At 48.7% G+C, this 55,860-nt stretch carries 56 protein-coding genes, 1 tRNA gene and 1 pseudogene; 25 read left to right on the plus strand and 33 right to left on the minus strand.

Features of this window, described 5'->3' with window-relative positions:
• The first annotated feature begins 380 nt into the window (after positions 1-380).
• On the plus strand, positions 381-1,751 hold the full coding sequence (locus PN498_RS06285) for a GH1 family beta-glucosidase (RefSeq protein WP_272061867.1): 1,371 nt from the start codon (positions 381-383) through the stop codon (positions 1,749-1,751).
• A 156-nt stretch (positions 1,752-1,907) separates the two neighbouring features.
• Positions 1,908-2,732, plus strand: coding sequence for an endonuclease VIII (gene nei / locus PN498_RS06290; protein WP_272061868.1), 825 nt, complete (start codon positions 1,908-1,910; stop codon positions 2,730-2,732).
• A gap of 124 nt (positions 2,733-2,856) precedes the next feature.
• On the opposite strand, the gene PN498_RS06295 is transcribed toward nei, so the two are convergent.
• From PN498_RS06295 to PN498_RS06315, 5 genes are all read right to left on the minus strand, one after another.
• Positions 2,857-3,711, minus strand: a complete 855-nt coding sequence (locus PN498_RS06295) for a sulfotransferase family protein (RefSeq protein ID WP_272061869.1) — start codon at positions 3,709-3,711, stop codon at positions 2,857-2,859.
• 555 nt (positions 3,712-4,266) lie between these two features.
• Positions 4,267-4,773 (minus strand): hypothetical protein, encoded by a 507-nt coding sequence (locus tag PN498_RS06300; protein ID WP_272061870.1) that lies wholly within the window; start codon positions 4,771-4,773, stop codon positions 4,267-4,269.
• Positions 4,774-4,924: 151 nt separating this feature from the next.
• Positions 4,925-6,223, minus strand: coding sequence for a phosphopyruvate hydratase (gene eno / locus PN498_RS06305; protein WP_272061922.1), 1,299 nt, complete (start codon positions 6,221-6,223; stop codon positions 4,925-4,927).
• Between the two features lie 306 nt (positions 6,224-6,529).
• Positions 6,530-7,420: a C39 family peptidase gene (locus PN498_RS06310; RefSeq protein ID WP_272061871.1), complete on the minus strand. Its 891-nt coding sequence runs from the start codon at positions 7,418-7,420 to the stop codon at positions 6,530-6,532.
• A 236-nt stretch (positions 7,421-7,656) separates the two neighbouring features.
• The gene (locus tag PN498_RS06315; RefSeq protein WP_272061872.1) at positions 7,657-8,181 is read right to left on the minus strand and encodes a GNAT family N-acetyltransferase; all 525 of its coding nucleotides are present in this window, start codon (positions 8,179-8,181) and stop codon (positions 7,657-7,659) included.
• A gap of 268 nt (positions 8,182-8,449) precedes the next feature.
• Between PN498_RS06315 and PN498_RS06320 the strand changes: the two genes are divergently transcribed.
• From PN498_RS06320 to PN498_RS06330, 3 genes are all read left to right on the plus strand, one after another.
• Positions 8,450-9,175 (plus strand): hypothetical protein, encoded by a 726-nt coding sequence (locus PN498_RS06320; RefSeq protein ID WP_272061873.1) that lies wholly within the window; start codon positions 8,450-8,452, stop codon positions 9,173-9,175.
• Between the two features lie 57 nt (positions 9,176-9,232).
• On the plus strand, positions 9,233-10,165 hold the full coding sequence (locus PN498_RS06325; protein WP_272061874.1) for an alpha/beta fold hydrolase: 933 nt from the start codon (positions 9,233-9,235) through the stop codon (positions 10,163-10,165).
• Positions 10,166-10,310: 145 nt separating this feature from the next.
• Positions 10,311-10,382 (plus strand) — tRNA-Gln (locus PN498_RS06330).
• A 226-nt stretch (positions 10,383-10,608) separates the two neighbouring features.
• Here the strand turns inward: PN498_RS06330 and PN498_RS06335 are convergent.
• Positions 10,609-10,746, minus strand: coding sequence for a hypothetical protein (locus PN498_RS06335; protein WP_272061875.1), 138 nt, complete (start codon positions 10,744-10,746; stop codon positions 10,609-10,611).
• Between the two features lie 217 nt (positions 10,747-10,963).
• On the opposite strand from PN498_RS06335, the gene PN498_RS06340 reads away from it, so the two are divergent.
• On the plus strand, positions 10,964-12,493 hold the full coding sequence (locus PN498_RS06340) for a YifB family Mg chelatase-like AAA ATPase (RefSeq protein ID WP_272061876.1): 1,530 nt from the start codon (positions 10,964-10,966) through the stop codon (positions 12,491-12,493).
• A 149-nt stretch (positions 12,494-12,642) separates the two neighbouring features.
• On the opposite strand, the gene PN498_RS06345 is transcribed toward PN498_RS06340, so the two are convergent.
• Both PN498_RS06345 and vapB read right to left on the minus strand, forming a co-directional pair.
• Positions 12,643-13,026: a type II toxin-antitoxin system VapC family toxin gene (locus tag PN498_RS06345; RefSeq protein WP_272061923.1), complete on the minus strand. Its 384-nt coding sequence runs from the start codon at positions 13,024-13,026 to the stop codon at positions 12,643-12,645.
• Complete coding sequence (gene vapB / locus PN498_RS06350) at positions 13,026-13,256, minus strand: type II toxin-antitoxin system VapB family antitoxin (protein WP_272061877.1); 231 nt, start codon at positions 13,254-13,256, stop codon at positions 13,026-13,028. Before vapB ends, PN498_RS06345 begins: the two co-directional genes overlap by 1 nt.
• A 169-nt stretch (positions 13,257-13,425) precedes the next feature.
• On the opposite strand from vapB, the pseudogene PN498_RS06355 reads away from it, so the two are divergent.
• Positions 13,426-13,536 (plus strand): annotated as a pseudogene (locus PN498_RS06355) (ATP-binding protein); the annotation flags it as partial.
• 895 nt (positions 13,537-14,431) lie between these two features.
• Complete coding sequence (locus tag PN498_RS06360; RefSeq protein ID WP_272061878.1) at positions 14,432-15,226, plus strand: VOC family protein; 795 nt, start codon at positions 14,432-14,434, stop codon at positions 15,224-15,226.
• Between the two features lie 152 nt (positions 15,227-15,378).
• Here the strand turns inward: PN498_RS06360 and PN498_RS06365 are convergent, their stop codons facing one another.
• From PN498_RS06365 to PN498_RS06375, 3 genes are all read right to left on the minus strand, one after another.
• A complete protein-coding gene (locus PN498_RS06365) occupies positions 15,379-15,567 on the minus strand; it encodes a hypothetical protein (protein ID WP_272061879.1) in 189 nt (62 codons plus the stop codon).
• Positions 15,568-15,624: 57 nt separating this feature from the next.
• Positions 15,625-15,945 (minus strand): 2Fe-2S iron-sulfur cluster-binding protein, encoded by a 321-nt coding sequence (locus PN498_RS06370; protein ID WP_272061880.1) that lies wholly within the window; start codon positions 15,943-15,945, stop codon positions 15,625-15,627.
• Positions 15,946-16,059: 114 nt separating this feature from the next.
• Complete coding sequence (locus tag PN498_RS06375) at positions 16,060-16,236, minus strand: hypothetical protein (RefSeq protein WP_272061881.1); 177 nt, start codon at positions 16,234-16,236, stop codon at positions 16,060-16,062.
• A gap of 145 nt (positions 16,237-16,381) precedes the next feature.
• Between PN498_RS06375 and PN498_RS06380 the strand changes: the two genes are divergently transcribed.
• Positions 16,382-17,605, plus strand: coding sequence for a lipid-A-disaccharide synthase-related protein (locus tag PN498_RS06380; RefSeq protein WP_272061882.1), 1,224 nt, complete (start codon positions 16,382-16,384; stop codon positions 17,603-17,605).
• Positions 17,606-17,841: 236 nt separating this feature from the next.
• A complete protein-coding gene (locus tag PN498_RS06385) occupies positions 17,842-18,420 on the plus strand; it encodes a hypothetical protein (protein ID WP_272061883.1) in 579 nt (192 codons plus the stop codon).
• 74 nt (positions 18,421-18,494) lie between these two features.
• Here the strand turns inward: PN498_RS06385 and PN498_RS06390 are convergent, their stop codons facing one another.
• Both PN498_RS06390 and PN498_RS06395 read right to left on the minus strand, forming a co-directional pair.
• Positions 18,495-18,779: a hypothetical protein gene (locus tag PN498_RS06390; protein WP_272061884.1), complete on the minus strand. Its 285-nt coding sequence runs from the start codon at positions 18,777-18,779 to the stop codon at positions 18,495-18,497.
• Between the two features lie 289 nt (positions 18,780-19,068).
• Complete coding sequence (locus PN498_RS06395; protein WP_272061885.1) at positions 19,069-20,409, minus strand: cytosine deaminase; 1,341 nt, start codon at positions 20,407-20,409, stop codon at positions 19,069-19,071.
• Between the two features lie 276 nt (positions 20,410-20,685).
• On the opposite strand from PN498_RS06395, the gene PN498_RS06400 reads away from it, so the two are divergent.
• Positions 20,686-21,258 (plus strand): hypothetical protein, encoded by a 573-nt coding sequence (locus tag PN498_RS06400; protein WP_272061886.1) that lies wholly within the window; start codon positions 20,686-20,688, stop codon positions 21,256-21,258.
• A 21-nt stretch (positions 21,259-21,279) separates the two neighbouring features.
• Here PN498_RS06400 and PN498_RS06405 read toward each other — a convergent pair whose 3' ends face one another.
• Positions 21,280-21,570 (minus strand): hypothetical protein, encoded by a 291-nt coding sequence (locus tag PN498_RS06405; RefSeq protein ID WP_272061887.1) that lies wholly within the window; start codon positions 21,568-21,570, stop codon positions 21,280-21,282.
• Between the two features lie 83 nt (positions 21,571-21,653).
• Between PN498_RS06405 and PN498_RS06410 the strand changes: the two genes are divergently transcribed.
• From PN498_RS06410 to cydB, 3 genes are read left to right on the plus strand one after another with little or no spacing between them, the layout of a single operon-like run.
• Positions 21,654-21,872: a hypothetical protein gene (locus PN498_RS06410; RefSeq protein ID WP_272061888.1), complete on the plus strand. Its 219-nt coding sequence runs from the start codon at positions 21,654-21,656 to the stop codon at positions 21,870-21,872.
• Between the two features lie 32 nt (positions 21,873-21,904).
• Complete coding sequence (locus tag PN498_RS06415) at positions 21,905-23,338, plus strand: cytochrome ubiquinol oxidase subunit I (RefSeq protein ID WP_272061889.1); 1,434 nt, start codon at positions 21,905-21,907, stop codon at positions 23,336-23,338.
• Positions 23,339-23,347: 9 nt separating this feature from the next.
• Positions 23,348-24,376, plus strand: coding sequence for a cytochrome d ubiquinol oxidase subunit II (gene cydB / locus PN498_RS06420; RefSeq protein WP_272061890.1), 1,029 nt, complete (start codon positions 23,348-23,350; stop codon positions 24,374-24,376).
• Between the two features lie 62 nt (positions 24,377-24,438).
• Here cydB and PN498_RS06425 read toward each other — a convergent pair whose 3' ends face one another.
• From PN498_RS06425 to PN498_RS06445, 5 genes are all read right to left on the minus strand, one after another.
• On the minus strand, positions 24,439-24,921 hold the full coding sequence (locus tag PN498_RS06425; RefSeq protein WP_272061891.1) for a GNAT family N-acetyltransferase: 483 nt from the start codon (positions 24,919-24,921) through the stop codon (positions 24,439-24,441).
• 5 nt (positions 24,922-24,926) lie between these two features.
• The gene (gene pip / locus PN498_RS06430; RefSeq protein WP_272061892.1) at positions 24,927-25,892 is read right to left on the minus strand and encodes a prolyl aminopeptidase; all 966 of its coding nucleotides are present in this window, start codon (positions 25,890-25,892) and stop codon (positions 24,927-24,929) included.
• Between the two features lie 120 nt (positions 25,893-26,012).
• On the minus strand, positions 26,013-26,135 hold the full coding sequence (locus tag PN498_RS06435; protein WP_272061893.1) for a hypothetical protein: 123 nt from the start codon (positions 26,133-26,135) through the stop codon (positions 26,013-26,015).
• 148 nt (positions 26,136-26,283) lie between these two features.
• Positions 26,284-26,640, minus strand: coding sequence for a Spx/MgsR family RNA polymerase-binding regulatory protein (locus PN498_RS06440; RefSeq protein ID WP_272061894.1), 357 nt, complete (start codon positions 26,638-26,640; stop codon positions 26,284-26,286).
• 65 nt (positions 26,641-26,705) lie between these two features.
• Positions 26,706-27,155 (minus strand): 23S rRNA (pseudouridine(1915)-N(3))-methyltransferase RlmH, encoded by a 450-nt coding sequence (locus tag PN498_RS06445; RefSeq protein WP_272061895.1) that lies wholly within the window; start codon positions 27,153-27,155, stop codon positions 26,706-26,708.
• A 238-nt stretch (positions 27,156-27,393) separates the two neighbouring features.
• On the opposite strand from PN498_RS06445, the gene PN498_RS06450 reads away from it, so the two are divergent.
• Positions 27,394-28,677, plus strand: a complete 1,284-nt coding sequence (locus PN498_RS06450) for a DUF3095 domain-containing protein (RefSeq protein WP_272061896.1) — start codon at positions 27,394-27,396, stop codon at positions 28,675-28,677.
• Positions 28,678-28,701: 24 nt separating this feature from the next.
• Here the strand turns inward: PN498_RS06450 and PN498_RS06455 are convergent, their stop codons facing one another.
• Entirely contained in the window at positions 28,702-29,226 is a 525-nt protein-coding gene (locus PN498_RS06455; RefSeq protein WP_272061897.1) for a phosphoribosyltransferase, read from the minus strand.
• A gap of 91 nt (positions 29,227-29,317) precedes the next feature.
• On the opposite strand from PN498_RS06455, the gene PN498_RS06460 reads away from it, so the two are divergent.
• Positions 29,318-30,736, plus strand: coding sequence for an MFS transporter (locus tag PN498_RS06460; RefSeq protein WP_272061898.1), 1,419 nt, complete (start codon positions 29,318-29,320; stop codon positions 30,734-30,736).
• 44 nt (positions 30,737-30,780) lie between these two features.
• Here PN498_RS06460 and PN498_RS06465 read toward each other — a convergent pair whose 3' ends face one another.
• Together PN498_RS06465 and PN498_RS06470 are read right to left on the minus strand one after the other, a co-directional pair.
• On the minus strand, positions 30,781-31,608 hold the full coding sequence (locus tag PN498_RS06465; RefSeq protein WP_272061899.1) for an alpha/beta fold hydrolase: 828 nt from the start codon (positions 31,606-31,608) through the stop codon (positions 30,781-30,783).
• Positions 31,609-31,618: 10 nt separating this feature from the next.
• Positions 31,619-32,359, minus strand: coding sequence for a lysophospholipid acyltransferase family protein (locus PN498_RS06470; protein ID WP_272061900.1), 741 nt, complete (start codon positions 32,357-32,359; stop codon positions 31,619-31,621).
• A gap of 328 nt (positions 32,360-32,687) precedes the next feature.
• Between PN498_RS06470 and metG the strand changes: the two genes are divergently transcribed.
• From metG to PN498_RS06495, 5 genes are all read left to right on the plus strand, one after another.
• Complete coding sequence (gene metG, locus PN498_RS06475) at positions 32,688-34,280, plus strand: methionine--tRNA ligase (RefSeq protein ID WP_272061901.1); 1,593 nt, start codon at positions 32,688-32,690, stop codon at positions 34,278-34,280.
• Positions 34,281-34,362: 82 nt separating this feature from the next.
• Positions 34,363-34,989, plus strand: a complete 627-nt coding sequence (locus PN498_RS06480; protein WP_442951404.1) for a LabA-like NYN domain-containing protein — start codon at positions 34,363-34,365, stop codon at positions 34,987-34,989.
• 100 nt (positions 34,990-35,089) lie between these two features.
• Entirely contained in the window at positions 35,090-36,244 is a 1,155-nt protein-coding gene (gene lptC / locus PN498_RS06485; RefSeq protein WP_272061902.1) for an LPS export ABC transporter periplasmic protein LptC, read from the plus strand.
• 139 nt (positions 36,245-36,383) lie between these two features.
• Positions 36,384-36,743, plus strand: a complete 360-nt coding sequence (locus PN498_RS06490; protein WP_272061903.1) for a translation initiation factor — start codon at positions 36,384-36,386, stop codon at positions 36,741-36,743.
• Positions 36,743-38,749, plus strand: coding sequence for a glycoside hydrolase family 10 protein (locus tag PN498_RS06495; RefSeq protein WP_272061904.1), 2,007 nt, complete (start codon positions 36,743-36,745; stop codon positions 38,747-38,749). Before PN498_RS06490 ends, PN498_RS06495 begins: the two co-directional genes overlap by 1 nt.
• A gap of 37 nt (positions 38,750-38,786) precedes the next feature.
• On the opposite strand, the gene PN498_RS06500 is transcribed toward PN498_RS06495, so the two are convergent.
• Positions 38,787-39,248 carry a hypothetical protein gene (locus PN498_RS06500; RefSeq protein ID WP_272061905.1) on the minus strand — a complete coding sequence of 154 codons (462 nt, stop codon included), beginning with the start codon at positions 39,246-39,248 and terminating at the stop codon, positions 38,787-38,789.
• 636 nt (positions 39,249-39,884) lie between these two features.
• Between PN498_RS06500 and PN498_RS06505 the strand changes: the two genes are divergently transcribed.
• Positions 39,885-40,583, plus strand: coding sequence for a tetratricopeptide repeat protein (locus PN498_RS06505; protein WP_272061906.1), 699 nt, complete (start codon positions 39,885-39,887; stop codon positions 40,581-40,583).
• Positions 40,584-40,605: 22 nt separating this feature from the next.
• On the opposite strand, the gene PN498_RS06510 is transcribed toward PN498_RS06505, so the two are convergent.
• From PN498_RS06510 to sir, 8 genes are all read right to left on the minus strand, one after another.
• A complete protein-coding gene (locus PN498_RS06510) occupies positions 40,606-41,382 on the minus strand; it encodes a proteasome-type protease (RefSeq protein WP_272061907.1) in 777 nt (258 codons plus the stop codon).
• A gap of 714 nt (positions 41,383-42,096) precedes the next feature.
• On the minus strand, positions 42,097-42,513 hold the full coding sequence (locus PN498_RS06515; protein WP_272061908.1) for a hypothetical protein: 417 nt from the start codon (positions 42,511-42,513) through the stop codon (positions 42,097-42,099).
• A 791-nt stretch (positions 42,514-43,304) separates the two neighbouring features.
• Entirely contained in the window at positions 43,305-43,772 is a 468-nt protein-coding gene (locus PN498_RS06520; protein WP_272061909.1) for an SH3 domain-containing protein, read from the minus strand.
• Between the two features lie 92 nt (positions 43,773-43,864).
• On the minus strand, positions 43,865-46,753 hold the full coding sequence (locus PN498_RS06525; RefSeq protein ID WP_272061910.1) for a zinc-dependent metalloprotease: 2,889 nt from the start codon (positions 46,751-46,753) through the stop codon (positions 43,865-43,867).
• A 311-nt stretch (positions 46,754-47,064) separates the two neighbouring features.
• Complete coding sequence (locus PN498_RS06530; RefSeq protein WP_272061911.1) at positions 47,065-47,541, minus strand: GxxExxY protein; 477 nt, start codon at positions 47,539-47,541, stop codon at positions 47,065-47,067.
• A gap of 273 nt (positions 47,542-47,814) precedes the next feature.
• Positions 47,815-49,140, minus strand: coding sequence for a dihydrolipoamide acetyltransferase family protein (locus PN498_RS06535; RefSeq protein WP_272061912.1), 1,326 nt, complete (start codon positions 49,138-49,140; stop codon positions 47,815-47,817).
• Between the two features lie 127 nt (positions 49,141-49,267).
• The gene (locus PN498_RS06540; RefSeq protein ID WP_272061913.1) at positions 49,268-49,936 is read right to left on the minus strand and encodes a class I SAM-dependent methyltransferase; all 669 of its coding nucleotides are present in this window, start codon (positions 49,934-49,936) and stop codon (positions 49,268-49,270) included.
• Positions 49,937-50,208: 272 nt separating this feature from the next.
• Positions 50,209-52,170 carry a sulfite reductase, ferredoxin dependent gene (gene sir / locus PN498_RS06545; protein WP_272061914.1) on the minus strand — a complete coding sequence of 654 codons (1,962 nt, stop codon included), beginning with the start codon at positions 52,168-52,170 and terminating at the stop codon, positions 50,209-50,211.
• Between the two features lie 349 nt (positions 52,171-52,519).
• On the opposite strand from sir, the gene PN498_RS06550 reads away from it, so the two are divergent.
• From PN498_RS06550 to PN498_RS06560, 3 genes are all read left to right on the plus strand, one after another.
• Positions 52,520-53,302, plus strand: coding sequence for an ABC transporter permease (locus PN498_RS06550; RefSeq protein ID WP_272061915.1), 783 nt, complete (start codon positions 52,520-52,522; stop codon positions 53,300-53,302).
• A gap of 342 nt (positions 53,303-53,644) precedes the next feature.
• Positions 53,645-53,836, plus strand: coding sequence for an NblA/ycf18 family protein (locus PN498_RS06555; protein WP_272061916.1), 192 nt, complete (start codon positions 53,645-53,647; stop codon positions 53,834-53,836).
• 411 nt (positions 53,837-54,247) lie between these two features.
• Complete coding sequence (locus PN498_RS06560; protein ID WP_272061917.1) at positions 54,248-55,123, plus strand: universal stress protein; 876 nt, start codon at positions 54,248-54,250, stop codon at positions 55,121-55,123.
• An 18-nt stretch (positions 55,124-55,141) separates the two neighbouring features.
• On the opposite strand, the gene PN498_RS06565 is transcribed toward PN498_RS06560, so the two are convergent.
• Positions 55,142-55,672, minus strand: a complete 531-nt coding sequence (locus PN498_RS06565) for a hypothetical protein (protein WP_272061918.1) — start codon at positions 55,670-55,672, stop codon at positions 55,142-55,144.
• The coding region (locus PN498_RS06570) for a hypothetical protein (RefSeq protein WP_272061919.1) at positions 55,669-55,860 on the minus strand (192 nt) is incomplete at its 5' end. The genes PN498_RS06570 and PN498_RS06565, both read right to left, overlap by 4 nt.

Below are 55,860 nucleotides of genomic sequence, written 5' to 3' on the forward strand. Positions count from 1 at the left end.
GGCAGAGCGGGAAATGAAGAATCTGTCAAGGTAGGCGATCGCCTTATTACTTTCCGTTCAAAACTTGGGTAGTTTGAGAGTGCGAAACGCTGTTTCTGTCCCGCATGGCGGGCAACGGTGTAGCCCAGTAGATGACCTGACGTTAGGAAGAGTCTTGATATGGAACTTGCGATCGCGGCTATCGTTTTTGGAACAATCTTTGTGCTCTTTACCAGAGACGTTCTCGGTAGCTAAGTTGAGCTAGTGATGTCACTCAAGTAGGTCAGCAAAACAGAGCTGTCATTCCCGAGGCAGTTCTGTTTTGCTGTTGATACCCTGACAGTTGTCTTGACGTCATAAGCTACCCTATAGGCGCTGTTTCCTACTGGGCCTAAAACGTCATGACCTATTCGTTTCCGCCTACTTTTCAGTGGGGCACAGCGACGGCGGCCTATCAAATTGAAGGGGCTATTCAGGCGGATGGACGGGCTCCTAGTGTTTGGGATACCTTCAGCACACAAGCCGGAACCGTTTTGAATGGTGATACGGGCGCGATCGCTTGCGACCACTATCATCGCTATCGAGACGATATTCAGCTACTAGCTGACCTCGGAATTCAGCACTATCGCTTCAGTGTCGCCTGGCCTCGAATTCTCCCTCAGGGCAGTGGGGCTGTAAATTCCGCTGGTTTAGCGTTCTACGACAAATTAGTCGATGGGTTACTAGCACAGGGCATCACGCCGCACGTGACCCTATTTCACTGGGATAGTCCTCAAGCGCTGGAGGACCGCTATGGGTCCTGGCGCAGTCGCGAAATGGCAAAGGATTTTGCGGACTATGCCACAGTGGTTGTCAAGGCGTTGGGCGATCGGGTCACTCACTGGATGACCCTCAACGAAATCTTTTGCTTCACCCATTTGGGGTATGGCGTTAATCAGATCCCGCCCCATGCACCGGGTACCGTCGTGTCCTCGTTAAAGGACGTTTGGCAAACTTCTCACCATGCCCTGCTAGCCCACGGCCTCGGCTGTCAGGCCATTCGGGCAGCGTCTCCCCAAACCTGTACCGTCTCCCTAGTGGATAATTTTCTCGCGACTATTCCTACTGTAGAAACACCGGAAAACATTGCTGCGGCCCAAACAGCATTTCATACCGTTGGAACCAATGGCGGCATTATTTTTCCAGCCCTGACTGGAGAATACAGTCCGGCTCTGCTGGAACAACTCGGCGATCAGGCCCCTGATATTGCCCCCGGCGACCTGGACACTATTCGTCAGCCTTTAGATGCACTGGGCTTCAACGTGTACAGCGGTGTCTATGTCCGTGCGGCAGAAACACCCCTCGGTTACGAGATCCTGCCTTTTCCAAAGGGCTACCCTCGATTACATATGCCCTGGCTTCACGTTGTTCCCGAGAGTTTGTATTGGGGTGTTCGTCATGTCAGTACAACGTTGAACCAGCCGCAAATGCCGGTTTTCATCAGCGAGAATGGCTGTGCCGCTCAAGATGAGTTGACCCAGCAGAGCGAAGTCCTCGACCTCGATCGCATTCACTACCTCCGGCAATACCTGCATGCGGCCCATCGAGCCGTGGTGGAAGGCTATCCGCTACAGGGATACTTCTTGTGGAGTCTGATGGATAACTTTGAATGGGCTTATGGCTACGATCGCCGCTTCGGCATCACCTACATTGACTATCCCACTCAACAGCGCATCCCCAAGGCTAGCTTTTACTGGTACAAACAGTGCATCGCCGCCAACCAAATTCTCTAATAGCCGTGTACAGTTCGGTTAAGTACATCTCAGTATCTTAAGGGAGCAGGGAATGGGGAGTGCTTGATTCAAATGCATTCCGCTGTAAGGTGTTGGAGCGTCTGCATAAACTCATTCAGGACGTTACAGTATGAAGCGTTGTATCAGCAGACCTGAATGCCAGAAGGGCCAGAAATTCGAAAGGCGGCGGACAAACTGGAAAAGGCGATCGCTCGTAAACCAACGGTAGAAGTTTTCTTTGCGTTCGATCACCTAAAGTCCTACGGGGAGAAACTGACCGGACAAACAATCACACAAATTTCAACCTATGGAAAAGCCCTTGTTACGCATTTTGACAATGGCTTGTGCGTTTACAGTCATAATCAGCTGTACGGCAAATGGATAGTCCGCAAAGCTTACAACTATCCCAGCACCAATCGACAACTCAGATTTGCTGTCCATACCCCAAAGAAATCAGCCTTGCTCTACAGCGCTTCCGATATTGAAGTATTGCACGCGGAAGAAGTCGCCGAACATCCCTTCATTCAGCGACTCGGACCCGATATTTTGGATGTTACGGTGACCCCCGAGCACATTCTAGAGTGGGTCCAGAGTAAGGCGTTTTATCGTCGCCGCTTTACTACCCTGCTGCTGGATCAAGGGTTCCTTTGCGGAGTCGGCAATTATTTGCGCAGCGAGATTTTGTTTGTCAGCCGTATTCATCCGACCCATCGACCGACGGATTGCGATCGCGATCAGTTGGCCCGCTTTGCCGACGCTGCTCTGGCAGTGCCGCGCCAGTCCTATCAACACAGCGGGATTACGAATGATTTAGCGATCGCTGAAGATCTCAAAAAGCGCGGCTGGCCCCGTCGCCAATACCGCCACTGGGTTTTTGGCAGAGACGGACAAGGCTGTTACGTCTGTGGTACGACCATTCTCAAGGACCGCACAGGCGGACGTCGTTATTACTACTGCCCAGTGTGTCAAGCGGACTCGTGAAAAACCAGACTCAGTGCATCACTAAATGGCTCGTCGTCTTGTCCTAACGGAACTGACGACGACTATGTCTGAATGAAATCGTGGCTTTCTGCCGATTGTGCTTAGCCTTATGATATTGGCTGTCTTAATTGAAGATGGATGAAGTGAGTTGCAACAGGCGATCGCGGCAGTTTTCGTAAACAACCTGAGCTTGCTCAATAGACGCCGGAGAAACCGTTTCGTTTAACTTTCGAGGCGTTCTGACGATTTGCCCAGACAGAATATTACCGCGATGGTCTCCTACATGTTTAGCTCCTGTTGTTTTGAGTAGCTGATACTCTTCAGAAAATCCTACCTCAGTACCGAGAAAATGCTTTAAGGCTTCAAAAACTGAGGTGGTTTCGTTGATTAATTGATCGTGTTCAATGAGGAGCGATCGCGCTGGTGAGTCAATCTTTTCGGCATAGGAAACCAGCCCTTCCAAACGTTTGCAGTAATAGTAAAGTGTCTCCTCTTCAGACCAGTTAGGCTTTAAATCACGAATACTATTGAGTGTTCTTTTAGGTTCTCTAATGAGGAAAATACAGTTCATTGAAGATGAATCCAGTAGATTCAAATCAGTTAATTTATTGTTATGTAAAAGCTTGTCTAAAATGTACGTTTCGCTTAGAGCTAGATCCTGTAAATCAGAAAAGTTGCGATATTCTTTTGCTTGCCAATAAACCTTGAATAGCAGCTTTTTGAAATCTTCAGAAGACTGATAGCAAATGTGCGTTTCCCCATAGCCTGCAATGTCAGGATTGGTATTCAAGATATGAGTGAGCAGCGAAGATCCTGAACGCATATGACTCAGCATCCACAATACTCGATATGGACGCTGCCGAAAAGCGATCCGATAAGGGTCGGAGTGATGATAAAGCCGATAGCTCAAATACTGTTGAATTGAATAGTTCTTCCAAGAGCGGACACGGTCTCGTAGGCTTTGAGTTAATTGACTCATCGTTTGTTGTTGGGTTCTCCTAAGACTTTGAAGAACTTGGCTTAAGGCGTAGAAGAACGAGGGTGCATCTCACCTTTGTAGCCCTCACCCTAAATCCCTCTCCCAGGATTGGGAGAGGGACTTTCTCCGGCTCCCCTTCTCTCAAAGTTGGGAGAAGGGGTTGGGGGGATGAGGGCAAAATTGCAAAACTGGGATGCACCCAAGAACGACTACTTTATAGTGGTTTAAAAGTCTAGTTAGAACAAGACCATTGGCTGTTTCAATAGTCTTCCACCTTTCGCCATCTCCGCCTCAGAGTACCCATCTCAAATAAACAAACATGATTTACCTAAAAACTTCATGAACACTCACAATTTGGTGTCAGATTAGACTAGTACTCTACGGCAGAAGTATACTTGCCATTCAAAACACTGGGGAAACTTATTTGCCTTAGTTTTGAATTCTGTAGAGCTTTACTCTTCTCGTTTGCCTTTAGCGTTCTCGAAGAGTAGAGTGTTTTGAATTTTGAATTCCGTGTCGCGGTACTCGCGATGTTAGGAGATAGCCGGACCTACTTCAATCTGGAAACCAGGCATAGGGATCACCCAAAACGTTGATGCCTGAGCTTTTGCCATAGCGAATGACGATTAAATTAGCATCATCGCGCCCAACGTCTAGGTATCCAGAATCCCATACATCGAATTGCGTAACGCCCGTAACCTCTAGATAGTAGGCACCAGGTTCCAAATTCACAGCATAGTCGCGCCGAGTATTGAAAGCTTGAAAGAGGCGGCGTCCATTGAGGTAAATAGTGGCCCAATCCTCACCTTGGGCAACAAATCGAACTGTGACCTCTCGTTCTTCTTCCACGCGATCGCGCGGCACGATGATAACAGGGCCACTAGGAATAACGATGGGGACCTGAATTGAGATATCGGCGAGTTCCAGGCTAGTGGCGGAAACTGGCTCAATGGACGTGACGGACGGTAGAGTAGCCCCTGTTGTCAACAGCGCAGTGCTGATAGCCAAAGCAGACAGGACACGCGATCGCGCTCCTATTAACCCAGCATGTGGTGTGCTCATCAGGCTCGCCCTCACGGATAAACAGGGATAGCTCTAGCTTAGTCTGTTCATCCGTGAAACCCGCAGGTGGTGGGGACAGTTTCAGCAAAGGCAGAAGGATAAAGCATGAAGAGGTATAGTCATCTCTTTTTTATCCTTCTGCCGTCTACCTTCACTCCGGCATCTTGGGTCCCATTCCCACAGCGCCGGCATAGACAGCCTGATCACCAAGCTCGTCCTCAATGCGGAGGAGGCGGTTGTATTTTGCAATGCGCTCACTGCGACTAAGGGATCCTGTTTTGATCTGGCCTGCGCGGGTCGCAACGGCAAGATCCGCGATCGTGGTGTCTTCTGTTTCACCCGAGCGATGGCTGATGACTGAAGTGAAACCATTACGAGTCGCTAAGTCAATCGTCTCCAAGGTTTCAGTCAAGGAGCCGATTTGATTGAGTTTGATCAAAATCGAATTGCCTACATTCTCAGAGATGCCTTTCTTCAAGCGCTTTGGATTGGTGACAAACAAATCATCTCCGACAAGTTGAGTTTGCTGGCCCAACTTCTGCGTCAGCTTGGCCCAGTTGCTCCAATCCTCCTCGTGCAAGCCATCTTCGATAGAGACAATAGGAAACTTGCTGGTCAAGTCAGCTAGGTATTCGATCAGTGTTTCAGGCGAATTCGATGCGCCATCGTAGGTGTATTGCCCCTCGCTGTAGAACTCACTGGCGGCAACGTCGAGCGCTAGGGCGACTTGTTCTCCAGGTTTGTATCCTGCCTGCTCGATCGCTTGAATCAGCAGTTCTAAGGCCTCTTGATTAGATCCCAAATTGGGCGCAAACCCCCCTTCATCGCCGACGCCTGTTAGCAAACCTTTACCCTTCAACACCTGGCTCAGACTGGCAAACACCTCGGCTCCCCAACGCAGGGCTTCACCAAAGGTGGGCGCACCAATGGGGACAATCATAAACTCTTGAACATCGACGTTGTTATCCGCATGTGCACCACCGTTGACGACGTTCATGAGGGGAACAGGCAATAAATTAGCCAGCGGTCCTCCGAGGTAGCGATAGAGCGGTAGACCAACGGCGGCGGCGGCGGCTTTGGCATTGGCCAGAGAAACGGCCAGAATAGCGTTCGCGCCAATTTTTGATTTGTTGTCAGTCCCGTCGATTTCTAGCATGGCGGTATCAACAACGGTTTGCTCAAGCGCGTTGATGCCCATCAACTCAGGAGCTAGGGACTCTTCCACGTTTTCAACAGCCTTTAAAACACCTTTGCCGCCAAAACGGTTGGGGTCACCATCCCTCAGCTCGTGTGCTTCAAAGCTGCCTGTAGAGGCCCCACTGGGTACCTGGGCAAGGCCCGCTGCTCCCCCTGAAAGATAGACTTCTGCTTCAATCGTGGGCCGTCCGCGAGAGTCAATGATCTCTCGGGCTCGAATATCTTCGATGGAGGTATCCAGTTCATCAAACATCATTCCCTGCTTCCTCATAGAGACTGTAAGTGCGTACAGTGGGACAATCCATCCCTATGGGGATTTGCTGTGAGCGATCGCAAGTCACCTTTCTTTTAGCAGCTTTCTTTTAGCAGCTTGCCATACCAGCACACCGCTTCAGCAAATCCCGACAAGTAAGCATACGCTGTTCTTGCCCAGTCGCCATAGTGTTTAGCAACTTTTTCTCAACGAACGCACCGACAATGAGTGCATGACAACCGTCTGATCATTCAGCAGCCCGGTCCAATCTTGCATGGGGTCAATTCTGGGCGTTAGAACGGGTGCCTAAAGCTTCGTCGGTAACCCCGTCGGTTGACCATTGACCCGAGTGACAATACGTCCCCATCCGGCCTCGCCGCCCATATCCCAATAAATACGCTGCATTGTCCCATAGGAATAAGGGTCAAAAGCCGCCCAAGCATTCACGTCATACGAATCGCTTGAACCGTATCGAATGCCATAGGGATCATGGACTAAATAGACTCTTCTAACGGGATCATGCCCCACAATGATGCAAATATGTCCGCTGACTTTATACGCAAAACCCACAACTACGGGAATACCGTAACTGAGCGACAGCATGACATCTTGAGATGAGAGCGAACGACTAAAGTACGAGTCAATGCCAATTTCCTTCAAGGCCGCAGTTTGGGCATTGTGATCGACGGTATCGCCATACTTAGCAACAATGCGCATATAAACCGATTCGGGTTCTGGATAACCCTTTTGCTTAGCGGCCTGAGAGAGTTTTCCTTGCAGCAGATAGTCCGCCAGCATACAGTTACTGGTTGTGTTGCACTGTCGCCAACCTGCCCCTATTCTGGCGATGGTCGGGTCGTTGTTCATTTGCTGGAAATAAGGCACGTTGAGTTTGATGAGCTTTGTGGTATCCAGCTTGCCGACCCGAGTTCCACCGCCAGTTGATTTATCTGGTTCCCCTTCTATCTTGATATGGGGATCATAGCCGTAGACCTTTTGAATACGAGTGACGCCATCTCTCGTTGTTAAAGGAGAAGCCAACTCCATAAAGACGTGCTGGTTCCTATGTGGTGCCCAACGAGTGATGTAAAACTCGTGTCCCTTAGGCACATAGATTTTTTCATTGTTTCTCAAGTCTTGAGAAGCAATGGGTTGAGATTTGAGAAAAGTATTTCCCAGCGCACTCGCCTTTGGCATCGTTACGGTCTCCTCTAAAGCTTGGTCAATGGCTAACGGCTAAGCTCGCGCCAAAGTTGGCAAAAACTCTGGTGAGATTGTGATAACTCAACCTTTCCTAGCTCAACACAAGCCTATTTTGCCGCTAGTGTATGCGATCGCCATCCGAGTGTCTCATCAGTTAATGCAACTTATGGAATAGGCCAGAAGAAAGCTACCGGAATGACTGCGAGAGCAATGGGCTTTATGCTTTGACCCTAGTCTGGATACCAGAACATTCCCTTGATACCCTCTGGATCAGGCACAAAGCCCAAATTCCGATAAAAATCGACGACGTGGGGATCAGCAAACAGCGTAACGTTGCTAATATCTTCGCTCCGCAGCTTCTTAATGAGCTGCTTCATGAGTGTTTTGCCCAAACCTCGCCCCTGATAGTCAGGATGGACGACAACATCCCAGATTGTGGCATTGAAAGCATGGTCGGAGGTCGCCCGGGAAAAGCCAATCAATCGACGGCGATTGCCCTGCTGTTCCCACATAGTGATAACAAGAAAACTATTTTGAATGGCTTTTCGGACCTTGCGGATAGGACGTCTAGCCCAGCCGACTGCATCACAAAGCTCCTCAAGCTCATATAAGTCAATGTCTCGCTCAGTGCTAAAAATGATTTCGGTACCGCGATCTGCATTTGAGACCTCGGTAAGCGTGGTGGCTGATAGATCCTTATCCCGGGGGGGTGTATCGGTCTCAGCGCCTGTGAATAAACTTTTCCAGAAACCCATACAGGTTTGGACGATAGATGGTGAAGTAACAGCAAGAGTCTATTAGACTAATATATCCGCTGAGGTTTGTCTTTTGTGGATAAAGAAAAAACAGAATTGGCTTATCTTCTCGGCCAAATTCGCCTTATGGTAGGGGAATGCTAATCAGGGTATTTGTTCTAGCTACGGGCATCAAAACATAACGGCAGGGATAAGATGAGACATCGACTTCTCGACTTGTTTCTAAATCTCAGCAATCTCAGTCCTACTTCATGGGTTTTCCCTGGTTATGGCCGCTGGTTTAAAACCATCTACTGTAGAGCTGCTCAAGCGATTTAACCGGGCGTTCCCGCAATTCTATGAGCAGTTCGTCAGCAGTGAGATTCAACTTCAAAATCTACGGCTTGCTTATCAGCTCTATAAAACGCGCAAGGCTGTTATTGAGCTTAAGCCCGAGGGGAATCGTAGTGCGTTGCATTTTGCCTATCGCAATCAATCTTTTTTGCTCAGTGATATTTTTGGTGTTTTAGCCGCGTATGGTCTGACTATCCATAATCTCAGCCTTTATGGTCAGATCTACCCACCAATGTTGGTTTTCATCAAACTTGTTGTATCCCGTGGAGGCAAGACCCTGCCCCCCAAGACAGCAGATAATGTTTGTCGTGCTGTCAGAGAGGCACTATCGGGGCACTTCGAGGTTGAAGAAATGCTGACCGTTGAGTTCAACCTTAATGCAGGATTGGAGCAGGTTGAAACTGAATTTTATGTTGACCCAGTTTTTCATCTACCCGCGCTGCTTATTGAGGCAGACAACCAGCCTGGCTTGTTTTACAAGGTAATGTACGCCATCTGGCAAGAAGATTTATTGGTCGTCAATGCGAACCTGTTGGTGTGGCGAGGGCGGACTCGTCTAATTCTCTATCTGCTAGGTCCCAATGAGAGCTTAATTCCAGAATACCTGGGGCAAAAAATTGCTGAAGGTGTTCGCTACCGTTTGCTCAGTAAAAGCGGCTAGTCTTCAAAATAGAGGCCGATTGACAGCTTAACTGCTTTGTCAGGATATGATGAAAGCATGTCATATCATAATGTCCTCAGCGTTCCTCATTCTTACCACCTGACGCCTAAGGCAGATCACACAGACGCTACAGTCGTTTTTGTCCATGGTTGGTTGCTCAGTCACGGATATTGGCAGCCTGTGATCGATCACTTAGGCACTCGTTTTCAGTCCTTGAGTTACGACTTAAGAGGATTCGGAGAGTCTAACACTAAAATTGAGGCGAGATCGCTCCCCTCGCTGATGAACTTTGGCGAGCACCTTGACAATGATTCCCCTTTCAGCCTGACAGCCTATGCTCAAGATTTAGGTGCCCTACTGACGGACTTAGATCTGAAAAACGTTTGGCTCGTCGGTCATTCTTTAGGGGGAAGTGTTGCGCTATGGACCGCTAAGTTATTTTCAGATCAGGTGCAAGGCGTTATCTGTGTCAACGCTGGAGGGGGCGTGTACTTGCCGGATGAGTTCGCTCGCTTTCGCCGAGCCGGACAGCAGATTGTGCAATGGCGTCCTCGATGGTTAAAAGGGTTACCGTTCATCAACTATGCCTTTTCGAAGTTAATGGTCTTCAAGCCATTGGAATCGCAATGGGCAGAGAAGCGGGTTGAAGATTTGCTGTCTGCTCACAAAGATGCTGCTTTGGGGGTACTACTGGATTCCACGACTGAGGCTGAAGTGCATCGTTTGCCCCAAGTCGTTGCGGGTCTGAAGCAGCCTGCTTATTTCATTGCTGGAGCTGAAGATACGGTGATGGAAGAGAAATACGTACGCCATTTGGCTAGCTTTCATCCTTTGTTCGAAAGTCCTGAAGGCAATGTTCGAGTGTTGGCAGAGTGTGGACATATGGCAATGCTGGAACAGCCAGAAACCTTAGCCAAAACGATTTGTGAGCTGATTCCAGCGGCAAAAGCTCACGAACATCATTCCCATGAATCGAACGTTCATATTTAGCAAGCATCGTTAATCTGATACAGAGCGCAATGACAAAATTCTGTAGCGCTCTCGGACTTACAGGGCGGACTAGGTTCACATTTTCTTGCTCTAAAGTGTTGACACAGATGGGTTGAAAACTGTTAATGTAGTTAAGCCTAAGCAATGGGGTGTCGCCAAGTGGTAAGGCAGCGGGTTTTGGTCCCGCCATTCCTAGGTTCGAATCCTAGCACCCCAGTTCTTTGATTGATAGCCATAACTATTAGGCTTCTGCACCTAATAGTGTTCGGGCTGAAGGTAGAACTAGATGGCTTGCCATAGCTCTAACAAAACTGGCGACGGCTATACCGAAGCGGATTCTACGGAGCAGGGCGCTTTAGCATTAGCAGCAAACTAAAAATGACCACCCTACACTTTTAGACTGGTCATTTTACTAAAGAGACGTAAAGCCCAACTGAGGCGACTTACTTCTCAGCAGTGTCTTTAGGTTTTGCTTCCTGCTTATCGTCACCGTCGGTTGCAATTTCCTCAACCTTATCGATCGCCTTCTTAACGCGGTCTTCGTTCTTCTCGGCAAAGGATTTGTTCTTTTCAAGTGTCATGTGTGTTCTCCTGTCAAGAATGACACCTTTAACGTAATAGGGAGTGAGGCGATCGCAATCCTCTTAATGAAGGATTTCGGGCCGCTGATAGCCGTTTGCTGTCGACCATCTTCTTTGTAGGCAAAAAAGATACGGATTCTGAACTCTTCTATAAAATTCAGAACGTCATTTTCTGATCGGGCATTCTAAAGCAGCAACCAATCGGCTAAAGGGTGCCATGCTATCAAGAATTTGGAGTGCTGCCATTGTTGGCATCAACGCTGTCAAGGTGGGCGTGGAAGTTGATCTTTCGGGGGGACTGCCGACCATTGTGGTGGTAGGTTTGCCAGATACCGCAGTCCAGGAATCGCGAGAGCGGACGCGGGCAGCCCTCAAGAATTCTGGCTTTCCTTTCCCGACCCGAAAAGTCGTCATTAACTTGACCCCAGCGGATTTGCGAAAAGAAGGACCAAGCTTTGATTTGCCCATCAGCGTCGGCATTTTGGCGGCAACGGAACAGGTGAAACCTGACTTATTGGATGACTTTCTCTTCATGGGAGAGCTGTCCCTAGACGGTAGCTTGAGACCTGTAACCGGAGTTTTGGCGATCGCTGCTGCCGCTAGGTCGCTTGGATTTAAAGGGGTCATCGTCCCTGAAGACAACGCTCGGGAGGCAGCTGTGGTGCCTGCGATCGCAGTCTACGGCTTCAAGCACCTCTCAGACATTGCTGATTTCCTCAACGACACGACGTCGCGTCAGCCTCATCAACTGGATGGTAAAGCCGAGTTAGCCAACGGTCACGCCGGAGCATTAGATCTGCGGGATGTGAAAGGTCAGGCTCAAGCGCGACGAGCCTTAGAAATTGCCGCGGCAGGTGGGCATAATCTTATCTTTGTCGGACCGCCCGGTAGCGGGAAAACAATGCTGGCTCGCCGTTTGCCAAGTATCCTCCCGCCGCTCTCATTCGAAGAAGCGCTGGAGGTTACTCGCATCCATTCCGTGGCAGGATTGCTGAAGGAAAAAGGCAGCTTAGTGACCCATCGTCCCTTTCGCAGCCCCCATCATTCCGCGTCGGGTCCCTCTCTAGTCGGTGGTGGCAGCTTTCCTAAACCCGGAGAAATCTCGTTGGCTCACCGCGGAGTCCTCTTTTTGGATGAGATGACCGAGTTCAAACGAGACGTACTGGAGTTTCTGCGGCAGCCCTTGGAAGACGGCTACGTGACTATCACACGCACCCGGCAGTCCGTAGAGTTCCCAGCTCAGTTTACCTTGGTGGCAAGCACAAATCCTTGTCCTTGCGGGTATTACGGCGATTCGGTTCAGCCTTGCACCTGTAGTCCACGCAGTCGTGAACAGTACTGGGCGCGACTCTCTGGACCGCTGATGGACAGGATTGACTTACAGGTTGTGGTCGGACGGCTCAAGCCAGAAGAAATGACGCGCATCTCTGAAGGGGAGCCATCGGAAAAGGTGAGGATGAGGGTTGAGGTCGCTCGCGATCGCACCCGCGATCGTCTTCACTCAGAACCCTCACTGCAATGTAATGCAGACATGCAGAGTCGTCACCTCCGTCACTGGTGTCCCCTAGACGATGCTACCCAAACCCTCCTCGAAGGTGCCGTTCGTAAACTGGGCCTCTCCGCCCGCGCCACTGATCGCATCCTCAAAGTCGCCCGCACTATCGCCGATTTAGACAACTCCGACACACTCCAAGCTCCCCATGTCGCTGAAGCCATTCAATACCGCACGATCGATCGCATGCAGTAAAGCAACACTGTTAGCTGCGGCAAGCGTTTGCATAGTAGTAGTTTCAGCTCAGAGAGAAGAGTTTGCTGAAATCTTTACTGGATAGGGCTTCTAGGAAAGCATATGTATTTTTGATGTTGCAGCACAGTAGCCGTAAAATCTTGTTTTGGCTATGCCCAAAGCCTTTCTACTTCATAAGCATCAAATGCTCTATCGTTGCTCAAAATTATGAGGGAACGATTTATCGCTTGGGCAATCAGCATTCGATCGAATGGATCGCGATGGTGCGTTTCCAGTTTTCTAACCTGTGCCGTATCCAAAAATTCGATATGCAATAGCTCAATGTCGGAAGCTACTAATTCTGCACCAATGAGGTCATATTCCTGATGGAGGGCCAGCTTACCAAGCTGTACTTTAATAGCAATTTCCCAAAGACTGGCAATACTGAGATAAACGGTTTCTGCCGTATCGATAGTTTCTCGCAGGGTTGCTGGCAGTTTGGGATCATTTCCCGTCAGCCAAATGAACGTATGGGTATCGAGCAAAAATGTCATCACGACATATAGTCCTGCATGTCCTCTAAAGGCTCATCAAAATCTTCGGACAACGGCAGCACGAACATGTCCTTTAAAATGCCTGAACGTCGTTTTGCAGCTGTTTTCGATTTTGAGGTCTCTTTTTCAGCACAGTTAGACATTAGATAGAGTGCATAATGTAAGACCTCTTTCTTAAGGTCTTCTGGCATCTGCGCCAAAGTTTGTTCAATAGCGATATCTATCGTCATAAGATTTGCTTCTATGTCCTTCTGCCTTTAGCCATAACTAGTACCGTTTAGCGGATTCACAGTTCAAAACCAAGACCGATAATCTGCCACAATACTCCGCATGTAGAGCTCGTTTCTAGCGTGATGAACTAGTTGAAAGGCCAACTTGCTTCTTTTGTAAGTCCATTATCGCATCCTCAAAGTCGCCCGCACCATCGCCGATTTAGACAACTCCGACACACTTCAATCTCCTCATGTCGCTGAGGCCGTTCAATACCGAACGATTGATCGCATGCAGTAAAGCGACACCGTCAGCTGTGGCAAATGAACGTATGAGTATCGAGTAGAAATGTCATCACGACATGTAGTCCTGCATGTCCTCTCAAACAGGTGTCAGAATCGACGATAGATCTTACTCAATGACGTTTCAACCTATATTGAGTTGCTCTTTGGCTCAAACTTCACATCGCCACGATTTTTTTTCGCTTCTTCGATGAACTGGGGGAAATCCCTTGCCTCTGAGTTTATACGTGGGCCATTATAGAGTTATAGAAGTGCTCTATGCACGCCGCGACTCTACAAATCCGCTACGTTGAGCAGCCCCCGATGTTTTATGCATTGGGGGCTGCTGCTTGCAGACACGGATTGTATTGGGTCAAAGTAGCTCTTGCGTAGAAGCACTGAACTTCGAGCAACACCTGAATTTAACTGAACTTTTCCCTATGGTGCCTGAAAAGTTCATGGGCCAATATCTAAACATCCTGTAGACTCGCGTGTGCTCCTTGAGCACGGCTCGGGTTGGAGCTTCCCTAGGGATGTCTTCAGCCCGACTTTTTCTTTTTAAGGGGGAGTCGCAATGCTTGACGATGAATTCGGCTTCTCATCCTCATTCATCCGTCCGTACAGGCGAATATTCAAAGAACCGCTATGGTGCTTTGCAGCGATCTCAACTATTCAACTGTCAATTCTGATTTGATTTTGGGACTTGACCAATTAGTTCAGGCGAACTACTCTGGGTTTGTTGATCGCGACTAGCAGAATCGCGCTCTAGGGCAAGAAACTGACTGCATGTTCGTGTTCTTAGAAAAGAGGACTATTCCTTGTCGGTATCTAAGCAGTGTTAGATGCCAGAACGATGATTTGAATATCCCGAAACGGTTGAATTGAGTCCATAAATTCCGATAAAGGTGGATGCCATGACCGAATTTAAAGACTATGCTCCTGGTACCTTTTGTTGGGTTGATCTAGCCACCACAGATGCTGAAGCGTCCAAGAAATTCTACACTCAGCTCTTTGGTTGGACGGCGACTGACGTGCCTGCTGGGGAAGCAGGGACATACACAATGCTTGAAAAAGCCGGGAAGAATGTTTGTGCGCTTTACCAAATGGACGAGGTAATGCAGCAGCAAAGTCCGTCTCCTTACTGGCTGAGCTACGTCTCGGTGCAGAATGTTGACGATAGTACCGAGAAGGCCAAGACGCTGGGAGGCCAGATTTTGCAGACTCCCTGCGACGTGATGGACTCGGGACGGATGAGTCTGATTCAGGATCCCACGGGTGCAGTGTTTGCGCTTTGGCAACCTGGGCAGCACATCGGTGCTGACCTTGCCAATGAGCCTGCAACATTTTGCTGGAATGAGTTGCATACCAAAGATGTTGAAAAGGCTACTCAGTTTTATAGCCAATTGTTTGGCTGGGGCACTAAGAAGAGTCAAAACGCTACTGGGGGAGACTACATTGAGTTTCTGCGAGGAGACCATTCCGGTGCGGGCATGATGGAAATTCAGCCTGACTGGGGAGAGGTTCCTCCCAACTGGGCTATCTATTTTACAGTTGAAGACTGTGATGCCACTCTTGAAAAAGCTGAAGCTTTGGGAGGACACATCGAGATGCAGCCAATGGAGATGAAGGATGTCGGCAAGTTTGCGATTATCAAAGATCCTCAAGGTGCATACTTCACCGTGATTCAAATGCCGGAAGGTGTCAGCTAAAGCGATCGCCTTCAACTCCCTATTAATTCAAAGCTAAACAAAACCCCTGTCCTGCTGGAGGAGAGGGGTTTTGTTTAGCAAAACGCTTGAGGAAGAGGATGACCTTTATCCAGAACCGAATCTGGATAAAGGATTGCTCTATCCTGCTACTTTTAGTCTGCTGACTCTACTGCATTCGTCACAACCGCCTCGACTTGGGCCGTCTTTGTTGTCTCATCGACGCTAGCGATCGCCCATCGCAGCGGTTCGCCCCGCTTTCGCAGCTCTGCCTCAACTTGTTTGGGAAGTTCAGCAGGATCCTCAGTCAAGTCGATTTCAGCTGTAATAAAGTGTGTAGTCATGGTTGTAGTCTCCTTTTTGGGACGGCAAAGCGGCACTGGGCGTGATTCAAAGCTTCCTCAGGAGGATTGCCCAAACTGTTTTTGATAGACGATATCCTCTTTATTCGTCTCCAGCTTAATATCTGATCGTGGATAGGCCACGCAAAGGAGAGCATAGCCCTCCGCCTGCAAGTCAGTCCCGACCCCCATCCCGTCAGCTTGATCAACTGTTCCTTCTGTAATCAGCGCGGCACAAGTTGTGCAAACGCCCGCACTACAGGAAAAGGGCAACTCTAGCCCGGCTTCCTGTGCAGCTGCCAGAATGGTTTTGTCTTCTGGGACTTGAATGTGTACGGTTTCACCGTGGTGATTAATTTCGATGTTAAATGTGTTTGCCATTGGCCGATTTTGAGCCTGAATTCACCCAACAAAAAGCTCTAAAGATATTGATTTATCTGCGGTCCATCCTTCGGGAAGCCGCTACAGCGTCTACCACCTGCTAGGATTTTCGGACTAGGGAGTATCAGGGAAAATGCCTTCACACTCTGCGAGCAGGTCATCCATTTCTTCCAACGCTTGATTCACGTCGATGCGCAGCATTCCCAGATCAGGCTGCTCTAGCAGCTTGAGCAGTACCTCACGCTTGCTACGAATTAAGTTGACGCGATCGCGAATCGCTTGTACGTCCATGTTTGTTGTATCACTCTCCAGTTACTCAGCATAGGCAACTTTGGAGTCAGATGACACACGTTTTCCAACATTGAGGGCAATATTCCTCGCTTTTGCAGTAAGGTCCTTGTGTCTACACCAGTGATTTCTACGGTCTTGCGCTCAGATGATGGTTTCTCGGTTGCTCTGCATCAGCAATGGTCATGGGGAAGATGCGATCGCGGTACGCATTCTGACGGCGCTGCGATCCCACCAGCCAACCTTAGACATAGCAGCCTTATCCTTGGTGGGTGAAGGTACCGCCTTTCAGAAGCATGATATTCCGCTAGTTGCGGCAACAAAAACCCTGCCCTCCGGGGGATTCATCTATATGGATAGCCGCCAGTTAGCGCGGGATGTCGCCGGAGGACTAATGCAGCTCACTTGGACACAACTTAAATCGCTGAAGCAGTGGGCCAAGGGAGACGGTGCTGTCCTAGCAGTTGGGGACATTGTCCCAGCGGCTTTTGCCTGGTGGAGTGGTCTGCCCTACGCCATCGTTGGCACGGCAAAATCGGCCTATTACTTGAGAAACGAACAGGGTCGACTGGCGGATCTCCCGTGGTATGCAGGATGGGCAAACTCCATCTACTTACCGTGGGAGCGATGGTTGATGAACCGCGATCGCTGTCGGGCCGTTGTGGTTAGAGATCAACTCACCCAGTTGGAATTGCAGCAGTTGGGAATTTCTCCTGTACTCGCGGCAAATCCCATGATGGATGGATTAGGGGCGACAGCGCAGGGGGCGCAGCTTCAGCCGCATATCCACCACGCTTTGACAATCGTCCTCCTGCCAGGGTCACGTGCACCGGAAGCTTACGCCAACTGGCAGGTGATTCTGTCGGCGGTCGAGAGTGTGTTGCGACAGTATGCGCCGCGCCAAGTTTACTGTCTAGGTGCGATCGCGCCCGCTCTGGATTTAGTTCCCTTTCGGCAAGCGCTTGAAGAAGCCGGATGGCAAGCCGAGGGCGATCATGTCCGCAATCATTTCACGTATCAGAATGGTGGGCTGATATTGACGCAGATGGCCTACAGCGATTGCTTGCAGGTAGCGCAGGTCGCGATCGCGATGGCGGGAACTGCAACTGAGCAATTTGTTGGATTAGGAAAACCTGCGTTTACGCTTCCGGGCAAAGGACCGCAGTTCACGCCAACCTTTGCCAAACTGCAAACGCGGTTGCTGGGAGAATCGGTTGTGCTTGTGGAGACTGCCGATCAGGTCGGCGCAGCTATGGAGTCCGTTTTAGCTGATGTTGATCGTCTCAACTCAATTCAGCACAATGGAATACGACGCTTGGGAGAACCTGGGGCTGCTGAGGCGATCGCGGCGTTTCTCGCACAACATCTTTAGGGGCATGATTCAACCCAGTCCTCAAAATGCGTGCTCTAAATACGCCTTTAGCTAAATTCGGCAGGGACAACCCCACATGACTTAAGTAACTACGGCCAGCGTAAGGTGAGCAGTGCCCACCCTACTAATTCCTAACTCCTGCCCAAAAGGTAGACCGACTAGTCTATGAGTTCTTTCCCTCTAAATAGGCTAAATCTCCCTATCTGCGGAGAAAGAAAAAAATCAAATTCGTCACCATGAAATCGTTGCTTCTGGCACTCAAACTCATCATTTTGAAGGCCGAAGCGGGAAAGAAACGGAAAACGGAAGGAGGCTCTATGGAAGGGCAAAGCACTCAAAAGCGACCCCAGCTGAAGCAAGGGGAAATTGCAGTATTCAACAATTGGAATGAAGCTCAGAAAGCAAAGACGAAGCTTGAGCGCTCTGAGTTGTCCCTGCGGAATCTCAAAGTTGAGGGGGAGATAACTCCCTACGAAGAGGTTTCGGCGATGGGAACAACTGTAGGGGCTGAGGCTGGCATCTTGCTCGGTGCTTTTCTAGGCGGATCTTTGGGAGTTATCTTTGTCTCTATCGTTTCAACCTGGCTGCATGGAGGCATCATCAACTCTCCCTTTAACCAAGCTTCTATCGTTGTGTTCACTATTGCTGGTGCGGTTCTAGGCGTCATCTCTGGCAATCGAATTCGTGCCAATGCTAAGCCTAAACAGAAGCAGAAAGGTAACCCCAATGTACCTCGTCGTTTTCAGCTGACTGCTGATGCCAGTACAGAAGATTTGGCAAAAGCGCGCGAGATGCTGGGTTACGCAGTGAGCTAGGCGATCTGACAGCAGCATAGACGGGTACGGAGACCGCCGCATGAATGCCTCCTCCCCGTACCCGTCATCAATCGCTACTCGAACAATCTGTCACGCTGCAAATACCGCAACACGTCACCGGGGTCTTGGCGAATTAATACGCCGTTTTCCGGCACGTCGATTTTGGGACTCCACTCAATGCGCTCGATACAGTTCCGGAGGTGGAAGAGATCAATCGCGCTTTGGGTATCGGCTTCAGTGCCGACGAGATAAAGCCGCAGCCGTTTATGTCGTCGCTGGGGATGAGTGGGATAGCTCGGCAACGACGATGGTGCCGCCTCAATATGGTGAGACGGCAAAAAGTATTGAATAGTAATCACTGGGGATTCTCCAAAAGTGTGTTGGATGAATCCCCGAAGATTTAGTCGCCCTTAGACGAAGCGCTTCGGTAGGGCGACCTAAAATAGGTGCAGCCTATACGACAGGCTGTTTCTGTCTATGGGTTAGGCGCTGGTTTGTGTTGCCGCACTTGCCAGTGCCGCCGACCAAATTTTCGGGGACAGCAAGCTGCACGGAGGCAGCTATGGTTGCTGATAATAGTTCATTTGCTTCTCTAAGGCAAGGGCGATCAGTACCGTATAGGGATGCGGTATATAGTGTTACTCCCCACTACTTATAGAGATGATCGAGTTCGGCATAGTCAGGAGGGGTGGTGTTGATCGCCTGCCCCTGTCTGAGGACAGCGCGATCGCTCTGGGGCCGACACAACAACTCATTAAACGACCGGGCTTTGAACAGCACCAGGTCAGCCCCTTGGCCGATACCAATGCGGCCAGTATCCGTTAAGCCCATCAGGTCAGCAGGGGTGCGGGTCATGGCCAGCGGCCAGTCCGCTATGGGGCGATCCAGATGAGCAATGCGAGTGCTATCGGTCAAGACTTCTAAGGCGTCGTGGTCACCATAAGCATGGAACGGATCGCGGCAATTATCGCTGGCGATCGCGACAGGAATTCCCTGCTGCTTGAGTTCGTGGAGGAGGGTGACGCCCCGATAGCGAGGGGTACGATCCGACTGTCGATCTTGCAGATAAAGGTTACACATGGGCAGGCTCACGATACCAATGTCGGCCTCCTTGACCCAGCGAATCGTCTCGTCAACAGCGTCAGTAGACTGAACTGATAGCGAGCAGCAGTGACCACAAACCACTGGAGCCGAAAACTGATGGCGGAGCTTGGCCTGAGCAATGTGGCGCAGCGCCATGTCATCAGGATTCAGGCTTTCGTCTACGTGCAGGTCGATGGCTAGATTACGATCTGTGGCTAAGGTAAAGAGGCGATCGAGTTGATCTGTCAGGTCAGGATTCGGGTAAGCGACCCCTCCCAAAATGCCACCGTATTCAGCAACGAGATTGGCGAGAGCCTCGCCCTCGTCCTCCAGGTAATAATCCAAGGAGACCAGGCAAACGGTCTGTAGGGTAAGACGATCTGCCCAGTAGTGCTTGAGTTTGCTGAAAACCTCAAGAGCCGTTTTTGCCATGCCGCCGAACGCATCAAAGTGAGTGCGAATCGCTTTAGTTCCGTGGGCATAGCTGCACTTCAACCCAAATTCGATGCGCTGATAAAGGTCGTCAGCGGTCCAGTTGGGATAGTCCTCCCTCACCGCCTGTAGAGCACGCTGAAAGGTGCCATCGGGGTTAGCCTGACGCGGCAGCATTTGGCCTTTGTCGAGATGGGTATGGAGGTCCACAAAGCAGGGAAAGACAATGCCCTGAGCAAGGTCAACGGCAGGTGCTTCAGGAGGAGCAGTGTTGAGCGGAGCGATCGCCACAATTCTCCCAGCTTCGATTTCAAGATCTGCCGCGACCAAGTCCTCGGAGAACGGCGGACAGGCCAAGTTAGGAAGCACCGTGCGATGGGGCACGGTTTCATCCAAAAAGATTAGGGGAATGCGAGCGTTGACGAGCCAGAAATGATTGGCCTGGGGTGGCGTGATAAAGGGAGCGATCGACATGAAAGAGGTAGCTGTTGTGAACGGGAAGAACGATTGTCGGGTATTAACTTGAGGCGAGAATTCTAGTAAAAGAGAGGTCTAGGATACGCTTGACTGCTGACTTCTGGCTTCCTACCAAAAGAGGAATTTTCCTCCCTCAAACGCAACATCAGATTTTTCCAAAGTATCAACAAACGCCACGAGACTGACATTGCCACTTTGTGCAGCGGTTCCTCAAATAGCCGTTGCATAATGAAAAATGTCGCATCTCATGACAACGGTACTAAGTGAGTTCAGATGATGAAACATCGTAAGCTAGCGTTCCGTTACGGCCTCAAGACCGCGATCGTTGGTGTTGGGGTCATGCTGGCGTCTGCCAGCCCGGTAATGTCGAGTACCGACAAAGTATCCCAATGCAATGCCCTGGCGGGTGTGGTCAACCAAGCACAAGCGTTTATGCCTGTCTTCGAAAGCAGCCTGCAAACCTTCATCGACGATGCGGAACAGGTTGAAACCTTGGATGATATCAAGATGGCTGCTAGTGACTATGTTACTGCTGTGGATGAGTTAGTCATCAACTTGGATACGTTAGCCATTGAGCTAGAAACAGTTCAGCTAGAGGATAGTCAGCTGATCGACTATCGCAGTCAATACATCACTTTGATGGAAGGCTTGAGTGGAACTCTCAGCGATGCCAGCGATGCCATGCGGATTATGCAGGACGTTGAGTCTGAAGTGGATTTGCCCGTCAAGATTGAGGAATCTCAACAGCTGACCAATGACGCTATCCAGCGTATGCAAGATCTCTCGAACCAGGAAGCAACTCTCATCAGTGAGACCAACGCTTACTGTGGCGCGACTGGTCAGTAACAGCGTGAAAGTGCCCTGAGCCTAGCGATCGCCTTCTATCCGTGTGGGCTCGATTAAATTCAGCCGATTCATTGTCCAAACCAAACCAATGGACAAAATGCCACCTACTGCTAGTCCCATCACAAGCAGCCCGACGATGAACTTCCGTAGCCATCGCTTATCAGCTTCAAACCGCAGCCTGTTCTGCTCACTCAGCTCAACAGGTTCGTAAGTCTTCGATTCAGGATGCCGCTGATCCCGAAATTCCTTTTCAACATCGTTGGCATCCGGCAGTGGTGCTGAATTGGGATTGTGGAACGGTGAGTTATTCATACGACTGGGGTGGGCTGAGTTGCGTGGGGGAGAAGTCCATATGTTTAGGATAGTGCGGGATTCTCTATTCAACAGATTGGGAAATGACGCTTTTACGCCGGCAGGATTTATGCCTAAAGTTTGAGGAGAGTATCGTGATTGGGTCATTAGGATTAGGGCTGCCCGATGGGGTATCGCTGAGCGCTGCAAATCGAATTCGAATACACGGGCTGCGATCGCACCCTGACGTTAACCTTTTTGAAAATTATTCCACAAACAAATATTTGCCCCTCACGATGACCAATAGAAACAGCAATCACTAACCGCACCATCCGATACACGATCTCAACTATTTATGGAATTACTTTCAAACACTGCAATGCTGTCGCGTTTGCACTTTGCAGTCACCGCCATCTTTCACATGCTGTGGCCCGTCCTCACAACAGGTATGGCAATTTACTTGATTGTGATTGAAGGTCTATGGCTGAAGACGCGAAATTCTGACTACTACCATCACGCTCGCTTTTGGGCCAAACTCTACGTCTTGAATTTTGGTATTGGGGTTGCCACTGGATTACCGATGGCTTTTCAGTTTGGCTTAAACTGGGCTCCTTTTTCTGAATCCGTAGGGGACTTTTTTGGCACGGTGTTGGGCTTTGAGGGCACAATGGCCTTCATGCTAGAGGCTAGCTTCTTAGGCATCATGCTCTTTGGCTGGAATCGAGTCCCCCCCCTAGTTCACTACCTCTCGACCATTCTGGTTGCCTTTGGTGCCAACTTGTCTACGTTTTGGATTCTGTCTGCGAACTCATGGATGCAGACTCCCGCTGGGGGTGTTTTTGAGAACGGCAAATTTATTGTGCAGGATTATTTTCGGGCGATCGCGAATCCCTTCATGCTCAACAGTTTTCTCCACATGTTCTTTGCCACATTGGAAACTTCCCTGTTCGTCATTGGGGGAATTAGCGCCTGGTATCTGATCAACCAGCGTCACCCAGCGTTTTTTAGCAAGTCTTTAAAGGTGGCCGTCGCGTCTCTCTTCATTGTTGCGCCGCTACAGATTTTTATTGGGCACCTAAGCGCTGAGCAGGTCTATCACTATCAACCCACGAAACTCGCAGCCATGGAAGCTCTGTGGGAAACCATTCCTGCTGACGCCACGGCTGACTGGAGTTTGTTGGCACTGCCTAATAATGAAACTGAGGCCAATGACTGGGAGATTAAAGTTCCGGGTGCACTAAGTTACCTCTTGGAGCTGAAGCCAAGGTTGACGGAACCCGTGCTAGGGCTGAAGGAGTGGACTCCCGAAAATCGCCCTGGCATGGTAGGAACAGTTTATTACGCCTTTCGCACCATGATTGCGATCGGCATGGTGTTGGCAGCACTAGCCGTTATCACTATGCTGCAATGGCTGCGCGGCAAACTGGCCGAATCTGAAATTGCGAACAACAAGTGGCTGCTGCGAGCCTGGATTTTTGCTGCTCCGCTTGGCTATATCGCTGTGGAAACAGGGTGGGTGGTTCGCTGTGTGGGACGTCAGCCCTGGATTGTGTACGGCGAACTGAGGACCCTAGAATCAGCCTCCAATATTCCTGCAGGCGAAGTCTTATTTTCGCTGAGCGGATTGTCAGCCTTCTACATCGTATTTCTCATCGCCTTTTTATATTTCGGCAGCCGTATCATCCGCCGAGGTCCCAATTTGGAGTTGCCTTTGCCAACGGCCAATGTGCCTCGTCTCATGCAGGCAAAGCACGAACCCAACCGCCGTCCCGCCGAAGCTCAACAGTAGGAGGTATTGATGGATTCTCTCGCTCCTGTAGCTAAATTTTTGCCTCAGGTTTGGTTCTTTATCCTGGGTCTATTCCTCTTTCTGTATGTACTGCTAGACGGCTTCGACTTAGGTGTTGGCATCCTGTCTCTGACCTCCGGCAGCGAAGAGCGACGCGGCATTTTGATGACCAGTCTGGGCAACGTGTGGGATGCCAACGAAACCTGGCTGGTGCTGATGGGAGGAGCTCTATTTGGAGCATTTCCCTTGGCCTATGGCACCATTTTGACTGCTTTGTATATTCCTGCTGTCATCATGGTGGTGGGTCTTATTCTGCGAGCAGTTTCTTTTGAATTTCGAGAAAATGCCGATAACAAATTCATCTGGAACATTACCTTTGGGGTCGGTAGCTTCTTAGCAGCCCTCGGACAGGGATTTGCCCTCGGCAGTATTTTTGAAGGCATCACAGTGGATAGTCAGGGGCACTTTGCAGGCGGCATTTGGGATTGGCTTACATGGCGTTCTGTCGTCGTCGCACTGACCTTAATTCAGGCCTATGTCCTGGTCGGTTCGAGCTATCTCATCCTCAAAACGACGGGAGAACTGCAAGAAAGTCACTTTAAGACAGCTCAGTTGGCGACGTGGACAACACTGGCAGGTGCAATTTTCATTACGGTGACGACGCCTGTCTTTTCGATCCAGCTGCGCGATCGCCTGCTTGATCCACCGCTGCGATATATCTTTGGTGTTATTCCCATTTTGGGGTTGTTGATCATTGGCTTGCTACTGCGAAGTCTTTATCGGAAAGAGGAGAGTACGCCGATTATTTGGTCGTTCCTGCTCTTCTTCCTGTCCTTTGTGGGGTTAGGGTTTGTCATTTTTCCGCAGATCATTCCCCCCAGCGTCACTATTTACGAAGCTGCGGCTGCCCCCAGCTCACTGGTTTTCATGCTCACCTTCGTAGGCTTTCTGATTCCGATTTTGCTGTTTTACAACATCTATAACTACATTGTGTTTCGAGGCAAAATCGCCGGCGAGTCCTCCTATGGCGACCTTTAGGCGTGAGCTGATAAGGAGATTGTGTGAAAAGCAATGTCCCTACCCCATGAACATCGCTCCGTTCACCTGACAGCCTCTATTGGCAGATCGGTCTTTTCCATGAGATAGCGCGTGAATTGAACGCCCACTCGTTCAACCACTTCTGTGTCATACAGCTGAAATTCAAACTTCGCAAAAAGTCCTTTGCTGAATTCGCTGGCTTCGGTATAAAGGCGTGAGATTTGCTGACGCCGGGCATACTCCAGCACTTGCTGCATCAGCGTTGAACCAATGCCCTGCCGGGCGTAAGCGGGGTGAACATAGAGGCTGGCAACATAGCCGTCGGAGCGGATGCCGGCAAACCCCAAGATCTCCGCTCCTTCATAGGCGATGTAAGTGGTTACGCCTAGAATGAATTGCTGGAAGCGATCGCTATCCGCTTGAGAAGCCGCCCAAGCCTGAATTTGGGCGGCAGAATACCGTTGGGGGCCGATCTGCACTACGGCTGCCTGAAACAGAGTGGCTAGACCTGGCAGATCGGCTGCCGTTGCAATCCGAATATCCATTTGGGCTATGCAAGATCGGCAAAGCGATCGCTGGCCTTGACCAACGCATTCACAATGCCGGGTTCTGTTGCGGAATGCCCGGCATTAGGCACCACTATGAATTCTGCTTCCGGCCAGGCTTGATGCAATTCCCATGCCGTTTTCATCGGACAGACGACATCGTATCGGCCCTGTACGATAACACCCGGAATCGATGCCAACTGATTGGCATTGGCTATAAGCTGATCCGGTGTTTCAAAAAAACCACCGTTGACAAAATAGTGACACTCGATGCGGGCAAAGGCGATCGCGAAGGTTTCTTCTCCGAATTTCTCCATCAGAGCAACATCGGGAATTAGCTTGCTGGTGCTAGCTTCCCAAATCGACCAAGCCCTCGCAGCCTCCAGTTGGATAGCAGGATCGCGATGGGTCAACCGTTGATAATACGCTGATACTAAATCGTGCCGTTCTTCGGAGGGAATAGGGGCCAGATAGATTTCCCAAGCATCGGGAAATAAATAGCTAGCGCCTGACTGATAGAACCAGCTGATCTCTTCCGGTCGAAGGGTAAAAATACCCCTGAGAATTAGGCCCACGCATTGATCAGGATGGGTTTGGGCATAGGCAAGGGCCAGCGTACTTCCCCAACTCCCGCCAAACACGACCCACTGCTCAATCCCAAGGTGCTGACGAATTTTTTCGATATCGGCAACGAGATGCCAAGTGGTATTGTCCTCAAGCTCAGCATGGGGTTTGCTTTTACCGCAGCCACGCTGATCGAACAGTACAATCCGCCAACGTCGGGGATCAAAGAACTGCCTATAGATGGGGACGACGCCACCGCCAGGTCCTCCATGGAGAAAGACAACTGGCTTTCCGTCTGGATTGCCTGATTCTTCAACATACAGGGTGTGCAGATCTGAAACTTGAAGAAAGCTGGTGCGGTAGGGTTCTATTGGGGGATACAAGCCTTGAAGGTCTTTGGAAGTCACCAAATCTAAGATCCAAAAATCTATCGTGTTCTGAAGATTATAGTGACAGAGTTGTCCGCTGCCGAGTCGCTTCCTCAGCAATGCGGCACTGCACGGTAGAGATACACAGAGTTACAAAGATCACAGAGCGATCGCCTTATCCATCGACTTCTTCTGCTTGACGACGATCCATTTGCCCGTTGACGGATCACGATAGGTCGAAAAGGGATTGCCTTTGAGGGGTTTTTGACAAGCTTTAGCCATGAATGACTGTAGAATCTCGATTTAAACACTCTACGGACTAAAAAAAGTTAGTGCCGTGACATTACTGAACTAAGGGTAGTGATTCTCAGTACAAAGTTTTGTGACTTAGCGCACTGTCGATAGCCGTAGACGTTCGTTTCTTTCCCCTCTAACCGTTTAAGGTCGACTGTAAAACGTCCTCCTTAGCTCGGAATCCAACTAGCACCGCTTGACCATCTTTGACAAACAGCGGACGCTTTAGCAGCATAGCGTTCTCTGCAAATGCATCGACCCACTGCTCATCGCTCCACTCTTTTTTCTCCTCACCGATGGCTCGGTAAGCTTGTCCTGAAGTGTTTCGCATCGGCTTGGACCCCAGCGTATTGACCCAATCCGCAATCCTGTCGCGAGTGGGTGGTGCTGTTTTGGTATCAATAAATTCGTACTCAACACCGTTGTTTTCCAGCCAACTGAAGGCTTTTTTACACGTGCCGCAATTGGGAATACCGTAAACCTGAAGTGTCATTGAAAGAGACAATAAAAGGACAGAAGATTCAATGTAAGCCTTAAGTTACCAAGTCCGCAATGAATTTACTTGTGGTAGCGGCTGCCTTGCAAGATCGTCTTGGCCCGGTAGAGCTGTTCTAGAAAAAGAAGCCTGGCTATCTCATGGGGAAAGGTCATAGGAGACAGACTCAACTGCTGAAATGCACTGCGCTTGACCGATGCGCTTAACCCTTCAGCACTGCCGATCACAAACACCAAACAATTAGAATCGACCCGACTTAGATAGTCAGCAAAGTGTTGCGATGAGAATAGTTGACCTTCTTCAGTCAGTGCAATCAAGCGATCGCTCCCCTTCACCAAAGCAAGAATTTGCTCTCCCTCTTTATCAACTCCGGCATCTTTCAGCTCGACAATGTTCAGCTCCGGCAGTCGTTTTTGGTAAACCTCAAGCCCCTCTCGAATCCAGCCCTTTTTGATTTTTCCAACGGCAGCCAGCTTGATTTTTGGAAAACTCATGGTTAAGCGTAAAGCCATTCGCAGACTGAAATTGTATAGCCAATGGTTATCCCTTCGGAGTTCAGTTCTCGCCATTAGCGCTAGCCTAAAGATCACAATTAGGGAAATTCGTTACGGTCATCTCGAATGAGGGCAATGTGACCGCGTCTAGAGACGACATCCTCAAGCTCAACACTATGGTTCGGCACAATGGGCCCTGCTCTAAACTTGACGATTAGCTATCTACCCAGATATACCCATCATTTCTTCAACCAATATGAATACTCTGGGCTTCTACGCTGATTTGCCAACTCTAACGAATTGGTTGGATCTGACAAATCCAAATTATTACGTTCAGGTACCTGATGATTGGTACGTACTTATCACCGATATCACTGGCTCGACAAAAGCCATTGAAGACGGGCTTTATAAAGAAGTTAATCTCTTGGGTGCTAGCTCCATAGTTGCAGTTCTCAATGAACTTAAACCCTTAGACATTCCTTTTGTCTTTGGAGGCGACGGCGCATCCTTAGTCATACCGCCCGACTGTCTTGGCGCAGCACGAGAAGCGTTGATTGGCGTCAGAGCTGTTGCCCGCGAAGCGTTTGACATGGAGCTACGGGTAGGAGCTGTTCCAATGGCCATTGTCAGCCAACGCTATCCTCTAAAGGTCGCCAAATTCCGCTTATCGCCACTCTACTGCCAGGCCAGCTTTATCGGAGGTGGCCTAACATTTGCGACTGACCTGGTTAAACAAGACGCTGTTTATCGACTTGATGTTGATGGCAATCCAGCCCGAGCTAATCTGACGGGATTGGAGTGTCGGTGGCAAGAAATCCCTAGCGCTCATGGCAGCATGTTGAGCTTAATCGTTGCGGCATTAGAAAGTTCTGGTGTATCTAGTGAACAAACCTATCGAGACGTTTTGAAAACTATTCAAAGCATCTTTGGAGATCCTGAGCAGTATCATCCCATCACTGAACAGGGATTACGTCTCTCCTTCAATCCGCGCAAGTTAAGTGCTGAGGTTAAAGCAAAATCACCCTCTAGCCATTCACTGGCCCGATTGCAGCACCTCGTCAGAATTTGCCTTGAGAATGTGCTAGGTACAGCGTTTATGGGATTGCGGTTATCGTTGGGGGGTGTGAATTGGGGAAAATACAAGCACGATGTGCGGACCGCTTCGGACTATCAGAAGATTGATGATGTTCTGCGAATGGTGATCTCAGGAACTTCCGATCAATTTCATCAACTGACTGACTATCTCAACCGCTGGGCTAAATCTGGACAACTTGCCTATGGCATTCACGTTTCTGACCGAGCATTGCTCACCTGCTTGATTCTAGAAAGACGCGATTGTCACTTTCACCTAGTAGATGGAGCAGAGGGAGGATATGCTTTGGCGGCAAAAGGCTTGAAACAGCAGCTTCACCAGAAAAGGGATAACTGGAGGGCCTATGCTGACATTAGCCGCAGACGAAAACCATCCTCTAGTCTCTCAAGCAGGACATCATCAACCGTTAACGAGCTGAGTTGCGATAATCTCCACACACCGCAGTAGAGCAGGCAGAAGCCAAACAAACGCTTAAACGATTTGAGGTTGTTTACACTGGTTGGCTAGATCGTGTAGGCTCATCTGCTCGTACTTCTCAAAGGGTTGATGAATCCAAGGGCTGTCGGCTAAATATTCAGCGTAGTAATCTGGCTTTGCCGATGAACAGGCTTTCTGCCAAAGAACAGCTGAGCGGATTTCGTCAATGTAGAAACCGTATTTGTGATGTAGCCACTGAATACTGCGTTCTAAAGTAGCCCCGGAATCGACTAGATCATCAACCAGCAGAATGTGGCTGCCGACACCAGCACTTGTCATACTCATATCTCTAGAGAAAACGATACTGCCCCTGGTTTGGTTGTTTTTGCCTCCGTAAGATGCCGTAGACAAAATGGCCAGCGGGACATCAAATAGACGACAAAGAATATCGCCAACTCGGAGTCCCCCTTTGGCCAGGCAGACAATCTGGTTAAACTCCCATTCCGACTCATGGACTCGGAGCGCTAGGGTTTCAATCAGGGAGTAATAGTTCTCCCAGGTCACATGGAGATCAGACATATTTGCGATCGCAACAACGCCAGCATCAGCAGATCAAGATTGAGCCATGATACAACCTGATATGCTCATCCTACTGAAGTGAGGCGCACTGATGACCCAGGAATTTTCTGCATCTGATAACAAAAATGCTGCGCCGTTGAAACTACCAGTATGGACCAAGCTGGCTTACGGCATAGGAGACATGGGTGCAGGCATGACCTCCAACCTGATTGCTTTTTTCTTCCTGTTCTTTTTGACGGACGTGGCGGGCATCAATCCCCTGGCGGCTGGCACCGTATTGCTGCTGGGCAAAATATGGGATGCGGTCAATGATCCGCTAGTCGGCGTCTTGAGCGATCGCACCCAAACTCGCTGGGGACGGCGCTATCCGTGGATTTTCTTCAGTATCCTGCCTTTCGGCCTCACGTTTATCCTGATGTGGATTGTGCCGGGAGGCAGTTCGGGCTTCCGGTTTTGGTACTACGTGGCAGCCTCTATTCTGTTTCAAATCTTTTTCACTACCTCCAATCTGCCTTATACCACTCTGACGGCTGAGCTGAGTCAAGACTATGACGAACGCACAGACCTGACGAGCTTTCGTTTGGGCTTCTCTCTATTTGGAGCAATCTCAGCCCTCGCCTTGGGCAATGCTTTTTCCTCCACCATTGAAAACACCCGAGTTCTATACGCTGTGTTGGGGAGCGCTTGCGCAATCATTTCTATCATTTCTCTGCTTATCTGCGTGTTTGGCACCTATCCCCACGCTCAAAAGGTGCAAGAGGCGATCGCGGCGACTCAAACCGCATCAGCACAGGAAGAAGAAATCCCTTTTCTAGAACAGTTGCAAATCGTCTTTAACAATCGAGCGTTTCTATATGTCGTAGGGATCTATCTCTTTGCCTGGTTAGCGCTTCAGGTAACAGCCAGCATCATTCCTTTCTACACTGTTTTTTGGATGCAGTTAGACGACTTCTTTCTGCCTGCTCTGCTAGTACAGGGAACAGCCATCTTAATGATGTTGCCCTGCAATCTATTGAGCCGCAGAATTGGTAAACAGGGGCTGTTCTTCCTGGGGATCGGCTCATGGCTAATTGTCCAAATCGGTTTGTTTTTCCTACAGCCGGGTCAAACAGGATTCTTGTATGCTCTCTGCGTGGCAGCAAGTTTTGGCGTGGCAACCGCCTACGTTGTGCCTTGGGCGATGCTTCCCGACGTTATTGAATTAGACGAGTTGCGAACCGGAAAACGGCGGGAGGGCATCTTTTATGCATTTATGACGCTACTGCAAAAAATCGGCTTAGCGGTCGGACTGTTTTTAGTGGGGGCAGCGCTAGAGTCATCCGGTTTTATGGCAGAAGCCGCAGTACAGCCAGAACGGGCGCTCTTGGCCATTCGTACCTTTATAGGGCCAGTGCCCTTAGTGCTGCTCTGCTGCTCGCTTGTCCTGTGCTATCTCTATCCCATCACGCGAACGGTACACAGCGAAATTTTGCTGAAGCTAGCTGAGCAGCGGCAGGGCCAAAAGGATTGATTCGAGGCAAACTTTATTCCTGCTTGATTTATAGCTGTAACCCACTAACTATTAGACGTTTCCAAGGGGGATAATTGCTGCGACTGCTTGCGATTAGATTGCTTGGGTAGGAAGTTTAAGGATGCTAGACAGTCCGCTAAATCAATGTCTTTCTCTAGCAAACAGACATGTCCACTATGGGGTAATGCCCGAATAACAGCATTGGGAAGATACTGACTTAGCAGTCGCGCTTCTTTGTCGGAGGGGAAGAGGCGATCGCGACCGCTCGCTAAAAGTGCCGTTGGAGTTGAAAGTCGCTTGAGGTGATCAGGATTGGCCTCAAAGCGGTTCAGCATCTTGATACGCCAGGTCACACAACTTTGAGAAATCGGTCGAACTGTCTTGACAAAGAGATGGCGCTGAGTTTCATCGATGCGATCAAAATTTGCCAACAGTGGCAGCGCAATTGCACCAGAGGTCTTGAACAACCATTCAGGCACTAGCTCTGAATATTGCGTTGTCCATCGTAACCAAGCCTGCCGGCGCAGTGCAGAAGCCGGATTGATGACCACCAGTCGACTCAGAATTTGAGGTGCCGTCAAAGCGACCTGTAGCGCTAAACACCCTCCAAAGGATTCTCCACACAGATAGGTCAACCTTTTTCTTTGGGCGTGATAGATCAATTCCACAACAGATTGAGCAAGATCCTTCCAATCTTGACGATTGTTTTCGGGAATGCTCAGACAGCGAACGTCAAAATAGCGGGAGAGCGACTGAATCTGAGACATGAACAACTTACCCGTACCATCCATCCCCGGCAGCATCACCAATAGGGGTTTTTCCAATTGGGGAAAGCTGGGAGAAAATAATGATGGGGAGGATGAATGCTGCATCAGCCTGTCTCTACAATGACTCCTGTAATAGCTTGTCTACTGCGGTCCAACAGCGTTCAGTTAATACTTGAGCATATTCCGTTCCTTGATGCCTTTGATACTTCTCGCGGTCCCCAGAGGTTACCCAAATTGGCTGGCCAATTCTGACTTCGACCTCGCGATAGAGCACGACGGGATGACCGCCCCCTTTATGAAATAAAGACTCGCTGGGATCAAACCAGGCTAATAGACTCAGCGGGATAGGCGATTCGAAGCCTACTTCATTCGAAGCGATCGCAACAGGCAGTAACGCTAAGGGATCAATGGGTGCTCTCAGGGCTAAATGGGCAAACCCGCGACGGAACGGATTAATCCACTGAGGGGGTTGTAACTGCACCATTGACTTAGCCCCTTCTGGGAAAATGCCCACCGCTTCACAACGCCGTAGACGCTGATAGCCTTGTCGAAACAAACGTCGAGGCGACTCTAGGGGAAAGGCTCCAAACTGGTGAACGATATCTCGCAGAACAGGCACGTTCATCATGTACTGGTGACAGACAAAGGCAATCTCTTGGTCCAGTCCGACCATCAAAACAGGCGCGTCTAGCGGACTCCGATGATTGCTAACGACTAGAAGAGGCGCATTTTGTGGAATATGGTGCCGTCCAGATACTCGTAGCTTGGTTCCTGTCAGTTGCAAAACCCAGTGAGAAAGATGAAGTGGGTCAGCACTATCAAGAAACGGCAGCTGAGACAATCGAAAATCTGACATGTATACGAAGGTATCTGGGTTGTCTTTGTACTTCTTAACATAGCAATTTTCATGAGATTATACAGGTATGGCTTCGCCTCATCGCCTATTCAAATAGGTATCTAATATGCCTCTGACTCATGGATCCCAGAGACTTTTCCTGTTCGATTAACTCTTGCCAACGATGGATGAATTAGCACCCAGCTTCTGCTAGAACCAATAGTTGGGTACGGCAGCGTCCCCAAAATGGCCTGCTCATTTCAGCTTGTTAGACGTCATAAAGGTTGTCTTAAGGTCTCTGCTGTATCATTGACAGGACAATTCATGCTCTTTTTTTGACGTATTTTTTATGGGTTCTGTCGGTAATCATCGCAATACTTTCGTCATTACAACGCCGCTTTATTACGTCAATGCGCTTCCCCATATCGGCAGTGCCTACACAACAATTGCTGCCGATGCGATCGCTCGATTCCATCGCCTTCTAGGTCAACCTGTTCTGATGATCACAGGTACCGATGAGCACGGGCAGAAAATTCAACGCACTGCCGAAGAACGGGGGATTGCTCCACAAATTCACTGTGATGAAATTGTCGATGGTTTTCAATCTCTTTGGAAATCCTTAAATATTGCCTACGATCGCTTCAGTCGCACCACAGCTCCCCGGCACGAAGCGATCGTTCGGGAATTTTATGACCGGGTTTGGGCCAGCGGCGATATCTACGAAGGACGACAGCAGGGGTGGTATTGCGTCTCTTGCGAAGAGTTCAAAGAAGAACGCGAACTGCTTGAAGGAAAACGCTGCCCTATTCACACAAATAAAACAGTAGAGTGGCGAGACGAGCACAACTATTTCTTCAAGCTATCTAAATACCAAGAAAAATTGGCAGCTCTTTATGCCGAGCACCCCGATTTTATTCAACCCACGACTCGTCGAAATGAAGTCCTGAATTTTGTCGAAAAAGGACTGCAAGATTTCTCAATTTCTCGTCTCAATCTTGATTGGGGTTTTCCGGTTCCTAATGATCCCGATCAAACACTCTATGTCTGGTTTGATGCGCTGTTAGGTTATATGACAGCACTTTTAGACTCTGACAGTAAACCCACACTCGAAAATGCTCTAGAAAAATGGTGGCCTATCAACGTTCATTTGATTGGCAAAGACATCCTCCGCTTTCATGCCGTTTACTGGCCGGCAATGCTAATGTCTGCCGGATTGCCGATTCCTGGACGAGTCTTTGGGCACGGGTTTTTGACGAAAGATGGGCAAAAAATGGGCAAAAGCTTAGGAAATACGCTTGACCCCTTCGCTCTAGTTGATCAGTACGGTGCTGATGCAGTTCGGTATTACTTCTTAAAAGAAATTGAATTTGGTCGGGACGGAGATTTCAATAAAACGCGGTTCATTAACGTTCTTAACGCAGATCTGGCAAATGATTTAGGGAATTTGTTAAATCGTACGCTCAAGATGGCAGGCCGTTATTGTGGAAGCAGGATCCCAGATGTATCACTGGAAGCTTTTGCTGATGACCACGATCTTAAACTTAAAGGAGGCCGACTTTTAGAACAGGTTCAATCAGCATACGAGCATCTTGCCTTTAGCGAAGCCTGCGAAGCAATCTTTGGTCTAATACGCGCTAGTAACAAATACCTGGACGAAACCGCCCCTTGGACTCTTTTTAAGCAAGGTAAGCAGACTGAAACTGAAATTGCCTTATACGCTGTCCTTGAATCCGTCAGATTAGCGGGATATCTCCTCTCACCAATCGTGCCAAGCTTGGCCAACTCTATCTATACCCAACTAGGTTTTGAAGGTGATTTCAACCGTGCTGACATCGGGCAGCTGTTCCCCTTTGAAGAGCACGGTGTTTGGGGGATGCTCACCCCGGGGCAACAGTTGGGAGAAGCCAGGCCACTTTTTCAGCGAATTGAACTCGAAAGCTAACGGTGTCGTCTGTCAAATAAGGACAATTCAGCGCTTTTATTAATGCATTCTTTTCAACACCTCTTAATTAACGGAACTGTAGATGATGTTAAACAACCACGATATGCTGAGCGAAGATCCGGTCTTTACGCCGGAGCAGGTATTAGAGAATCGAGGGCGAGTTGCTATCTTTATTGATGGCTCCAACCTTTTCTATGCAGCTCTACAGTTAGGTATCGAGATCGACTACACCAAGTTGCTCTGTCGGCTGACAGGAGGGTCTCGTCTATTTCGAGCCTTTTTCTACACAGGAGTTGACCGCACCAACGAAAAGCAGCAGGGGTTTCTGCTATGGATGCGTCGCAATGGCTATCGAGTCATCGCCAAAGACCTAGTACAGCTTCCCGATGGCTCAAAGAAGGCTAATCTAGACGTCGAAATCGCGGTCGATATGATGGCGCTAGTCGATTTTTATGACACGGCAGTGCTGGTCAGTGGAGACGGGGATCTGGCTTATGCAGTGGATGCAGCAAGCTATCGAGGCGCCAGAATTGAGGTTGTTAGCCTACGCTCGATGACTAGCGATAGCCTGATCAACGTATCTGATCGATACATTGATCTTGAAAACATCAAGGACGATATTAAAAAGCTGCCTCGTAACGGTGCATACACCTACCGCCCATTATCAGTCCATGAAGAAGAAGAGTTCAATAGCCAACAGCCTTCCTGATAATCTGAACCTTGATTTCTTCTAACAGCATTGATGGCGTGACCTTTCTTCTTTTAGGTGACTCCATCGCCAATACATTTACTTCATCGTTGACTTTTCCATGAAACGACCCTATTGGTGGCTCTTTGGAGCAGTCATTTTGTTCGTCTTAGTCGCTGTAGGCTTGCGTATCGGTCGTGATCCCAACGTAGCAGTTGATGACGCTTCAGAAGCCCCTGAAGAAGTGATCCCGGGCCTGACTTTAAGAGATGTCAGCCTGGAACAACAGACTGACGAGGGACAATTGCTTTGGAAGGTAGACGCCGCAGAAGTGACTTACAGTCCAGATCAGGAAGTTGCTAACCTGATTGATCTCGAAGGGGAACTTTACGAAGACGGCCAGTTGCTTTACCGTGTCAGCGCTGACAAGGGCATTATCCGTGACAACGGGCAAATCATTCTTTTAGAAGACAACATTACAGCAACAGGTATTCAGAACCAGATGGTGCTTAAAGGGCAGAATCTGGAGTGGACGCCTGAAGACAGTATTCTCATTGTTCGCAACGGTTTGACAGGTGTTCACCCTCAACTTCGAGCGAAGGCTAATGAAGCTCGCATTTATGATTCTGAAAAGCGTATGGAATTTGAGGGGGATGTTGTGGCTACAACCATTGTAGAAGATCCTCAGGTGGAGCCTTGGTTCAAACTTCAAGGAGAGACTTTGCAGTGGAAGTGGGAAGAAGAAACCTTTGATAGCGATCAAGAACTGCGAGTAGAACGCTTCCAAAATGCAAAAGTGACTGAGGTCTTAGTCGGCCAGAAATCATTAGTGGAACTAGCGGAAAACCGAGTCACCATTACTGAAAACGTGAACGCGCAGCTGCTAGAGGTGCCGTTGAGCCTGACCAGCGATCAAGCTGTTTGGGAAATTGAAGAGCAGCTGATCCAAGCAGACGGCTCTGTCAGAGTCGTGGAACCCAAACAGCAAGTGACGGTTACGTCGCAGCAGGGGACATTCAACCTAGAAGAACAAGTCGCTCGTTTTACCCAAGATGTTCTCGCGATCGGACAACGTAATAGCAGTCGCTTGACCAGCAATAGCCTAACTTGGAATCTTGAAGACCAAACGGTTTTAGCAGAGGGGAACGTTAACTATCAGCAACTTGATCCCCAAGTTAAAATTCAAGGCCCTAGGGCTAGAGGTCGCATTGAGGAACAAACGGTGGTGATCGATGGGGGACAGGTTGTCACTGAGATCGTGCCCGATGTTCAATAATCCTGACGTCGTTGCTAAGAGCTTTTCTCTGGGCATGAACGATAGTAGGGTGGAAAGTTGTATTCCTGATAGCGGACCTCGTCTTGCTGGGTCCGGCTGTTGTGTTTGATTGAGGGCGCTTGAAGGGCACTTATTTGATATGAGTAAGCAGAAATCGTCGCGTTCTAAGCAACGAGACCGCGATCGCGTCGTCTATTCCGAATTTGCCACTGAGCGCTCCGCCGCAACTGAGCGTGGTGTCGCTGATTTACCTCCAGCCAAACAGACATTGAAGGTGCAAGTCAGTCGAAAAGGCAGAGGCGGAAAGACGGTTACCATCATCAGTGGTTTTCAGCACCGTCCTGACACCCTTAAAACCCTTGCGAAAAAGCTAAAGGCTCAATGCGGCACTGGGGGAACAGCCAAAGAGGACATCATCGAAATCCAAGGTGATCACGCTCAAACGCTGCTAGAAGCACTTCAAAAAGCTGGCTACACCGCAAAAAGGAGCGGCGGTTAATGACGTTGAATTTAAGAGATGCTGATCAGCAGCCGTCTGCTTCAAATGCAAGAGCGGTTCGCAAAATGCGATCGCACCCGTATCATCGCTTTTTAACAGGCATCATGCTTGGCATGATTTTGACCGTCGTCTGCGGGTGGTTCACTCCCCTGTTGGCCCAACCTCATGACCGTGTTACCCACACTATCCTGGCTCAAATCTTTCCCGACTCTCCTGTTACGACACCGTCTGAGCAGCCCGATTCAGCCCCTGATCTGGTAGAAGATTTTGTCCCCTCTATCCCTGTTGACATTGACGGACATTGGGCAGCGGACTGCCTATCTGAGCTAGCGGTTCGTGGCGCATTTCCCGTAAACGATTTGGAAGAATCCGACCTATTTGATGACCTATTAGATAATGATGTCGTTCTAGGTGTCACCAGGGTTTATCCAGAGGCCCCTGCAACTTGGTCTGTTGTCGCCGATATCTTGAACCGCAATTTTCCGACCGGTGATGCTTATGGAGGAGCTACCGCAGTCGAGAGAGCATTGCAGTTACCGTCTCCCGTTACTGTTCTCTATACTTACCCTGGGCAATATTACGATCCTGACCGTGCTATTACACGGGTAGAGGTAATTACGGCTCTGGCGGCTAAAGCAGGCTTGCCCTACACAGCCCGTGCTAACGAACTGGTCAGCAAAAGTTTGACTGACGGCGATCGCGTCCCCGATTTTGGACTGGAGGGGGTTGCCGCTGCACTAGCTGCAGAAGTTCTTGTGAACTATCCTGAATCCCAAACCCTGGCTGGCGATCGTATTGCTACGCGCGGTGAAGTTGCTGCTCTGGTTTGCCAAGCAAAAAGTGGTTTGTTGCGATCAACTCTCTCTCCTTCATGGGTCGCCACACCTGCTGACCTACCCCCCCAAACTGAACCGGAGGAAGAGGTTCGCGGTGTTTGGCTAACCAATATTGATAGCGATGTTCTGTTCTCTCAAGAGAACTTGGCAGAGGGAATTCAACGACTCAAAGCGATGAATATCAACACGCTTTATCCAGTTGTTTGGAATATGGGCTACACGCAGTATCCCAGTAGTTCAGCCGCTTATTGGTTAGGCCGAGAAAAGCGTCTCTGGCCCGGTGAAAATCCTCGCTTCGAACGCAATCAGGGCGATCGCGACATGCTGCAAGAGCTCATCGATTTAGCCCATGCTGAAGGTATGGCTGTTATCCCTTGGTTCGAATTTGGGTTTATGGCTCCGGCTGACTATGCTTTGCGGACGGAACGCCCCGAGTGGTTTACTCAACGGCAGGACGGTACTCAGGAAATTCAAATGGGTGAGGAAGTGTTCACGTGGATGAATCCATTCCATACCCAAACTCAACGGCTGTTATTGATTCTGATGGATGAAGTCCTCAAAAACTACGACGTTGAGGGTATTCAAGTAGATGACCATTTAGGACTACCCGTAGACATGGGCTACGATCCCTACACTGTTGCGCTTTATGAAAAGGAGCACGATGGTCAGTCTCCGCCACTGGACTATACCGATCCTGAATGGATGCGTTGGCGGGCCGACAAGATTACCGAGTTTATGGGCAGCGTTCGACGAGTGATCGATCAGCGAAAACCTGGTGCGCTCTTGTCTGTTTCTCCAAATCCTTATCCGTTTTCCTATGCGCAATACCTTCAAGATTGGCCGCAGTGGGAAGCTGCTGGTTGGCTTGACGAGATCATTGTGCAGGTTTACCGGGACGATCTTGATCGATTTGCCTGGGAGCTTAACAAACCAGCGACCGTCGGAGCTAGCCAGACGACACCAACCAGCATTGGCTTGCTCAGTGGTTTACGGGGACGTCCTACTGATGTTGACTTGTTGACAGAGCAGTTGGAGGCAGTCCGCGATCGCGATTATGCCGGCGTATCCTACTTTTTCTACCAAAGCCTCTGGAACCCTGGACGCGAAACGGCTGAAGAGCGAAACAACCAGTTCAGAGCCTCTTTCTCTCAGTCTGCTCAACGCCCATAACGGGTTAGAGCATATGTGTATTTCTCTCCTCGGCCTGTCAAAGCTTTTTGTGGGTGTATTTGTGCTGGCGTACGTTATCTTCTGTCTTAACCACATTCTTGAAGTTAAGCACTCGCTTTTTCTCTGTTGAATAGTTCAAGTCAGTGCGAGAAGTACCAGGAGGAATGAGCTGAGTCGCAGATGGACGAGCACGATAGGTGCGAGCAGTCGCAGTGACGCGATCGCTGAAGCTGTCGCATAAAACAGCATCATAGCGACCCGTTAGTTGCGAAAGCTCTTTTTCATCTAATAAGCTACCCGCAGTTGTTGCCAGGACAGCCTCATAGGACGTGGGGATGCCTTGCAGTAGTGACTCTAGGTAAGCAGAGGGCACTGGTTCTACCACTTTTATTTTTTCAAGTTCACCTTCATCGCGGCGAAAACAGGTCGCGATGCCAACCACGAGATAATCGGTTGCTGCAAGGTCAGAAACGGGGTCGAGTGATGTCTTTAGAGTCATTAGCCTACAGTTGCGTTTGTTACAAACCTAGAGGTGAGCAGTTATGAAAACGCTAGCGGCTTTTGGGTATAGAGAACAGACCTGTTTGCAAAATGCAATTTTTCTACTCAAGTAAATTCATTCATTGTTAAGACAAATTCAGGTATTCATCTCTAGGTGTATGGAATTATTGAGTAAATCTAGTAAGGAACGAAGGAGTCCAAGCCTTGATTTCTTGTCAGTAAAGACCTCAGCTTCATTCAAGAATTCTGCTTGATGATTCCATCTCAGTCAGCTCAGTTTCCATTCGGGTGAACACGGGGATGGCAGTATAGTTACTGATAGTAACGAATCACTAAAAACATAAAGTTTTCTTGAAGAGAATTGAGAAAAAGGCCTTTTTAGGTGAAGTTCATATACAAATTCCGCAATCACACGGGCAAAAAGTGATGAAACTTTTTGAGAAATATAGATCGGATAAAACCTCTAGGGGTTTACCCGGTTGGTATGAGTAAAAACGAGTGCGAATATTCCAAAAGATGACGCCTGCAATTGTTTTGACGTATTCAAAGACAACTTCAATGAGATTGCAAAGTCGTGTTCATTTACCTCTGTGATGTGCATCTCAATCTCCCGAAGTCCTTGGAGGAAGCTCACATGTCTCGTCGTATCTACCCCGAATCAGATGTAATCGACATTGGCTCAACCATGGTTCAGCCATTCATGCGGCGTTGCACCTCTTATGCTGCCAGACAAGAATCTGTAAAACAGATTCGCAAAAAGATCAGGCAAGCGGTAGACAATCGAGATTTTATTAGAGCGATCGCGCTTCTCAACCGTTTAATGGCCAAGCATACTGCCACGGCAGAGGACTACAGCAACCGTGGCCTAATTCACTTATGGAGCGGCCATCCTTACAAAGCCATCAAGGATTTTGACCAGGCTATTGCCTTGAATCCTAATCTGCCTGCCGCCTATAACAATCGGGCTAATTATTACGCTGCTCAAGGAGCAAAAGAGAGTGCGATCGCTGATTATGAGCGCACTATCGACCTCAACCCATTTCATGTACGAGCACGGATTAACCGGGCTATTACCCTCAGAGATTTAGGACGCTATGATGCAGCACTTGAGAGTTTAGAAGAAGCTCTATTGTTCCGTAAGATGACAGGCGAGATTTACGCTGAAAGAGGGCGCACTTACCATCTGCGGGGAGACTGGAACTGTGCGATCGCCGACTATCGTCATGCATTGACATTCTTTGACACCCACACCCACACGACAATGCCAGAAATGCCTTCTCGCCGGCGACAAATCATGATTTGGTTAAATCACTTGCAAACAGCTGCATCCTGATCAAGCATCGCAAAATGGCGAATCAAGGTTCAGAAATATCGGAGAGATCTGGGCCATCGGGAACAGCTGATGAGTTCCATTCAATAGCGGGCATAGTCGCGGCTGCCTTTCTCAAGGCAACTTCCCAGTGCTTCCTCATTTTTATAAGATAAGGATCCCCAGCACAGAACTGAGCCTTGTGATCAATCTTGAAACTGTCAGTTTTATAGATAACTAAGTTAATCGGTGGGCCTACAGATAGGTTGGAGCGCATGGTCGAGTCGATTGATAGCAGCGCATATTTCGCTACATCCTCAATAGATGATTCGTAGGTTAGTGTGCGGTCCAAAATAGGTTTGCCATATTTGGTTTCACCAATCTGGAGAAAAGGTGTCTCGGGCGTACTTTTGATGCAGTTGCCTTGACTATAGATCAGGTAAAGATGGGGCGATTCTCCCTTTACTTGCCCAGCTAGTAGAAAATTACATTGAAAATCAATCTTGTCTTTCTGAAGCCAGGAACGATCAATCTCCTGAAGATTCCGAATACAGCTACCGATGTAGCGAGCAATATCGTACATCGTCGGCAGATTATGTAAACTCACCTCAGCGTTGATGACGATGTCACGTTCCAAGGCATGAAGAACTGCCTGCGTGACAGAAAGATTACCTGATGTGCATAAAATAAGTGCGCGGTCATCGGGTACTGAGAAATCGAAGAGCTTGCGATAGGAGGAAATGTAATCAACACCAGCATTGGTGCGCGAATCTGCTGCGAGCAACACACCACACCGAACGTGAATTCCTAAACAATACGTCATAAAGATGAACAACCGTAAATATGGCTTTAGCCATCAAGGCTTGTGGACCTAACAGCATCTGAGTGGTGAAGGTACAGCTAAATGGTTCGCCGTCTTGTCCTAGCGGAACTGGTGACGACTATACCTATTAAATAACAGTTACGGGTTGAACAAATGCTCTTCCATCCATACATCTGTCTTGATGTAACAGGTTCATGTTCAAAGTCCGGCTAAAGTCAGCTTACTCTGCCACGTCTAGAAAAACATAAAGACAGGTTTCGAATTGGTCTCGAAACCTGTCTTTGTATAGAAGTGAGACTTTATAACTATTCAATCAAGACAGCTAAGGTCTCATTATCGAAATATGTGTTTTCATTCAGGAGGCTTGTTGAAAAGGTAGCGTTACTTGACAGTTGCATAGAGCAGTGGGGCGACTCCGTTGCCAACATATTAAATCAGATTGAGGACTTTTCTAGACTGGAGGCATTTTTTGTTAGAGCTTAACGTTCCTGTCATTTAGGACTGGGGGCAAGGGCGCATTTTTGATAAACTTTAAGTGGAAAGTTTCGAAGCCAAGTTAGTTTATCTACACTGCAAAGTGCTCAAGTACTTAAGGTAAACCGTACTAGTTGGTCTGCTCTAGTATAGTTGGCTGATTCAATAAAAACTGCCTGAATTGAAAGTATTAGGATCGATTCTATACAGTCGAGATTGTTTCAGGATTGGTCTATTGCTTTATACATCAATACTGGATTCCGATTGATCGGAATTCAAAGCTTTAGTGACTAGAGACCAATCAGTATACTTCTCAGTTTCTATACTTTGTTGTTCGTTGATAGTGTCAGGTTTCAAGCTGAGATGAGTACTCTTAGCTGGAGAAAAGAAAATAGAGGTTGCCAAACTCAGTAATGATAAGACAATGGCCCCCACCATAAAGCCCACTATCTTATCTTGTCCTAACTGAGTTGCTTTATGAAGTTCCAGGATTTGAACTTTTTCTTGAAGAGATTTGATTTCTTGCTGTTGCTGTTCAATTCGATATTGCTGCAATCGAGCTTCAGCCTGAACGCTTTGGCATAGCGAAGCCAGCGATTCTAGATTGTTGCCTATGCCAGAGCTGATGGAAGATGGATGAGATGAATTGGTTAGCATGACTATTTAACAGATGTCCCTGTGGTCAACATCTCGATTCTAAGCGCAGGTTCTGATGTAGATAATCGGAAAAGCTGACCAACTTTAACTACGCAATCGTCGATATCCTTATCAGTAGTGGTAACACCCATCAGGGGAAAGACTACTGAAAGAAATTCCGTAATGTACTGAGAAAATATCCGTACCGCCACGCAGAAATTGGTTCTTTCTCCTAACGATTTGTGTTTCTTCTCTAACATTGCGATGTAAAACGCGGCGAAGATCAAACCATCCTAAGCTCCTTCGAAAAGCCGCAATCTTTACTGAGTAAGCTATTCAGCCATTAGCTTTGACTTTGAGGATCTCTTAATCTTTCTGGAAACAGACTTCCGTATTTTGTCGGATACGCTTAAGAAATCATTCCCCATTTCTACGGTAGTGGCGATCGCGGATTTCCGTAGCACGATCCTCATGAGCCTTGTGCCATTGGTGTAAGACACAACAAGGGAAAGGCAAATTCCGGACTCAGAGCAAACTTTACAGAACACATCTGAGCAGCCATAGTTTTAGCCATCTAGGCTTGTACACCCGACAGTATCCAGGGGCTTAGCGCCTTCCGTTGTCCTGACGGAACGCTTGTGCATCCAATAGCAACCAAGGCGCACAGCGCATTGCTAGATGGTCCACCATCTTGCTTTAACAAAATGAGCAACAGTTTAAACAGAAATCCTATTTCTGTCCTTTAGGTGCAAAACTTGAGGATTGCTACGCAACCTCTGAATGTTCTATGGCAGTCCTAATATTGTTTGAGGCTACTGAACTGGTTCGTTCAGGTTTTGAGTATTCCCTGACTTTACCCACCCTTCTTGGCCTGTCTCGTTAACCCGTACTCTCATCCAGCGCTCGTCCTCGCTTGTCTCCATAACCAAAACCTCGTCGTTGTAATCAACGCCTCCGAGCTGTTGGTGTTCCACGCCAGGGCCAGAGCGTAAAACTAGACCGATAGGTTGCACCACAACGGCGTCATAACTACCTGGGGGTCTTTCAGGAGCAGGTTCTGGATTTGGGGTGGGTTCGGGTTGAGGCGACGGAACGGCAGCTGTTTCAGTAGACGTTGGTTGTTCGAGAGCAGCGTCGTTTTCAAACATAGGCTTGGGAGGCAAGACCGATAGCTTTGCCATAAAGTAGCGAGCCGTCGCAATTCCCGTTAGAGACAATAACAGAAGCGCCAGTGTAATGCCCAGTACAAGCTTTGTAAACCCGAGAAAGATTCCCTTCATGATATTCCAGACAAGCCATGCCCATAGGTTGTATATCAGCCTACTGAAAAGGTCAAGGGTACAGCAGGCAATAGCGTCTTTATGTGCGCCTATTACAAACCAATTAATGGTGCTTCTAAAACGCGAGTAATGCGATCGCGGGCGTCTTCCAAATGGGCTTGTGTTGTCACCTCCATTCGTCCGCCATATCGCGATAGGGTATCTTCAACATCTTGTTGAATTTGTCGCAACTGATAGCGAGCCATGACACGGGCATCTTCAGGGGCACCTAGAGTAGATAGTGCAGCCATAAACTCTGTAAAGCTTTGAGCCGAGAGGGCATCCCAGAACGTTCTTCTCAGCACTAAATTAGACAGAATATTGAGGTGATGTCGCTGTAGCCCTCGTCTTAAGCTTGATACAGCTGGTCCGTTCTCTTCTGCGGTTGTCACTTCCGACCAAATGCTTTGGTATAAGGACTCATAGAGTTCTGCCAAGGTCAAAACATCTTCCGCATCCGTTTTGAATTCCAGATCACGGACTCTGGCCAAACGGTCTGAAAGCATCAGTTCACTAAGAGCGATGCTTTGAACTTCTAACACACGCTCATAAATGGGATAGTCCAGAGGATAACGGGTTAGAGCAACTCCCCAATGTCGCCATCGGTCTGGAGCGAGTTGATTGAGCAGCTGCGAAGAAAAATTGAACGCATCAGACGCAAATACCTGGGCATTAAGAGTCGCTAATGCCTCTCGTTGCTTCTCTGCTGGAATCGGCTCGAAGGGAGTTTGTCCTCTTGTTTCCCAAGGATCAACACGGCGAAAACGTTGTCCACCGATATAGTCTGTCAGCGTCAGCGTATTGTTAAAGAAGTAGCCAAACACCAAATCAACCCGTCGTCGAAGACTACCGTATCCTTCTCCAGGGCTGACTGAGAGCCGATTTAGGCGACTCCAAACGGCCTTAGCGTTCTCAATTTGCCATTCAGCGTATTGCAGCGGGTCATTACTCAAATCCCATGCACCCGCTTCTGGATCAATGAAATCTACAATGTCTTCATCAGTCGCGTAGGCTAGTTCTGGTGCGGTGCTACGGCTGAGAATTTCATTTAGCATTCGCTGTTCTTCCCGACGCAGGGGGGATGGCGGTGCTTCACGATAGCCATATTCGATAGCCCAAATATCGTAAGGCCCAAGGCGAGACGGAAAATATTCTCCTTGTTCGATGCCGGGTGGAGCAATATTAGGAGGGAAGTAATCCATTATGGAGCTAACTAACCCCTGAGATTGCGTAATTGTTGGGTTGTTAAGGTCTTCTGGATCAAGGAGCCGACTGCCCGCAAAATTGTGACGCAATCCTAAGGTGTGCCCTACTTCATGAGCAGTTAGTACAACAAGATACTGTTGGATGTAGTCTTCTAGCTTGTCATTTGAGAAGTCTGCTCCAGACAGTACAGAGAGTGCCAAGGCACCGAAAGCATTGTGCTGACTGCTGAGATATCCAGCACAGTGGTCATCGGTTAGGCGATGAGAAGATTGAAAGTCAGGGGCACCAGCACTATTGCGGGTCATCTCCAGTCCTGCCTCGCCATATTGCTGCATTGCTAGCCATTGTAGATACCAAGATTGCGATCGCTGACCGCAAAGCTGTAGATAAAATTCCGTCTCGGGTGCAGAGTCTAGTCCGCGTGTTTGGTACTGCTGCCTCAAAGCACGAACAACGTTAGCATCTAAGATGATGTCAGCATCTAAAATTTCGCCTGTAAATGGGTTTACCCGTGAAGGTCCGAACCCGAGTGCCCACATATCTAAAGAATCGGACCAGCGAATTACGTTGTAACGAACATCGGAGGGATCCCATTCAGCGCTGTCAGGCATCTGCCGAACTTCTATCGCGTCTTGGAATCCGGCTGTTTCAAAGGCTTCATTCCACAGCAGAATGCCCTTTCGAAGGGAATCACGATATTCCTCCGGTACAGTGTTTTCAATCCAAAACACAATGGGTTCCTCAGGAGGAGAGAGTTCAGCTTGGGAATCCTGTTTTTCTAAATGCCAGCGATTGATGTAACGTACGAAGGTATCGGTTCGTTCTGATTGTACCGGTGCTCGAAATACTGTCGGAAAATAGCCCACTCGTTCATCTGCATATCGAGATTTAAAGCCGTTGTTCGTCGGTAATTCTGACAAGCTATACCGGATACTTAACGCAAATCCTCGATTGTCAGGAATGCCTTGTAGAGATAAACCAAAGAGGGCTGCTAGGGGATCAGGAGTTCCTCCTCCAGAGAAAGCAGCCGTCGTTTCTATCTCTAGGTTTTTGGGAAATGCCTTAAGGGTATTAATGCTCGAAAGCTCTGGGTTACGACTGTAGCTACTCAGTATCCAACTCATTGACTGACTGATGTCTGCCAGATCTCTCTCCATAATTAGATTGGAAAGGTCGATAAGTTTGGCTTGTGAGTTTGGCTCAATGCTGATGATATCGACAGCAAGGATAATCGAGTCACTAAATGAAGTGTCTAGTAAACGCTGTTGCCGGGCTTCTCCACTAGGATTCCGAATGTAAGTATTGGGGACCACGATTTGTAGGCGATCGCCTGGCATTTCACGAAACTGGATCAATAAGTCATTGACAGGCCAACCTCGAAAAAGTCCTGCCTCACCAACACCAGATTCCAGCGTTGCCATTAAAAGAAAATTTCTGTTTAATTGCCCCGGTTGGAGTGCTAGATAAACGTCTCCCTTATCAAGGTCACTGTAAAGAGTAAACAATCCCTCCTGTTTGTCCAATCCCTCGACAACTTCCTCAAAGGGTCGCAGCGTAGTTTCTGCATCCTCGTCTTCTTCTGGGATAACATCGGACTCCTGGATAGTATCATCGGCGTCCTGCGCATGAGCTGTGTAGGTGTTTCCTCCTAAAGAGGTTAGGGCAAGCACAGCAGCCAATAAGAGCCCGAGTAAGCATAAGGCCAGGAACTTGAGAGGGCGGATCTGACGAATCATGAATCTCTAAGATTACAGAAAACTCTTTCTAGTGTGACCTTGATGAGAGTTTTATAACCGCTTTGTGAAGAAGTTTCGAAAAGTCTTTGGATTTGGATAGGTCCGCAGATGGCGCAGATGACGCAGATGGGGTTTGGAGGTTTTTGGGGTTTGGATAGGTCCGCAGATGGCGCAGATGACGCAGATGGGGTTTGGAGGTTTTTGGGGTTTGATATAGGTCTGTAGATGGCGTAGATGGCGCAGATGGGGTTTGGGGTTTGGATGGAGCTGTAGGAAATGGAGGGGGAAGGCGTCAGGAATAAGGAGTATCTTTATGAAGACGGCGTTTGGGTAGTGCTGTATGGGAAGGATGGCGTGGACGGGGAACCGCAGGTGGAGATGGGTAGGCTCCAAATAAGTCGTTTGTATTCGAGCTTTGGGGTGCCGAAGTTGAGAAGAAGTGCTTTCGAATTGTTGGAGGCACGAAGATAATTGATAACTTGAGCGTCTTCAGCGCCTCCTGTTTGGCGAAGAGCTTTGAGTTCTACAATGATGGTATCGAAGCAGAGAAAATCTACACGATAGACGGTTTTGAGTCGGATACCGTGATAGTAAATGGGTAACTGTTTTTCTCGTTCGTGTGGAATTCTTCGGTTTTGAAATTCAATTTCTAGTGCTTCTTGGTAAACCGCCTCAAGAAAACCATTGCCTAGATTTCCGTGTACAGCCATGGCTGCTCCGATTATGGCGTAGGTTTGGGAATCTCGTTGTTTCGATGGCTCGGGCTGGTGTGGAGTGTGTTTGGACATTCCTAAGCACTTCTTGATCTCTAGCAGATAAGCGTAGATTTCCCAGAATTTGGACAGCTTTGTATTAAAGAAAGTTGGTGCTGATCAAATTTGGAGTGTTGTTAATGGATCCGCAGATGGCGCAGATGGCGCAGATGGCGCAGATGCAGATGGCGCAGATGTAGATAGAAATGGCTTTTGGTTTGGGCCTGAGGCAATTGGTTGTCGGAGTTTATCGCAAGCATCAAATAAACGACTGTGACCTGCACTATCTTTGTGTCTTATGACGCCTGTCTATAGTGTTAATGACTGCGGCTCGTTTTCAATGAGTTCAGCTAGGTCTTTTAAGAAGGCTGCGGCGTCGGCACCATAGATAATGCGGTGGTCGCAGGTAATGTTGACTTGCATTTGGCGTTTGATGCCTAACATTCCTTCTGGTGTTGCTACGACTGCGGGTCTGGCACCACCGATCGCTAAAATTGACCCTTGTCCTGCTGGCAGAATCGCGTCAAATTTATCAACTCCAAACATGCCTAAATTTGACAGGGTGAAGGTACCTGTGGAGTATTCGTCAGGCTGGAGCTGTTTGGTTCGCGATCGCGCGACTAAGTCCTTCCAAGTGCGCGATAGGGAATAGATATCCATTTGATCGGCGGCCTGAAGAACAGGGGTGATTAGCCCGCCGTCAGGCATCGCAACGGCTACGGAGATATTGATACTGCTGCTATATTGAATGCCTTGTTCGGTATAGCTAGCGTTGAGGAGGGGATGCTTACTCAGAGTTACAGCGACAGCTTTCGCTAGTAGCCCTGTCATCGTTACCCCTTTAGATTTAATCTGCTTGTAGAGCTGATCAAGGGCATCGGTCGTGATGGTGTAGCCAACCCGAAAGGTCGGTACTGTAAGGCTGGCAACCATGTTTCGAACAACTGCCTGCTGCAAGGTATTAAAAGGAACGAGTTGTCCAGGCGCAGCTGGAGAAGTTGTTGGAACGGGAGCAGATGCAGAGGCTGCCGCCGCTGCGGGGGTAGGAAGAGGAGCCGCAACGGGTGGCGAAGGAGGCATGGCTGGAGTGGCTGCCGGCGGTGACGTTGGTGTAGGTGATTTGCCCGCAGCTAGTTCGACATCTTGGGCCACAATACGGCCATGGGGACCACTGCCCTGAACGGTTGCTAGGTCTACCTTGAGCTCTTTAGCTAGCTTACGTGCTCTGGGAGAAATAATAGTACGACCACTGCGAGTAACGCTGCCATTCTGGGGGGCAGAACTGGAAGCGGCAGGTTCGGCAACAGGAGTACTGGTCGCAGGCGTTGACGCTTCTACAAGAGTACTGCCGCCACCCAGACCCGCAGCTTTAGCTTTGGCTTCATCCATTTCGGCTTCAGTTTCAGCGAGTAAAGCGATCGCGTTTCCGACGGAAGCCACTTCGCCAGCCTCGACCACGATGGCGGCTAAATAGCCCTCGTAAAAGGACTCAACATCCATGTCCGCTTTGTCTGATTCAACGATGACAACGGTCTCTCCTTTCTCTACCTTGTCACCGGCTGATTTAACCCAAGAGACAATTTTGCCCTCCGTCATAGTCGAACTTAAGGCGGGCATAAAAACTTCGCGAATCATGGGGAATTTACTTCCGAAACGACAGCCATACAGCGCTGGACAGTACCAGGCAACAGCTTCTAATTCTATCCTGTCGTGATGCCTCCCCGGTATTTTGTGATGCTAAAACACCTAAAGATTCTGATCCCTATTTACGGACTAACCTTTCCATACGCTCGGAAATGACGGCGTAGAATGGGTCATTTCCAGCTAGCCCTAACATTTGCATAATCGTAGGAACCGTAGACGGACGAGAGATCACTTCAGGTGTACTAAACCCAGGTACGGATTGGAAATATTGCTTGACTAGTTCAACTCGTTGAGTCTCAGAACTATCGCGCCAGGCCGAGATTGCTTTTTGATAAAACATGCGATTTGAGAAGCTGACGATCGCAATGCCACCGGGTTTAAGGATGCGATAGATCTCGGCAAATGTTGCTTCAGGATATTGCAGGTATTGAACGGACACGGTGTTCAGAACAGCGTCGAATGACTTGTCTTCAAAGGGCAGACGGTCGTTTTCATTTAGGTTCTGTATAAAGTAGTGGTCAAGGCGAGGATTCTTGGCCAACTCTTCCTCGTTCATGCCATGCCCTTCAACCCAGGCAAAATCCATATCCGTCGGCAGATGAGAAACCCAACTACTCATCATGTCGAAAATACGCATTCCAGGCTTCAGCCGTTCTTGGTATAGGTCTGTTAATTGTTGGATAAAGCCCTCGTCTACGTGGGTAACGAAACGGGGCATTTCATAGAAAAGAGTATCGCTGGTAGTATCGAGCTTGGTTCGCTGACTGGACTGCAACAAAGCTTTCATGAAAGATATATCTGAGGAAACACAATCTTCTTTGATTTTCTCAGATTAAAGAATTTTTGCCATACCAATCTACTGAATAGAACAGTAGCGTCCTAGTAATGCTACTGATATAGTCGTCGTCAGTTCCGTTAGAACAAGATGGTGAGCCATCTAGCTATGGGCTAAGCACTCAGATGCTATTAATGCACAAGCGTAGATGGCTAAATCCACACACATCCAAGCTGGATACACAGCACGTCTATTCTTGAAAGTCTTGAAAGCAAATCTGCGTGTTATGTAGATTTGCTTTCTGCAAGGTATTGAGCAACATAGGCTTTAACAGCATCTGCTGTGATCTGAGACATGGGTCGCCCTTCTCTCTCAACGGCAATTTTAAGCAGATCATACGTGTCGCTATAAACACCGATACGATGCCGCTTGTCTTTTTTACGAGGTCGATAAGTGGCTGGATCGTAACCTGCTGAAAACTTCCGTAAAGCATCGAAGCTGAGCCGATCGCAGAAGTCTCCAAAGGTTTCGTTCCCTTGACGCTGATCGCGGAAGAAGACGAACAACGGCTCCAAGAAAGTCTCTAAGTCATTGACGTGAAGGCGTTCAGTAAACGGTTGAGCTAAGCGCGTTTGGTTCGCAGATCCGCCCAACCAAATTTGATAACTTTCGGGTGCACTACCGACAAAACCTAGCTCTGCCATGTAGGGCCGTGCACAGCCATTTGGGCATCCCGTCATACGAATAACGAAATGTTCGTTTTGCAAACCAACTTTGGTCAGCAGCGATCGCACACGGCCCAAAATATCAGGAATAACTCGTTCAGATTCAGTCACCGCTAGCCCACACATGGGCAAGGCCGGACAAGCCATAGCATGACGCACAATCGGATCAATATCTTCTGGTTGTACGATGCCGTGGTTCGTCAGAATACTCTGAATTGTGTCTTTATCCTGGGGTTTAATGTCATAGAGCACAACACTCTGATTAGCGGTGATGCGCATAGGCACCTGAAAGCGCTCGACAATTTGGCGTAGGGCACTTCTCAGCTTCAAAGTACCGTTATCGTAGATGCGTCCGTTGTCTACGTTCACCCCGACAAACCATTTGCCGTCTCCTTGTTCGTACCAACCCAAATAATCTTCAAATTTCCATTCAGGAAGTGATTTGAAGGGCTGTAAAGGTTTGCCGAAATAATGCTCTAGCTGCTGGCGAAACTTCTCAACTCCCCAGTCATGCAGTAAATACTTCATGCGGGCGTGGCGGCGGTTGTAGCGATCGCCATAGTCCCGCTGAGTCGCTACAATTGCCTTGACAACGTCAAATACGTCGTCTTTATCTACATAAGCAATTTCATCAGCGACGCGGGCAAATGTCTCCTCTTTATTATGAGTGCGCCCCATGCCGCCTCCGGCCAAGACGTTGAATCCTTGTAGCTCACCGGACTCATCCGTCATAACGACAAGTGTCACATCCTGAGTGTAAGCATCTACGGAATTATCACGGGGTACAGTTACCGCCATCTTGAACTTACGAGGCATGTAGTGAGTGCCGTAAATGGGTTCTTCACTGTCGTGAATGAGTGTTCCATTACTATTCTGCTGGCGGGCAGCAACCACATCAGGGTGCTCTTCAACCGTAATCGACTTTTCCCCGTCTAGCCAGATTTCATAATACGCTTCCGTCTGCGGACGCAGAAGGTCGGCAATCTTGTCGGCATACTCCCGAGCAATAACGTATTCTGGCTTGTTCTTGAAAGGAGCCGGTGGAGCCATCACATTCCGATTCAGGTCTCCACAAGCGCCTAATGTGGAACCTAAGTTCTTGATGATCGTGGCAATGGTAGCCTGTAAGTTTTGCTTCAGAATGCCGTGCAGCTGAATGCCCTGGCGTGTGGTTGCCCGCAGATTGCCATAGCCGTAGCGATCGCTCAAATCGTCCAGCGCTATATAAAGCTGCGGCGGGATAAAACCCCCTGGGTTTCGTGTCCGCAACATCATGCGATAATCCTTCTCCTGTCCCTTGACCCGATTATCGCGATTGTCCTGCTGGTATGAACCGTGAAACTTCAAGATCTGAACTGCATTGTCCGTGAAATGAGTCGTGTCTTCGTGCAGTTCAGTTGCTAAAGGTTCCCGTAGAAAATTACTACGCTCCTTAATTCGTTCCAACTTGGAAACTTTCTTCTCGGGAACAGTTTTCGTTTCGGAAACGGGCTGACTTTGCCGTATCGGAGTCTGAACCATAGGACGTCTTAAAAATTGGAACTCTATATTATGTAAATCGGTGCTGGAGTCACCCTGACACTCTAAAAAGGCCCCTGTAAGAGCTGTCCGAAGTATTCTACGGTAACCCGGTCGGGATTTGGGTGAATAAACTCATAGTAGCACTGGATCCCGCACAGCGATTTCCGATTTTAGATTTGTAATATTTGAAACAAAAATATCCGGATCACGGCATGAGGTCATGATGCCGAACGCTGGAAACAGCTCTTTCACCCCCCAGTACCCAGTAGTGCTGCCAACGGTGAAGTGCTATAACGTGCAGAACAGGAAACGTAACCTTATTGAACGCTTTGCAGGATTGAGAGATTGCATGATCATCACCAAACTGCTGAGAGAAGTCCTTGCAGTAGCACAACGAATTCTGACAGAACTCCTTCGACGGCGACGAAGCTTAATTTTTTGGATTGCCTTTCCAGCCTCCATGCTAGTGATGAATAGTCTAATTCTTCAAGAGCGTGCTCAAATCACCGCAGCAGAAGCTTACCAATGGTCAGCAGCTCCCACATTGGTAGGCGCCGCTCTGTTTTTTAGTTGCTTAGGGGGGAGCATTGCCACCGTTGTTTCAGAACGCGAACAGCAAACGCTCAAACGCCTCTTTCTGTCTCCCCTTAGCGGTGTTTCCTATTTTTTGGGTATTTTTGTTGCCCACTGCTGTATTGGTTTAGGGCAAGCCCTCCTGGTATGGGCGATCGCTCGCAGCGTCGGGGCTAATTTTTCAGGTTCACTCATACTGGCTGGCCTCGTCATTTTGCTGAGCATTGCAGCCTATGTAGGATTGGGATTTATCTTGGGAACTCAATTTGCCCGTCGAACTGAAGATGTTAACGCTCTGACCGCTACGTTTGGAGTTCCTCTGTTGCTGCTAGGAGGCGCGTTTCTGCCTGTAAGCCTCTTCCCAGATACCCTAATCGAGCTAGCACAATACAACCCGATTTATCACATGATTCTGTCTCTCGAAGGCGTAACGACTAACGAAGACGGCATTGGAGAGGTTTTTCCTCATTTGACATTCCTAACTGTCTTCTCAGGTGCGATGGTCCTCTTAGGCTGGTGGGCCTATCGCCAGATGTTGAACAAGGAACGGCATCTCTGAAGCATCTAACAAGTGGAAGAATATTTGAAATATTGCCCTGTTGGTTGTCTAGACAAATTTAAGGGTATGGCTATTTGACATCTCTTCGGATCGCCTGCTGGGGACAAAAATCGAGGAAGACTAATGCCCCTTCTATCGGAACATCTTCGCTTCGAAACGTATCGTACTTATCCGTTCTCCTCGAAATAGTATTGTATTTGTCAATTGTTTTTTACATTTTGTAAGATATTTATGGTCACTTGCGGAGAGTTCCTTCTTCGGAGGGAATGACAGATATAACCTGCTCGTTAATCTGTTTAACAAACCTTTGCAGGTGTTGTTTCTCAAGTTGGATGTTTAGTTATGAACGAATCTACACAGCTCACCCTAGAACAGCAGTTCAGCTTGCGCTCTTTTGAGACTCAAGTGAACAAAATGAGCCGAGAGCAAGCTCAGGAGTTTCTAGTCAAGCTCTATGAGCAGATGATGATGCGCGAAACGATGTACAAGCATTTTCTCAAGCATGAGTGGGGGATTGATTCCTCAGCTGCTTAAGCTGATGTTCTGATGCGTCTTCCGTGAAGGAGCGACCTCCTTCTCTCGCTGAGTTCTTCAAGGAATTGAGCTGGGGATGTTGGGGCGTTACCCTTTCGTCTTTCACCAGAGGTATCGATTTGACCGATTCCAGAGCGCAGCTTAATGATTGGACAATTTCGATGTCAATGAAGAAAATTGGACGTCTCTGCCTCATTGAGTTAAAGTCCCTCTGCTAAAGAGAATCATTTATTAATCTAGCTTTCGTAGAAAATATAAACCTTTAAAGCAAAAGTTATCTCATACCTGCATACAGCTTGCCCACGCCATTGCCACCTTGGAAAGATATTGCAGTCCGTCTAGGGTGGATTGCTGGAGAAGCCTAAATGCATCATTATGGGGACGCAGAGCTTCGGGGAATGCCTAACCGTTATGTTTCAGCGAGTTCTTATCAGCACTGACTTCAAAGATGGCTTGTATCGATTAGGATGTGTCGTTCCCAGTTTGGTGCAAGCAGGTGTTACAGAAGCCACATTTTTTCACAACGTGGCCGTGCAGACAGATCGCAGCGTTCCAAAAGTTGATGAAGACGGGATGAAAGCAGCCCGCAAGCGATTTGAAGAGAGTATCCAAACGGTACCTGAAGGTGTCACGGTGGATATTCATGTGACGTGCGGTCGTCCTAGTGACAACATCATCAAGCAGGTCGAGAGTTCTAAATGTGAAGTCCTTTTCTTGGGAACGCCTACCCGCAGTGCGCTCTCTGAAAAGCTATTTGGCAGTACAACCGCCAAGCTGATAGAACGCACCTCCGTTCCCATGATTATTTTGCGGCCACAACTTATTTCGACTTACACGACAGACGAGCTGTCGCTTCGCTGTCGTAACCTAATGCACAATTTGCTCATCCCCTATGACGGAACCAAGGGATCTTCAGAGTTTCTAGACACTCTGAAAACACAGATTGCTAAAAATCCTCCCCCTGAAAATCATAAATACTGGTTGCTGTGGGTTATTGATGAAAACATTCGTCGTGAACTACGAGGGGACAACCCGCTTCAGGAGGCTCAAGCAAGACTACAGCAAGCAGCTAATACCTTGAGAGAGCTGAATGTCACGGTTGAAACTGTAGTTAAAGAGGGAGATCCCTTCGAAGAAATTATGAATGCCGCTGACTATTATGATATTGGCGCGATCGCGACCTCATCGCGCGGCATTGGCGGCTTCTTGCGCTGGTCAGTACCCAGTCTAACTCGCGAGATTTTGCGGCAGAGCTGGCATCCAGTCCTTTACTTCCCTAAAGGCTAAAGGGCTTCCAATGCTTCTCTATTCGGTATCTAGGTAAAGCGATTCTAGCTGCTGCGAGATTTTCTCCTTCATATTGTTGTTCAGCTCGTCTTTCAACATTCTCTTGCTGATGTTGGGACTGCCTACAGAGGGCCGACTACGAGCTGTCATGACCCACCCTTGCAACATTTTGCGTTGAGGGTCAGCAATATTGCAGGCGACAACATGAGCACATTTTTGGGGTTCTTTTGTCGAAAAGAATAGGACCTTGTAAGAACCGTATTTTCCAAGCTGAAAGGCAATCTCTTGCCCTGAATGCGTCTTTAAATCTAGATAACAGGGCAGCCATCGAGTCCCGTTTTTGGGATTGTAGAGGACGGTTAACCACAGCACCATTGGATGGGGCGTCATCGTACAGATGAACGTGTTGTAGCGAGTCCCTCGTAAACGCTTGGCAATTTCGACCGGGGGCATCATGACCCAAAGAGTCGTGATTGGTGCATGGCTGGTTTGCAGAATGTGAGGAAAAACAATCTCAGCAATGGGTTTATTTTGAGGCCACGACGTCAAACGACAGATGTCAACCCCTGAGGGTTTTGTCGGACTGGGTTTGATAATACTGGACTTTGGACAATCAGGGTGACTGAAGAGCAGGAAAGTGGTAGAGGATTGGAAACTCTAAGCCCTACCACTGATGTCAACCTATCTTGAACCGCTGCGCCAATTTCGCCAAGCGATTTACGAAAGCTTTCCGTATC

The sequence above is a fragment of the Oscillatoria sp. CS-180 genome (assembly GCF_028330965.1).
Classification (GTDB): domain Bacteria; phylum Cyanobacteriota; class Cyanobacteriia; order Phormidesmidales; family Phormidesmidaceae; genus Halomicronema.

Excerpts from the sequence above, each read along its gene's own strand:
- PN498_RS06285 (WP_272061867.1), top strand. The coding sequence starts at position 381 with ATGACCTATTCGTTTCCGCCTACTTTTCAGTGGGGCACAGCGACGGCG.
- nei (WP_272061868.1), top strand. The coding sequence starts at position 1,908 with ATGCCAGAAGGGCCAGAAATTCGAAAGGCGGCGGACAAACTGGAAAAG.
- PN498_RS06295 (WP_272061869.1), bottom strand. The coding sequence starts at position 3,711 with ATGAGTCAATTAACTCAAAGCCTACGAGACCGTGTCCGCTCTTGGAAG.
- PN498_RS06300 (WP_272061870.1), bottom strand. The coding sequence starts at position 4,773 with ATGAGCACACCACATGCTGGGTTAATAGGAGCGCGATCGCGTGTCCTG.
- eno (WP_272061922.1), bottom strand. The coding sequence starts at position 6,223 with ATGTTTGATGAACTGGATACCTCCATCGAAGATATTCGAGCCCGAGAG.
- PN498_RS06310 (WP_272061871.1), bottom strand. The coding sequence starts at position 7,420 with ATGCCAAAGGCGAGTGCGCTGGGAAATACTTTTCTCAAATCTCAACCC.
- PN498_RS06315 (WP_272061872.1), bottom strand. The coding sequence starts at position 8,181 with ATGGGTTTCTGGAAAAGTTTATTCACAGGCGCTGAGACCGATACACCC.
- PN498_RS06320 (WP_272061873.1), top strand. The coding sequence starts at position 8,450 with ATGGCCGCTGGTTTAAAACCATCTACTGTAGAGCTGCTCAAGCGATTT.
- PN498_RS06325 (WP_272061874.1), top strand. The coding sequence starts at position 9,233 with ATGTCATATCATAATGTCCTCAGCGTTCCTCATTCTTACCACCTGACG.
- PN498_RS06335 (WP_272061875.1), bottom strand. The coding sequence starts at position 10,746 with ATGACACTTGAAAAGAACAAATCCTTTGCCGAGAAGAACGAAGACCGC.
- PN498_RS06340 (WP_272061876.1), top strand. The coding sequence starts at position 10,964 with ATGCTATCAAGAATTTGGAGTGCTGCCATTGTTGGCATCAACGCTGTC.
- PN498_RS06345 (WP_272061923.1), bottom strand. The coding sequence starts at position 13,026 with ATGACATTTTTGCTCGATACCCATACGTTCATTTGGCTGACGGGAAAT.
- vapB (WP_272061877.1), bottom strand. The coding sequence starts at position 13,256 with ATGACGATAGATATCGCTATTGAACAAACTTTGGCGCAGATGCCAGAA.
- PN498_RS06360 (WP_272061878.1), top strand. The coding sequence starts at position 14,432 with ATGACCGAATTTAAAGACTATGCTCCTGGTACCTTTTGTTGGGTTGAT.
- PN498_RS06365 (WP_272061879.1), bottom strand. The coding sequence starts at position 15,567 with ATGACTACACACTTTATTACAGCTGAAATCGACTTGACTGAGGATCCT.
- PN498_RS06370 (WP_272061880.1), bottom strand. The coding sequence starts at position 15,945 with ATGGCAAACACATTTAACATCGAAATTAATCACCACGGTGAAACCGTA.
- PN498_RS06375 (WP_272061881.1), bottom strand. The coding sequence starts at position 16,236 with ATGGACGTACAAGCGATTCGCGATCGCGTCAACTTAATTCGTAGCAAG.
- PN498_RS06380 (WP_272061882.1), top strand. The coding sequence starts at position 16,382 with ATGATGGTTTCTCGGTTGCTCTGCATCAGCAATGGTCATGGGGAAGAT.
- PN498_RS06385 (WP_272061883.1), top strand. The coding sequence starts at position 17,842 with ATGAAATCGTTGCTTCTGGCACTCAAACTCATCATTTTGAAGGCCGAA.
- PN498_RS06395 (WP_272061885.1), bottom strand. The coding sequence starts at position 20,409 with ATGTCGATCGCTCCCTTTATCACGCCACCCCAGGCCAATCATTTCTGG.
- PN498_RS06400 (WP_272061886.1), top strand. The coding sequence starts at position 20,686 with ATGATGAAACATCGTAAGCTAGCGTTCCGTTACGGCCTCAAGACCGCG.
- PN498_RS06405 (WP_272061887.1), bottom strand. The coding sequence starts at position 21,570 with ATGAATAACTCACCGTTCCACAATCCCAATTCAGCACCACTGCCGGAT.
- PN498_RS06410 (WP_272061888.1), top strand. The coding sequence starts at position 21,654 with ATGACGCTTTTACGCCGGCAGGATTTATGCCTAAAGTTTGAGGAGAGT.
- PN498_RS06415 (WP_272061889.1), top strand. The coding sequence starts at position 21,905 with ATGGAATTACTTTCAAACACTGCAATGCTGTCGCGTTTGCACTTTGCA.
- cydB (WP_272061890.1), top strand. The coding sequence starts at position 23,348 with ATGGATTCTCTCGCTCCTGTAGCTAAATTTTTGCCTCAGGTTTGGTTC.
- PN498_RS06425 (WP_272061891.1), bottom strand. The coding sequence starts at position 24,921 with ATGGATATTCGGATTGCAACGGCAGCCGATCTGCCAGGTCTAGCCACT.
- PN498_RS06435 (WP_272061893.1), bottom strand. The coding sequence starts at position 26,135 with ATGGCTAAAGCTTGTCAAAAACCCCTCAAAGGCAATCCCTTTTCGACC.
- PN498_RS06440 (WP_272061894.1), bottom strand. The coding sequence starts at position 26,640 with ATGACACTTCAGGTTTACGGTATTCCCAATTGCGGCACGTGTAAAAAA.
- PN498_RS06445 (WP_272061895.1), bottom strand. The coding sequence starts at position 27,155 with ATGGCTTTACGCTTAACCATGAGTTTTCCAAAAATCAAGCTGGCTGCC.
- PN498_RS06450 (WP_272061896.1), top strand. The coding sequence starts at position 27,394 with ATGAATACTCTGGGCTTCTACGCTGATTTGCCAACTCTAACGAATTGG.
- PN498_RS06455 (WP_272061897.1), bottom strand. The coding sequence starts at position 29,226 with ATGTCTGATCTCCATGTGACCTGGGAGAACTATTACTCCCTGATTGAA.
- PN498_RS06460 (WP_272061898.1), top strand. The coding sequence starts at position 29,318 with ATGACCCAGGAATTTTCTGCATCTGATAACAAAAATGCTGCGCCGTTG.
- PN498_RS06465 (WP_272061899.1), bottom strand. The coding sequence starts at position 31,608 with ATGCAGCATTCATCCTCCCCATCATTATTTTCTCCCAGCTTTCCCCAA.
- PN498_RS06470 (WP_272061900.1), bottom strand. The coding sequence starts at position 32,359 with ATGTCAGATTTTCGATTGTCTCAGCTGCCGTTTCTTGATAGTGCTGAC.
- metG (WP_272061901.1), top strand. The coding sequence starts at position 32,688 with ATGGGTTCTGTCGGTAATCATCGCAATACTTTCGTCATTACAACGCCG.
- PN498_RS06480 (WP_442951404.1), top strand. The coding sequence starts at position 34,363 with ATGATGTTAAACAACCACGATATGCTGAGCGAAGATCCGGTCTTTACG.
- lptC (WP_272061902.1), top strand. The coding sequence starts at position 35,090 with ATGAAACGACCCTATTGGTGGCTCTTTGGAGCAGTCATTTTGTTCGTC.
- PN498_RS06490 (WP_272061903.1), top strand. The coding sequence starts at position 36,384 with ATGAGTAAGCAGAAATCGTCGCGTTCTAAGCAACGAGACCGCGATCGC.
- PN498_RS06495 (WP_272061904.1), top strand. The coding sequence starts at position 36,743 with ATGACGTTGAATTTAAGAGATGCTGATCAGCAGCCGTCTGCTTCAAAT.
- PN498_RS06500 (WP_272061905.1), bottom strand. The coding sequence starts at position 39,248 with ATGACTCTAAAGACATCACTCGACCCCGTTTCTGACCTTGCAGCAACC.
- PN498_RS06505 (WP_272061906.1), top strand. The coding sequence starts at position 39,885 with ATGTCTCGTCGTATCTACCCCGAATCAGATGTAATCGACATTGGCTCA.
- PN498_RS06510 (WP_272061907.1), bottom strand. The coding sequence starts at position 41,382 with ATGACGTATTGTTTAGGAATTCACGTTCGGTGTGGTGTGTTGCTCGCA.
- PN498_RS06515 (WP_272061908.1), bottom strand. The coding sequence starts at position 42,513 with ATGCTAACCAATTCATCTCATCCATCTTCCATCAGCTCTGGCATAGGC.
- PN498_RS06520 (WP_272061909.1), bottom strand. The coding sequence starts at position 43,772 with ATGAAGGGAATCTTTCTCGGGTTTACAAAGCTTGTACTGGGCATTACA.
- PN498_RS06525 (WP_272061910.1), bottom strand. The coding sequence starts at position 46,753 with ATGATTCGTCAGATCCGCCCTCTCAAGTTCCTGGCCTTATGCTTACTC.
- PN498_RS06530 (WP_272061911.1), bottom strand. The coding sequence starts at position 47,541 with ATGTCCAAACACACTCCACACCAGCCCGAGCCATCGAAACAACGAGAT.
- PN498_RS06535 (WP_272061912.1), bottom strand. The coding sequence starts at position 49,140 with ATGATTCGCGAAGTTTTTATGCCCGCCTTAAGTTCGACTATGACGGAG.
- PN498_RS06540 (WP_272061913.1), bottom strand. The coding sequence starts at position 49,936 with ATGAAAGCTTTGTTGCAGTCCAGTCAGCGAACCAAGCTCGATACTACC.
- sir (WP_272061914.1), bottom strand. The coding sequence starts at position 52,170 with ATGGTTCAGACTCCGATACGGCAAAGTCAGCCCGTTTCCGAAACGAAA.
- PN498_RS06550 (WP_272061915.1), top strand. The coding sequence starts at position 52,520 with ATGATCATCACCAAACTGCTGAGAGAAGTCCTTGCAGTAGCACAACGA.
- PN498_RS06555 (WP_272061916.1), top strand. The coding sequence starts at position 53,645 with ATGAACGAATCTACACAGCTCACCCTAGAACAGCAGTTCAGCTTGCGC.
- PN498_RS06560 (WP_272061917.1), top strand. The coding sequence starts at position 54,248 with ATGTTTCAGCGAGTTCTTATCAGCACTGACTTCAAAGATGGCTTGTAT.